The sequence below is a fragment of the Mesorhizobium sp. M0701 genome, assembly GCF_040320365.1.
Classification (GTDB): Bacteria; Pseudomonadota; Alphaproteobacteria; order Rhizobiales; family Rhizobiaceae; genus Mesorhizobium.
In genome coordinates this window covers 1-56422 of the sequence record NZ_JAMYPO010000013.1, presented here as the reverse complement: position 1 = coordinate 56422, position 56422 = coordinate 1, and the positions used below count along the sequence as shown (strand labels likewise).

Annotated in this window: 54 protein-coding genes, 1 tRNA gene and 1 pseudogene (1 of these 56 cut by a window edge); 24 read left to right on the top strand and 32 right to left on the bottom strand. The window is 61.9% G+C overall.

Translation table 11 applies throughout. From position 1 onward, the window contains the following. The 4 genes from NKI24_RS15140 to NKI24_RS15125 all read right to left on the bottom strand — a co-directional run. Positions 1 to 741: the 5' portion of a L,D-transpeptidase family protein gene (locus tag NKI24_RS15140; RefSeq protein ID WP_352746331.1), read on the bottom strand. The gene continues 513 nt to the left of window position 1, outside the view; only the first 741 of its 1254 coding nucleotides appear in the window; the start codon lies at positions 739 to 741; the stop codon falls past the left edge of the window. A gap of 337 nt (positions 742 to 1078) precedes the next feature. Beyond that, positions 1079 to 1594, bottom strand: coding sequence for a transcriptional regulator LdtR (gene ldtR / locus NKI24_RS15135; protein WP_023674486.1), 516 nt, complete (start codon positions 1592 to 1594; stop codon positions 1079 to 1081). A 202-nt stretch (positions 1595 to 1796) separates the two neighbouring features. After that, positions 1797 to 2219 (bottom strand): DUF6163 family protein, encoded by a 423-nt coding sequence (locus NKI24_RS15130; protein WP_352746329.1) that lies wholly within the window; start codon positions 2217 to 2219, stop codon positions 1797 to 1799. Further along, positions 2216 to 3259 carry an enoyl-CoA hydratase/isomerase family protein gene (locus NKI24_RS15125; protein ID WP_352746326.1) on the bottom strand — a complete coding sequence of 348 codons (1044 nt, stop codon included), beginning with the start codon at positions 3257 to 3259 and terminating at the stop codon, positions 2216 to 2218. The genes NKI24_RS15130 and NKI24_RS15125 overlap by 4 nt, the downstream gene beginning before the upstream one ends. A gap of 145 nt (positions 3260 to 3404) precedes the next feature. Here NKI24_RS15125 and NKI24_RS15120 point away from each other — a divergent pair, with 145 nt between their 5' ends. From NKI24_RS15120 to NKI24_RS15110, 3 genes are all read left to right on the top strand, one after another. Further along, complete coding sequence (locus NKI24_RS15120) at positions 3405 to 4229, top strand: DUF8605 domain-containing protein (RefSeq protein ID WP_352472018.1); 825 nt, start codon at positions 3405 to 3407, stop codon at positions 4227 to 4229. 86 nt (positions 4230 to 4315) lie between these two features. After that, the gene (gene hemB / locus NKI24_RS15115; protein ID WP_352542426.1) at positions 4316 to 5347 is read left to right on the top strand and encodes a porphobilinogen synthase; all 1032 of its coding nucleotides are present in this window, start codon (positions 4316 to 4318) and stop codon (positions 5345 to 5347) included. A 396-nt stretch (positions 5348 to 5743) separates the two neighbouring features. Further along, positions 5744 to 6391, top strand: a complete 648-nt coding sequence (locus tag NKI24_RS15110) for a dihydrofolate reductase family protein (RefSeq protein ID WP_352472020.1) — start codon at positions 5744 to 5746, stop codon at positions 6389 to 6391. A 48-nt stretch (positions 6392 to 6439) separates the two neighbouring features. Here the strand turns inward: NKI24_RS15110 and ppk2 are convergent, their stop codons facing one another. After that, positions 6440 to 7360: a polyphosphate kinase 2 gene (gene ppk2, locus NKI24_RS15105; RefSeq protein ID WP_352472021.1), complete on the bottom strand. Its 921-nt coding sequence runs from the start codon at positions 7358 to 7360 to the stop codon at positions 6440 to 6442. Positions 7361 to 7628: 268 nt separating this feature from the next. On the opposite strand from ppk2, the gene NKI24_RS15100 reads away from it, so the two are divergent. After that, positions 7629 to 8672 (top strand): aldo/keto reductase, encoded by a 1044-nt coding sequence (locus NKI24_RS15100; RefSeq protein WP_352472022.1) that lies wholly within the window; start codon positions 7629 to 7631, stop codon positions 8670 to 8672. Positions 8673 to 8785: 113 nt separating this feature from the next. Beyond that, positions 8786 to 8944, top strand: coding sequence for a hypothetical protein (locus NKI24_RS15095; RefSeq protein ID WP_254817539.1), 159 nt, complete (start codon positions 8786 to 8788; stop codon positions 8942 to 8944). 51 nt (positions 8945 to 8995) lie between these two features. Here NKI24_RS15095 and NKI24_RS15090 read toward each other — a convergent pair whose 3' ends face one another. Together NKI24_RS15090 and NKI24_RS15085 are read right to left on the bottom strand one after the other, a co-directional pair. Continuing rightward, entirely contained in the window at positions 8996 to 9253 is a 258-nt protein-coding gene (locus NKI24_RS15090; RefSeq protein WP_023674477.1) for a DUF982 domain-containing protein, read from the bottom strand. A gap of 96 nt (positions 9254 to 9349) precedes the next feature. Next, positions 9350 to 10012, bottom strand: a complete 663-nt coding sequence (locus NKI24_RS15085) for a GntR family transcriptional regulator (RefSeq protein WP_352746321.1) — start codon at positions 10010 to 10012, stop codon at positions 9350 to 9352. 195 nt (positions 10013 to 10207) lie between these two features. Here NKI24_RS15085 and NKI24_RS15080 point away from each other — a divergent pair, with 195 nt between their 5' ends. Both NKI24_RS15080 and NKI24_RS15075 read left to right on the top strand, forming a co-directional pair. Beyond that, entirely contained in the window at positions 10208 to 11458 is a 1251-nt protein-coding gene (locus NKI24_RS15080) for a multidrug efflux MFS transporter (protein ID WP_352746318.1), read from the top strand. 53 nt (positions 11459 to 11511) lie between these two features. After that, positions 11512 to 11880 (top strand): DUF423 domain-containing protein, encoded by a 369-nt coding sequence (locus NKI24_RS15075; RefSeq protein WP_352472028.1) that lies wholly within the window; start codon positions 11512 to 11514, stop codon positions 11878 to 11880. A gap of 26 nt (positions 11881 to 11906) precedes the next feature. Here the strand turns inward: NKI24_RS15075 and NKI24_RS15070 are convergent, their stop codons facing one another. Together NKI24_RS15070 and NKI24_RS15065 are read right to left on the bottom strand one after the other, a co-directional pair. Then, on the bottom strand, positions 11907 to 12050 hold the full coding sequence (locus tag NKI24_RS15070) for a hypothetical protein (protein ID WP_352746316.1): 144 nt from the start codon (positions 12048 to 12050) through the stop codon (positions 11907 to 11909). A gap of 57 nt (positions 12051 to 12107) precedes the next feature. Further along, the gene (locus NKI24_RS15065; RefSeq protein ID WP_352472030.1) at positions 12108 to 12251 is read right to left on the bottom strand and encodes a hypothetical protein; all 144 of its coding nucleotides are present in this window, start codon (positions 12249 to 12251) and stop codon (positions 12108 to 12110) included. A 163-nt stretch (positions 12252 to 12414) separates the two neighbouring features. Between NKI24_RS15065 and NKI24_RS15060 the strand changes: the two genes are divergently transcribed. Next, entirely contained in the window at positions 12415 to 13497 is a 1083-nt protein-coding gene (locus NKI24_RS15060) for a LacI family DNA-binding transcriptional regulator (protein WP_352682066.1), read from the top strand. Between the two features lie 23 nt (positions 13498 to 13520). Here NKI24_RS15060 and NKI24_RS15055 read toward each other — a convergent pair whose 3' ends face one another. Further along, entirely contained in the window at positions 13521 to 14696 is a 1176-nt protein-coding gene (locus NKI24_RS15055; protein WP_352746311.1) for an OpgC family protein, read from the bottom strand. A 215-nt stretch (positions 14697 to 14911) separates the two neighbouring features. Between NKI24_RS15055 and NKI24_RS15050 the strand changes: the two genes are divergently transcribed. After that, entirely contained in the window at positions 14912 to 15586 is a 675-nt protein-coding gene (locus NKI24_RS15050) for an alpha/beta hydrolase (protein WP_352746308.1), read from the top strand. 9 nt (positions 15587 to 15595) lie between these two features. Here the strand turns inward: NKI24_RS15050 and sthA are convergent. Beyond that, positions 15596 to 16968 (bottom strand): annotated as a pseudogene (sthA, locus tag NKI24_RS15045) (Si-specific NAD(P)(+) transhydrogenase). A 211-nt stretch (positions 16969 to 17179) separates the two neighbouring features. Between sthA and NKI24_RS15040 the strand changes: the two are divergent. The 3 genes from NKI24_RS15040 to NKI24_RS15030 all read left to right on the top strand — a co-directional run bounded on the left by NKI24_RS15040 (position 17180) and on the right by NKI24_RS15030 (position 19571). Next, complete coding sequence (locus NKI24_RS15040) at positions 17180 to 17650, top strand: RDD family protein (RefSeq protein ID WP_352746305.1); 471 nt, start codon at positions 17180 to 17182, stop codon at positions 17648 to 17650. A 138-nt stretch (positions 17651 to 17788) separates the two neighbouring features. Then, positions 17789 to 18553, top strand: coding sequence for an arginyltransferase (locus NKI24_RS15035; protein WP_352746302.1), 765 nt, complete (start codon positions 17789 to 17791; stop codon positions 18551 to 18553). Positions 18554 to 18674: 121 nt separating this feature from the next. Then, complete coding sequence (locus tag NKI24_RS15030; protein ID WP_023674463.1) at positions 18675 to 19571, top strand: DMT family transporter; 897 nt, start codon at positions 18675 to 18677, stop codon at positions 19569 to 19571. Here the strand turns inward: NKI24_RS15030 and NKI24_RS15025 are convergent. Together NKI24_RS15025 and parC are read right to left on the bottom strand one after the other, a co-directional pair. Then, the gene (locus NKI24_RS15025; protein WP_352621043.1) at positions 19559 to 20779 is read right to left on the bottom strand and encodes an AI-2E family transporter; all 1221 of its coding nucleotides are present in this window, start codon (positions 20777 to 20779) and stop codon (positions 19559 to 19561) included. The two genes, NKI24_RS15030 and NKI24_RS15025, sit on opposite strands and share 13 nt — an antisense overlap. Before the next feature lie 249 nt (positions 20780 to 21028). Beyond that, the gene (gene parC / locus NKI24_RS15020) at positions 21029 to 23281 is read right to left on the bottom strand and encodes a DNA topoisomerase IV subunit A (RefSeq protein WP_352746298.1); all 2253 of its coding nucleotides are present in this window, start codon (positions 23279 to 23281) and stop codon (positions 21029 to 21031) included. Between the two features lie 301 nt (positions 23282 to 23582). Here parC and NKI24_RS15015 point away from each other — a divergent pair, with 301 nt between their 5' ends. Next, a complete protein-coding gene (locus NKI24_RS15015) occupies positions 23583 to 24776 on the top strand; it encodes an aq_1923 C-terminal domain (protein WP_352472040.1) in 1194 nt (397 codons plus the stop codon). Between the two features lie 80 nt (positions 24777 to 24856). On the opposite strand, the gene aspS is transcribed toward NKI24_RS15015, so the two are convergent. From aspS to NKI24_RS14995, 4 genes are all read right to left on the bottom strand, one after another. Continuing rightward, a complete protein-coding gene (aspS, locus tag NKI24_RS15010) occupies positions 24857 to 26647 on the bottom strand; it encodes an aspartate--tRNA ligase (RefSeq protein ID WP_352472056.1) in 1791 nt (596 codons plus the stop codon). A 193-nt stretch (positions 26648 to 26840) separates the two neighbouring features. Next, positions 26841 to 27665 carry a carbohydrate ABC transporter permease gene (locus NKI24_RS15005; protein ID WP_352746459.1) on the bottom strand — a complete coding sequence of 275 codons (825 nt, stop codon included), beginning with the start codon at positions 27663 to 27665 and terminating at the stop codon, positions 26841 to 26843. Between the two features lie 19 nt (positions 27666 to 27684). Next, positions 27685 to 28557 carry a carbohydrate ABC transporter permease gene (locus NKI24_RS15000; RefSeq protein ID WP_352746457.1) on the bottom strand — a complete coding sequence of 291 codons (873 nt, stop codon included), beginning with the start codon at positions 28555 to 28557 and terminating at the stop codon, positions 27685 to 27687. 68 nt (positions 28558 to 28625) lie between these two features. Further along, positions 28626 to 29894, bottom strand: coding sequence for an ABC transporter substrate-binding protein (locus NKI24_RS14995; protein WP_352746295.1), 1269 nt, complete (start codon positions 29892 to 29894; stop codon positions 28626 to 28628). Between the two features lie 257 nt (positions 29895 to 30151). On the opposite strand from NKI24_RS14995, the gene NKI24_RS14990 reads away from it, so the two are divergent. Next, entirely contained in the window at positions 30152 to 31399 is a 1248-nt protein-coding gene (locus NKI24_RS14990) for an MFS transporter (protein ID WP_023674455.1), read from the top strand. Positions 31400 to 31472: 73 nt separating this feature from the next. Continuing rightward, positions 31473 to 32624, top strand: a complete 1152-nt coding sequence (rnd, locus tag NKI24_RS14985) for a ribonuclease D (protein ID WP_352746455.1) — start codon at positions 31473 to 31475, stop codon at positions 32622 to 32624. 12 nt (positions 32625 to 32636) lie between these two features. Here the strand turns inward: rnd and NKI24_RS14980 are convergent, their stop codons facing one another. Genes NKI24_RS14980 through guaB form a run of 3 tightly spaced genes read right to left on the bottom strand, consistent with a single transcriptional unit; the run spans position 32637 to position 35155 of the window. Then, positions 32637 to 33053: an MAPEG family protein gene (locus tag NKI24_RS14980; RefSeq protein WP_352746292.1), complete on the bottom strand. Its 417-nt coding sequence runs from the start codon at positions 33051 to 33053 to the stop codon at positions 32637 to 32639. Positions 33054 to 33081: 28 nt separating this feature from the next. Continuing rightward, on the bottom strand, positions 33082 to 33621 hold the full coding sequence (locus tag NKI24_RS14975) for a hypothetical protein (protein WP_352692526.1): 540 nt from the start codon (positions 33619 to 33621) through the stop codon (positions 33082 to 33084). Positions 33622 to 33652: 31 nt separating this feature from the next. Next, positions 33653 to 35155: an IMP dehydrogenase gene (guaB, locus tag NKI24_RS14970; RefSeq protein WP_352458563.1), complete on the bottom strand. Its 1503-nt coding sequence runs from the start codon at positions 35153 to 35155 to the stop codon at positions 33653 to 33655. 295 nt (positions 35156 to 35450) lie between these two features. Between guaB and NKI24_RS14965 the strand changes: the two genes are divergently transcribed. Further along, positions 35451 to 36872, top strand: coding sequence for an MFS transporter (locus NKI24_RS14965; RefSeq protein ID WP_352746288.1), 1422 nt, complete (start codon positions 35451 to 35453; stop codon positions 36870 to 36872). A 181-nt stretch (positions 36873 to 37053) separates the two neighbouring features. Here NKI24_RS14965 and NKI24_RS14960 read toward each other — a convergent pair whose 3' ends face one another. Further along, positions 37054 to 37749, bottom strand: coding sequence for an RlmE family RNA methyltransferase (locus NKI24_RS14960; protein ID WP_352746285.1), 696 nt, complete (start codon positions 37747 to 37749; stop codon positions 37054 to 37056). Then, positions 37746 to 39146, bottom strand: coding sequence for a Ppx/GppA phosphatase family protein (locus NKI24_RS14955; RefSeq protein WP_352746283.1), 1401 nt, complete (start codon positions 39144 to 39146; stop codon positions 37746 to 37748). The genes NKI24_RS14960 and NKI24_RS14955 overlap by 4 nt, the downstream gene beginning before the upstream one ends. Positions 39147 to 39468: 322 nt before the next feature. On the opposite strand from NKI24_RS14955, the gene NKI24_RS14950 reads away from it, so the two are divergent. Then, a complete protein-coding gene (locus NKI24_RS14950; protein WP_352449272.1) occupies positions 39469 to 40401 on the top strand; it encodes a lysylphosphatidylglycerol synthase domain-containing protein in 933 nt (310 codons plus the stop codon). Positions 40402 to 40520: 119 nt separating this feature from the next. After that, positions 40521 to 40594: transfer RNA gene (locus tag NKI24_RS14945), tRNA-Gln, on the top strand. A 388-nt stretch (positions 40595 to 40982) separates the two neighbouring features. Here the strand turns inward: NKI24_RS14945 and NKI24_RS14940 are convergent. Continuing rightward, the gene (locus tag NKI24_RS14940) at positions 40983 to 41957 is read right to left on the bottom strand and encodes a hypothetical protein (RefSeq protein ID WP_352449259.1); all 975 of its coding nucleotides are present in this window, start codon (positions 41955 to 41957) and stop codon (positions 40983 to 40985) included. A 489-nt stretch (positions 41958 to 42446) separates the two neighbouring features. On the opposite strand from NKI24_RS14940, the gene NKI24_RS14935 reads away from it, so the two are divergent. After that, on the top strand, positions 42447 to 42869 hold the full coding sequence (locus NKI24_RS14935; RefSeq protein WP_023674444.1) for a CBS domain-containing protein: 423 nt from the start codon (positions 42447 to 42449) through the stop codon (positions 42867 to 42869). 155 nt (positions 42870 to 43024) lie between these two features. Here NKI24_RS14935 and NKI24_RS14930 read toward each other — a convergent pair whose 3' ends face one another. The 7 genes from NKI24_RS14930 to NKI24_RS14900 all read right to left on the bottom strand — a co-directional run bounded on the left by NKI24_RS14930 (position 43025) and on the right by NKI24_RS14900 (position 50087). After that, entirely contained in the window at positions 43025 to 43450 is a 426-nt protein-coding gene (locus tag NKI24_RS14930; protein ID WP_352746280.1) for a hypothetical protein, read from the bottom strand. A gap of 728 nt (positions 43451 to 44178) precedes the next feature. Further along, positions 44179 to 44610, bottom strand: a complete 432-nt coding sequence (locus NKI24_RS14925) for a YybH family protein (protein ID WP_352745968.1) — start codon at positions 44608 to 44610, stop codon at positions 44179 to 44181. 543 nt (positions 44611 to 45153) lie between these two features. Then, the gene (locus tag NKI24_RS14920; protein WP_352746451.1) at positions 45154 to 45771 is read right to left on the bottom strand and encodes a glycoside hydrolase family 19 protein; all 618 of its coding nucleotides are present in this window, start codon (positions 45769 to 45771) and stop codon (positions 45154 to 45156) included. 30 nt (positions 45772 to 45801) lie between these two features. Beyond that, entirely contained in the window at positions 45802 to 48057 is a 2256-nt protein-coding gene (locus NKI24_RS14915) for a hypothetical protein (RefSeq protein WP_352746278.1), read from the bottom strand. Then, the gene (locus tag NKI24_RS14910) at positions 48054 to 48326 is read right to left on the bottom strand and encodes a hypothetical protein (protein WP_352746276.1); all 273 of its coding nucleotides are present in this window, start codon (positions 48324 to 48326) and stop codon (positions 48054 to 48056) included. Before NKI24_RS14910 ends, NKI24_RS14915 begins: the two co-directional genes overlap by 4 nt. A gap of 298 nt (positions 48327 to 48624) precedes the next feature. After that, complete coding sequence (locus NKI24_RS14905; RefSeq protein ID WP_352746274.1) at positions 48625 to 49281, bottom strand: acyl-homoserine-lactone synthase; 657 nt, start codon at positions 49279 to 49281, stop codon at positions 48625 to 48627. Positions 49282 to 49364: 83 nt separating this feature from the next. Continuing rightward, positions 49365 to 50087, bottom strand: a complete 723-nt coding sequence (locus NKI24_RS14900) for a LuxR family transcriptional regulator (protein ID WP_352746272.1) — start codon at positions 50085 to 50087, stop codon at positions 49365 to 49367. Between the two features lie 151 nt (positions 50088 to 50238). On the opposite strand from NKI24_RS14900, the gene NKI24_RS14895 reads away from it, so the two are divergent. Genes NKI24_RS14895 through NKI24_RS14885 form a run of 3 tightly spaced genes read left to right on the top strand, consistent with a single transcriptional unit; the run spans position 50239 to position 52978 of the window. Further along, positions 50239 to 50886 (top strand): cysteine hydrolase family protein, encoded by a 648-nt coding sequence (locus NKI24_RS14895; protein WP_352746270.1) that lies wholly within the window; start codon positions 50239 to 50241, stop codon positions 50884 to 50886. Beyond that, entirely contained in the window at positions 50883 to 52202 is a 1320-nt protein-coding gene (locus NKI24_RS14890) for a type I glutamate--ammonia ligase (RefSeq protein ID WP_352746267.1), read from the top strand. The genes NKI24_RS14895 and NKI24_RS14890 overlap by 4 nt, the downstream gene beginning before the upstream one ends. Continuing rightward, a complete protein-coding gene (locus NKI24_RS14885) occupies positions 52202 to 52978 on the top strand; it encodes an N-formylglutamate amidohydrolase (RefSeq protein WP_352746264.1) in 777 nt (258 codons plus the stop codon). Before NKI24_RS14890 ends, NKI24_RS14885 begins: the two co-directional genes overlap by 1 nt. 63 nt (positions 52979 to 53041) lie before the next feature. Here NKI24_RS14885 and NKI24_RS14880 read toward each other — a convergent pair whose 3' ends face one another. Both NKI24_RS14880 and NKI24_RS14875 read right to left on the bottom strand, forming a co-directional pair. Then, positions 53042 to 53737 carry a hypothetical protein gene (locus tag NKI24_RS14880; protein ID WP_352746261.1) on the bottom strand — a complete coding sequence of 232 codons (696 nt, stop codon included), beginning with the start codon at positions 53735 to 53737 and terminating at the stop codon, positions 53042 to 53044. 129 nt (positions 53738 to 53866) lie between these two features. Beyond that, the gene (locus tag NKI24_RS14875) at positions 53867 to 54523 is read right to left on the bottom strand and encodes a hypothetical protein (protein WP_352746258.1); all 657 of its coding nucleotides are present in this window, start codon (positions 54521 to 54523) and stop codon (positions 53867 to 53869) included. Positions 54524 to 54808: 285 nt separating this feature from the next. Between NKI24_RS14875 and NKI24_RS14870 the strand changes: the two genes are divergently transcribed. Together NKI24_RS14870 and NKI24_RS14865 are read left to right on the top strand one after the other, a co-directional pair. Continuing rightward, positions 54809 to 55435 (top strand): DUF4129 domain-containing protein, encoded by a 627-nt coding sequence (locus NKI24_RS14870; RefSeq protein WP_352458749.1) that lies wholly within the window; start codon positions 54809 to 54811, stop codon positions 55433 to 55435. Then, positions 55432 to 56352 (top strand): DUF4350 domain-containing protein, encoded by a 921-nt coding sequence (locus NKI24_RS14865; RefSeq protein WP_352746256.1) that lies wholly within the window; start codon positions 55432 to 55434, stop codon positions 56350 to 56352. The genes NKI24_RS14870 and NKI24_RS14865 overlap by 4 nt, the downstream gene beginning before the upstream one ends. Positions 56353 to 56422 lie beyond the last annotated feature (70 nt).

Below are 56422 nucleotides of genomic sequence, written 5' to 3'. Positions count from 1 at the left end.
GTCCTTGCGCACGATCGAGACCGGCGCGTTCCAGTACGGATTGACGATGATTTCGTTGATCTTGGAATTGACGATCGGCGTCTGGCGATCGATCTTGCCGACGATTGCGGTGTGGCGCAGCACAACGCGGTCGTTCTCGACAGCCTCGATCTGCGCCGCCGGGATGTCGACCAGAACATAGCGGTTGCCAAGCGTGCCGGCCCGCTCACGCAGCCGTTGCAGATTGGTCTGCAGCTGACCAAGCCGAACCGGCGCCGACACGTTCATTGCCGCGAAAGTATATTTGCCCGTGGTTCCGTCGGCCGGCAAGCCGTGACGCAACTGGAAGCGCTTGAGCGCCGAGTCGACGTAAGAATCGAATGCTTCCGAGAGCCCGGCGCTCTGCGCCAGGTCGCCCGATATCATCAAGCGCCTGCGCAGCGGCACCACATCGGGATCCTCGACGCCAAGCTGCAGCTTCTTGGTGTCTGGAACCTGCTCCCAGCCGCCTTGCGCGACGATATTCTGATACTGCATGATCACCTGCTCGGTGAAGGATACCGTCTGCAGGCTGAAGATCGGCAGCGTCGAGGCAACCTTGCCGCCTTCGCTGGCACGCGCATCGAATTGGTCGTCCCAATTGCCGCGCGCCGAGGATTTCAGGATATCCTCGATCACATCCTGCGCACTGGCGCGGCCGGCGACCATTGCGGCTGCGAGCGCGGAGGCTCCTGAAAGGAAGAAACGGCGGCTGGTTCTCATGGACGTTCCAGACATTCTTGCTACAATTCAACTCACCGGGCGGTCTCGCCCGCACTCTAGAGTTGGCTTCTTAACAATTAGCCAACCAGGCCCGCATCACTTCGGTGTAAAACCACAGGGGAAGTGACTTGAGCACAGGACAAATGCACGGCTTTGGCCCCAGCATCACCCGCATCTTCGGTTCCATTGGAATATGGCGGCAACGTGGCTGTTGCTCGAATTTGGATCGGCCGGCCTGACGAAACGGGAAGACCGGTGCTTTTCGGCACCGGCCTTTGGTCCACTCCGCGGCAGCACTTCCGTAGTCCAGCGTCAGATCTAGATGCGGCGGATGCGATTACATCCGGTAGGCGATGGTATCGTTCCAGAACCGATCCAGGCGCTGCAGGGCGCGGTTCATCTGCTTGAACTCTTCCGTGTTGATGCCGCCAACCTGCTCGATCGAACCGACATGGCGCTCGTAGAGGCCGGCGACGACTTCCGCCACCTCATTGCCCTTCGGCGTGAGCGAAACCCGCACCGAACGGCGGTCGATGCGCGAGCGCTGGTGGTTGATGAAGCCGAGATCGACCAGCTTCTTCAGATTGTAGGAGACATTCGAGCCGAGATAATAGCCGCGCGAGCGCAGTTCGCCGGCGGTCAGCTCCGAATTGCCGATGTTGAACAGGAGCAGCGCCTGGATGGCGTTGATGTCGGAGCGACCGTTACGGTCGAATTCGTCCTTGATCACATCAAGCAGACGGCGATGCAGCCGCTCGACCAGCTGCAGCGATTCCATGTACAGCGAACGGATCGCCTCGCGGCGGTCATCGGATACGTTGGCGGTCTTCGCCGCCGGACGCGAATTGATCATTGTCTTTGCCTCTCGTTTGTCGCCCGGTGATTTTTTGTTCTTCACCTTGATCGCGACACTATCGAATACTCATAAAATTCGACTTAAACGCCAAGGCTAACAAGAGCTTACCGGTAAGGGGTTTCGAAAGAGGCTTAACGGACGGTCACCCGAGCAAGGATAATTAACCTAAAGATTTAGCCAACGATCCTGGCCGGAATTGCTATCGCCGGGGTTGCCGCTTCTGGATCCAGATCACCACGCGGAACACCATGTAGAGCAGCGCCACCGCAAGGTGCGAGGCGACGATCAGCGGCCGGTGGCCGAACAACTCGGGGAAGCCAGCATACATGACGCACTCGGTCACCGCGCAGATGAACCAGATCACCGGCCCCCAGGACGCCAGCATCCACAGGCCGGCGGCAGCGAACGGAAAAAACACCGCCAGCACCACCGCCGCCACCTGCCAGTGTACCGGCATCAGGTCGAAGCGCCACAACGGGCCGGGGTAAAAGCCGATCAGCCGGATCCAGTACAAGATGCCGAACAGCAGACAGTAGCCGGCGATGACGCGCTGGAACCAGGCGAAGATGACCTCGATCGTCGAGGGCTGCAGCACCACGCGTCTCGAGGCGACCTCGCTCACAGCTTCAGTTCCCGTTCGCCGAGCGATGCGAAATAGGCGTCGACGTTGGCGGCGTTGACGTCATCGATACCTGCCGGCCGCCATTGCGGCGTCGAGCCTTTATCGATGATGGCGGCGCGGATACCTTCATAGAAGTCGTGCCCGGCAAGCATGCGGTTGAGGATACGGAACTCCATTTTCATGCACTCGTCCATCGACAACGTCTGCCCGGCGCTAATCTGGCGCCATGCAACATGCAGGCTGGTCGGTGAACGTGTGCGGATGGTGGCCAGCGTCTTTGCCGCGAACTCGTCGGCAGCGGCTGCCCGCTCCAGACTGGCGACGATATCGGCCAGCGACGGCTGCGCGAAATGCCGGGCGATGGCTTCCAGCGTCGGCCTGTCGGTCTCGCGCCTGGCCGGGACGAAGCAGCCGCGCAGCACCGATTCCGGGTCGCCGCTTTCCGCCAGACGGTCGAGGAAGCCGGCCTGGTCCTCCGCCTTGATCGTATGGGTGGCGAGGCCCGAGCACAAAGCATCGCCATAGCGGATGCGGTTGCCGGTCAGCGCCAGATACATGCCGAAGCTGCCGCCGAGATCCGGCAACAGATGGCTGGCGCCGACATCCGGGAAAAAGCCGATGCCGACCTCGGGCATGGCAAACTGGGCGTTTTCGGTCAGCACTCGCTGCGAACCATGGAAGGAGATACCTACGCCGCCGCCCATGACGATGCCGTCGATCACCGCGACATAGGGTTTCTTGAAGCGGGCGATGCGGGCGTTCAGCCGGTATTCATCGGCGAAGAAATCGACCGGAGGCCTTCCTGCGCGGCCGGCTTCGTAGATGTGGAGGATGTCGCCGCCCGCCGAAAATGCCCTGCCCTCGGCCTTGACGACGACAACGTCGACGCCGTCGTCGCGCTCCCAACTGCGCAGCGCCTTGTCCAGCGCCTTGACCATGCGGTGGGTTACGGCATTGAGCGCCTGCGGCCGCGTCAGCGTGACGACGCCAGCCCTGCCCAATCTTTCGAAGCGAATCTCGTCGCCTCCGCCAAAATCCATCGCCAGAGAATCCCTCCCCGCGCCCGCCGGGAGTGAAGTGCTAAAGCGTGGCGCATGGCCGCGTCAATGGCGGCGGCCAATCCGCTGCATGGTCGTCGGCGTCACCCAGTGCTAATGCTGGCGCTTTGAACCGGAAGGTTGAACCATGCCTTGGTTGCCGCGCCTTGCTGTTATGGTGGTCGGCCTGATCGCTGCGAACACTCCTCCCGTATCGGCCGAAACCGTCGACGAGCTCTATCAATCGCAGACCATCGTCACCGGTCAGGGCGAGGTCAACAGGCAGATCGGCTTCAAGGCCTGCCTCGATGCAGTGCTGGTTCGTGTGTCCGGCGATCAGCGGCTGCCGAAGAGAACTGAGATGGCGGCGCTGCGCGACAAGGCCGGCAGCTTCGTTGCCGAATTCCGCTATCGCGACCGTCTCGAAGGCATTCCAATCCATGACGAACAAGGCACCCATGACCGGCCGCATGATCTCACTTGTCTGTACAGGCCTGACGTTATCGATCCGGTGCTTGCCGCGCTTGGCAGCAAACCATGGCTTGGCGAGCGGCCACGCCTGGCAATTTTCCTGGCGGCGGAGCAAGGCACAAGGCAGTTCGTGCTGACCGCCGACGATGAGCGCGGGGCGGCGATGCGCGAATCCTTCGTCAATGCCACCGGTCCGCTGGTCATGCCGATTGTGTTTCCCGAAGCGTCACTGCTGTCGGCCTCGAAGCTTGACGACCAGGCCCTGCGCCATGCCGATATCACGACGCTGGACCAGCTTGCCAGGAAGGCCGGAGCCGACCAGGCGCTCGCCGGCAGTATCGTCTGGAGCGACAAGGAACTGGGCTGGATAGCCGACTGGCGGCTTGCCTTGAATGGCAAGAGCTACAATTGGCAAGTGCGCGGCGTCAGCTTCGACGAGGCATTCCGCGTCGCCATGCGGGGTGCTGCGCAGATCCTGTCGGGCAATGGCCAACCAGAATAGCACCCGACAGGACCCTGGCACAATCGTGTCGCATTGGTCAGCAGCGGAGGCTCGTGGTAAAAGCCGCCCGATCCGGAGTTTTTGCGATGAACAAATTCACCCCTGCAAAGCCTGCCGGCGCGCGCAGCGTCGACGAGATCACCGGCAGCCGGCGTCTGCGGCGCATGCGCAAGGCCGATTGGTCGCGCCGCCTTGTCCAGGAGAACCGGCTCTCGGTCGACGATCTGATTTGGCCGATCTTCGTCGTCGACGGCAGACAAGTGCGCGAACCGATCGCCGCCATGCCCGGCGTGTTCCGCCTGTCGCTCGACCTCGCCGTCAAGGAGGCCGAGCGCGCGGCCAAGCTTGGCATTCCGGCGATCGCCACTTTCCCCAATGTGGAGCTCGGCCTGCGCGATCAGACCGGTTCGCACATCCTCGATCCGGAAAACATCATCAACCGCGCCACCCGCGCTATCAAGCGGGCGGTGCCGGAGATCGGCATCATCACCGACGCGGCGCTTGACCCGTTCACCTCGCATGGCCATGACGGCATCTTGCGCGAGGGCATTATCGTCAATGATGAAACGGTGGAGCAAGTGACGGCGGCGGCCGTCATCCAGGCGGCGGCGGGGGCCGACATCATTGCCCCCTCGGACATGATGGACGGCCGGATCGGTGCCATCCGCGATGCGCTCGACGCCAATGGATTTCAGGATGTGGCGATCATGTCCTATGCGACCAAGTTCGCATCCGCTTTTTACGGCCCCTACCGTGAGGCGGTCGGCACCGCCGGCCTGCTCAAGGGCGACAAGAAGACCTATTATATCGATCACGCCAATTCCGACGAAGCGGTGCGCGAGGCCGAGCAGGATCTGGCCGAGGGCGCCGACATGCTGATGGTCAAGCCCGGCCTGCCCTATCTCGACATCATCCGCCGGCTGAAAGTCGAGTTGCAGATGCCGACCTTTGCCTATCAGGTCTCGGGCGAATATTCGATGATCAAGGCCGCCGCCGCCAATGGCTGGATCGACGGCGAAAAGGCGATGCTGGAATCGCTGCTCGCCTTCAAGCGCGCCGGCTGCGACGGCATCCTGACCTACTTCGCGCCGGAAGTGGCGGCGATGCTCAAGGGGTGATGCGCCTTTGTAGCGTCTACATCGAGTAGTGTTCGTTCGTCCAAAGCGCGACATGGAACGCCGTAGGACATCGCTTCAAGTTTACGCTGCCCCTCGTTGCCCTGCCGGGTATTTCTCCCCGTAAAGTGGCAGGGAGAAAGACGCGTTCGTAAAAGATTTTACCAATCTCCAGCGTTGCAAAAACATCGACGTTGCGGCCGGCCCCTTCTCCCCGTCACTATACAGGGAGAAGCTGCCGGCAGGCGGATGACGGGCGGCGCCGACATTGAGATTGGTTATTCCAACATGATTTGGAAGCGATTGCCCCGCCAGCAAAAATACCGCTTGCAAAATGCAATCAGTTAAGCTACCCCGATAACTGCTTGCATGTCACAATTGGTTATCGAGGAGGCTCCCATGTCCAAGCTTCGCGTCAGCGCTTTCACCCTGTCGATCGACGGCTTCGGCGCCGGTCCCGACCAAGACCTGAAGAACCCGCTGGGTGTTGGCGGAGAAGCCCTGCACGAATGGATGTTCGGCACCCGCACCTTCCGCAAGATGGTCCTCGGCAAGGATGGCGGGACCACGGACACCGACGAGGCGTTCGCGGCACGCAGCTTCGAAAATGTCGGCGCATGGATCCTCGGCCGCAACATGTTTGGGCCGATCCGCGGCGAATGGCCGGATGACAGCTGGAAAGGCTGGTGGGGTGACAACCCACCCTACCACGTGCCGGTCTTCGTGCTCACGCACCATGCGCGTGATCCTATTGTCATGGAGGGCGGCACGACCTTCTATTTCGTGACCGACGGCATCCACTCAGCGCTGGAGAAGGCGAAGGCAGTGGCTGACGGTAAGGATGTACGGCTGGGCGGCGGCGTTTCTACGATCCGGCAATATCTCAAGGAAAAGCTCATCGACGAAATGCATCTGGCGATCTCACCGGTCCTGCTAGGCGCCGGCGAGAGCCTTTTTGCCGGCATCGACATGCCCAAGCTCGGCTATCGCTGCAGCGAGCAGGTCGCGACGCCGAAGGCCACGCATGTCATCATCGAGCGCACCTAGCTTGTTGCAGGGTGCCGCCATGGAGCGGCGCCCTCCTCGCCGCTTTAGTCAGTACTTCTCCGGCACATACAGTTCGCGCGGCAGTACCTGGCGCTCGTATTCGGGATTGAAGACGCGCTCCGGCAGTGTGATCTCCTCGTGCGGCACCTCCTCATAGGGCATCTGCTTGAGGAGATGGTCGATGCAGTTCAGCCGTGCCCGTTTCTTGTCGTTGCCCTCGACGATGAACCACGGGGCTTCCGGGATATTGGTGCGGGCGAACGTTTCTTCCTTGGCCTTGGTGTACTGCTCCCAGCGCACGCGCGACTGGAGGTCCATCGGCGACAGTTTCCATTGCTTCATCGGGTCATGGATGCGCATCAAAAAGCGCATCTGCTGCTCCTCGTCGGTGATCGAAAACCAGTATTTGACAAGCGTAATGCCTGAGCGGACCAGCATGCGTTCGAAATCCGGAACGTCGCGGAAGAACTCCTCGACCTGATCCGGCTGGGCAAAGCCCATTACCCGCTCGACGCCGGAGCGGTTGTACCAGGAGCGGTCGAACAGCACGATCTCGCCGCCGGCCGGCAGATGCGGAACGTAGCGCTGGAAATACCATTGCGACTTCTCGCGCTCGGTCGGCGCCGGAAGTGCTGCGACGCGGCAGATGCGCGGATTAAGCCTCTGGGTGATGCGCTTGATAACACCACCCTTGCCCGCCGAGTCGCGGCCCTCGAAAACCACGACGAGCTTCTTCTTGTGATAGGCGACCCAGGACTGCAGCTTGATCAACTCGGATTGCAGCGTGATGAGATCGCGAAAATACTGCAGGCGGTCGATCGATGGCGGATGTGCATTCTTGTAGATCTTGGCGATCTCCATCGACAGCGCCGGCTCCGAGATTTCCAGCTCATAGTCTTCATCCAGCGTGTCGGCGAGTTCCGCTTCCAGCCAGTCCCTGGCCGGGGAATTCTGTTTTATCTCGGTCATTTACGCTGCTCCGCTTACAGGCCTTGCCGGCCGCTGTCAGGCGCTCTGCCGCCCGGCCCGGCGGCCGGAAATCGAAGCGCTGGACCGACCGGCAATGACGGTTTTATTGCAGTCACTACTGAGCTGGCTGTGCGTTTCAATCCGCAAGATGTGATCGAGCTTGCCCTGCGGAACGGGCGACAAGCGGAACGAATTATCCTACAAATAGCCGGTTCATTGAGGGCTGTCGTCTGCAACGCCCTTTCCCGATAAATTGTGAGGATACGACATGGAATACCGCACTCTCGGCCGTTCCGGGCTGAAGGTTTCAACGCTGACCATGGGCACCATGACGTTCGGCGGCGGCGGCGCGTTTTCGGCGGTCGGCAAGACCGACCTCGACGAGGCGCGCCGGATGATCGACCTTTGCATCGATGCCGGCGTCAATGTCATCGACACCGCCAACGTCTATTCGAACGGCGTGTCGGAAGAGATCATCGGCGAGGCGCTCGGCGGCAAGCGCAAGGGCGACGTGCTGATCGCCTCCAAGGCGCGCATGCGGATCGGCAAAGGCCCCAATGATGAAGGCCTGTCGCGCTACCATCTGATCCGCGAATGCGAGAGGAGCCTGAAGCGGCTCAGGACGGATGTCATCGACATCTATTTCCTGCACGAGTGGGATGGCCTGACACCGCTTGAGGAAACCATCGCCGCGCTCGACACGCTGGTCGCGCAGGGCAAGGTCCGTTATGTCGGCTGCTCCAATTATTCCGGCTGGCAAGTGATGAAGGGGCTGGGGATCAGCGACCGTCATCACCAGCCGCGCTTCGTCACCCAGCAGATCCATTACACGTTGGAAGCGCGCGAGGCCGAGTATGAATTGTTGCCGATCTCGGTCGACCAAGGGCTCGGCGTGCTGGTCTGGAGCCCGCTTGCCGGCGGGTTGCTGTCCGGCAAATACCACCGTGACCAGCCGACCGCCCGCCAGCTCAGCGGCTGGTCGGAACCGCCGATCCGCGACGAGGACCGGCTGTGGCGGATCGTCGACACGCTGATCGATATCGGCAATAATCACGGCGTGTCGGCGGCGCAGGTGGCGCTTGCCTGGCTGCTCGGCCGGCCCGCTGTCAGTTCGCTGGTGATCGGCGGACGAACCGAAGCCCATTTCAAAGACAATATCGCCGCTGCAAGCCTTGTGCTTGCCGATGAGGAGCGCACACGGCTCGATGTGGTCAGCAGGCCGCCCGTGCTCTATCCCTACTGGCACCAGCAATTCACGGCAAAGGACCGGTTCGGGCCGGCCGATCTCGTTCTCGACCGCGACGGCGCCTGAAAAGCCGGGCTCTCCGGACTGCGCCGAGATATGGAGCCCGATCGTGCCTTGCGGTGTTGTGTTTGCGGTCCAATGCTCCTAGGCAAAGGCCAAGCACAACGAAAGGAAACGATATGGCACGAGCACCGAACTACGGTCAGGAACGCAAGGAACGCGACCGGCAGAAGGCTGCCAAGAAGGCGGAAAAGCAGGCTGCCAAGGTCGCAGCCAAGGAGCGATCGAAGCCCGAGGGCGAGAGCGAGTCCCAAACCAAAACCGAAACGGCAGAGTGATGATATCCGGGCTGCCAGGCGGGCCGGGCCTCGGTCAAATCCCGCTATGCCTCAGGCAGGCGCCTTGTCGCTGACGAAGACGTTCACTTCACGAGCGGCGGCAATGAAGGCCCGTCTTGCGTTCATGGCCGGCTTGTCGCCGGCCAGCGCATCATGACAGGCTTGCAACGCTTCGCGGTGCTTGGGGCTGCGCTTGCCGGGCCAATTGTTGAGGAGGTAGTCGGAAGCCTCGCGGGCCGTACGCAAGAGCTGATTGCTTCCCGCCGCGCCCTTGACGGTCACGGGTGTGTCAAATCGGTTGTTTTCCATCGCCGCTCTTACGCCATCGGCATTTGCGAAGCGAGACCGAAAGTAGCATTCTTCGCTCATCTGCTCTTTTCGTGATCAATGGCAGCCGATCCTCACTCAAGCGACGACGGCAAATCCACGGGCGCGCAGGCCGCGCCGGTCGTTGCGCACCGAGGTCACCAGCCGGTCGCGGCTGCCGATGATATGGGCCGAAAGCAGGCGGGCGGCGGTATCGGCATCGCCGGCCCGCACCGCCGACAGAATGGCATGGTGTTCGGCCCAGGCACGGCCAAGCGCTGCCTCGTCGCGAACCTCGAGCCAGCGGGCGCGCGACAGGCGCGTCATCGCATCGCGAACCGCTCTGAACAGGAACTCGTTGCCTGACAGGCGTGCCAGCTCGATATGAAAATCCATGCCGACACGATGCCATTCCTCGCGCGGGGTTTGGTCGTCGCAGGAATCGAGCATAGCCTCGATAATTTCGACGGCACTTCTGTCCTGCAAGGTGCAAGTCAGCCTGACTGCCGCGACCTCGACCGCCTCGCGATAGACGGCGATCTGCTCCAGCTCGGCAAGATTGATTGGCGAGACCGTCCAGCCGCGGCCGTCGCGGCAGATCAGGCCTTCGGTCTCGAGCCGCAGCAACGCAGCCCTGACCGGCGTGCGCGAGGCGCCGAAGCGGCTTTCGACCCAGCGCTCCGTCAGCCGCTCGCCGGGACCAATCTCGAGCCCGAGGATCATCTCGCGAAGCTGCTTTTCGACGTTCTGCATCTGCGACATTGGCGTTCCGTTCAGGTCATTCGTTCCGGCAATCGGGTCACTGGCCGGCGTTGGCCGATCACGCCGGCCTTTGTCGATCATGTTTGAGAGGCCCGCATTGACAGCGACGGGGCTTGCGTTCATGACAGATACCAGCTGGTATCCCAAATTGGTATCCACAGCAAGTTTCATGCAAGCTGGCCGGACAGGACAGACATGCCGCAAGACGCCAACCGCGCCACGCACAACGTCCACTGGCGCCGCAATCTCGCCGTGTGTTTTGCCGGCTCGTTCAGCACGCTTGTAGCGATGACGCTGCTGTTGCCCTTCCTGCCGCTTTACGTCGAGCAGCTGGGCGCAGAGGGCCATGCGGCGATCGTGCAGTGGTCGGGCGTCGCCTACGGCGCCACCTTCCTTGCCGCCGCGCTGGTCGCGCCCCTGTGGGGGCGGCTAGGCGACCGCTACGGCCGCAAACTGATGCTGGTGCGCGCCAGTTTCGGCATGGCGCTGTGCATGTCGCTGACCGGCATGGTGCAGACTGTCTGGCAATTGGTGCTCTTGCGCCTGCTGATCGGCTTTGCCGGCGGCTATTCTTCGGGCTCGACCATCCTGGTTGCCATGCAGACGCCGAAGGATCGCTCCGGCTGGGCGCTGGGCGTGCTGTCGGCCGGTATCACCGCCGGTGCCCTGGTCGGTCCGCTGCTCGGCGGCGCGCTGCCGCCGCTGATTGGCATCCGCGCCACATTCCTGCTCGCCGGCGGCGTCATTTTCCTGGCGTTTCTGGCAACCACCTTGCTGATCAAGGAGGCGCCTCGCCCGGTTGCCGCCAAGGCCGCGTCAGAAGAAAAAGTGAAGGACAGCTGGTCGCAGATTCCCGACAAGCGCCCCGTCGTCACCATGCTGGCGACCGGCATGCTGTTGAGTTTCGCCACCATGTCGATCGAGCCGATCATCACCGTCTATGTCCAGCAGCTCATCGAAGATCAGAGCCAGGTCACGCTGGTCTCCGGCATCGTCATGTCCGCGGCAGCGCTCGGCGCCATCCTGTCGGCGTCGCGGCTCGGCAAGCTCGCCGACCGTATCGGCCACTGGAACGTCATCGTTGCCGCACTCGCCGTCTCGGCGCTGCTGCTGATCCCGCAGGCCTTCGTTACCCAGGGCTGGCAACTCGTCGTCCTGCGTTTCCTGATGGGCCTGGCGCTTGGCGGTCTTTTGCCCTGCATCACCAGCGTCATCCGCCACAATGTGCCCGACGGGGTCGGCGGCAATGTGCTGGGCTTGTCGATCTCGGCGCAATATGTCGGGCAGGTCGCCGGACCGTTGCTCGGCGGCTTTGCCGGCGGCCATTTCGGTATGCGCTCGGTGTTTCTCGGCACATCCATTCTGATGGCGGGCGGAGCGGCCTATAACTGGCTGGTCCAGTCGCGCCGCGAGCGCGACATGCTGGCGGAAGCCGGCAAATCCTGACACGGTTCGCAGCACTATCTCAGGCGGTCGCCAGGAATCACGGAGGCGTGGACATGAGCACGGATGAACACGCGGCAGGCGGCCGCATTCTGGTTTTTGCCGGCGGCCTATGCGGCGCGGCTGGCGTGGCGCTTTCGGCGGCGGCGGCGCATCTCGGCGGCGCTTTCGTCGGTACGGCCGCATCCTTCCTGCTTTTGCATGCGCCGGTCTTCCTTGCCGTCGGGCTGCTCGGTGGCAATAGCATCCTGCGAACCGGAAGCCTCATCCTTCTCGTCGGGCTTCTGCTGTTCTCGGGAGATCTTTTGGCCCGCGACTTCCTTGGCTCGCGGCTGTTCCCGATGTCGGCGCCGATCGGCGGCACGTTGCTCATCGGCGGCTGGCTGATGATGGCCGCCTCGGCGCTGGTGCGGCCGCGCCCTTGACGCGGCAGCCAGATTCGCCGGTTCTGTCAGTCTTGGCGACGTTCGGGCCGGACTTGGCCGTCGCGTCTGGCCGTTTTGACCACACGCCGCCGCTCCGGCCGTTCGGTGGCCGGCGATATGCCCCAATAATTGCGATAGATGTCTTCGAACAGATGCTTGATCGGGTGCATGGCTTAATTTCCTTTTTGAATCGATCCAATCAGCGGGCACAAAAAATAGGCCGCCGATCAGCTCCGCTTGCGTCCTACGAGGAAACGCAGGTCGCGAATCCACGGACCGGTCCTGTCGCGCCCCTTGCGGGCCTCCGCGCTCGAGCGGATGCTCCAGTCGTTCCGGTAAATGTCCTCGAACAGATAATTGACGGGGTGCATGGCACTCTCCTCTTGTATCGATCCAATCTGCGGGCAAAACCGCTCTTGGATCGATTCAAGAATATGCGTCACAGCATAAATGTCAAGCAAAAATTTGAATCGATCCAAGGAAGATGTTAGGTAATCGGCACTACTGTCGGACAGGAGTCCTGGAGACGAACAAATGACATCACCCACCGAGGGCAGCAGGAGGCCCATCCGGCTGGCGGACATTGCCAAAGCCGCGGGCGTATCGCACGGCACTGCCTCCAATGCCTTCAGCCGTCCCGAAATCGTGCGCGAGGAAGTCCGCGAGCGGGTCAAGGCGGCGGCCGAGGCGCTGGGCTACGCCGGCCCGGATCCCAAGGGCCGGCTGCTGCGCGCCGGCAAGGTCAATGCAATCGGCGTCGCCACAACCGAGCCGCTGTCCTATTTCTTCGACGACCCGTTTGCCCGCGTGATGATGGCCGGCATCTCGGAAGCCTGCGACGCCACCGGCGCGGGGATAGCCCTCGTGTCGGCTGGCAACGAGGAAAAACTTGCCTGGAATATCCAGAGCGCCCTCGTGGACGGCTTCATCCTTTTCTGCATCGAGGGCGGTCCGCGTCTCGTTGAGCTGACGCGCGAACGAAAGCTCCCCTTCGTCGCGCTCGAGCTCGGCTCGCAGGACGAGACGGTCTCGGCGATCAGTATCGACAATGTTGCCGGCGGCCGGCTCGCGGCGCGCCATCTGGCGGAACTTGGACATCGCCGCTTCGCTGTGCTGTCGCTGGCCTTCGCCGACGACAGCACCGGTCTTGTCTCGCCCGAGCAGGTCCGGACCGCGGTCTATACCGGAACCCGTGACCGCCTCCTCGGCTATTTCGAAGAGCTTTCCCGGTTTGGTGTCGACACCGCCAAGGTGCCGGTCTACGAGACGGAAAACGATAAGGCGAGCACAAGGGCCGGTCTCGAAACCATCTTCGCCTCGGCGGAACCGCCGACCGCCATCCTGGCGATGTCGGACCGGATCGCGATGGTGGCATTGGAATGGCTCAACGCACGGGGCATCGCGGTTCCCCGCGATATTTCCGTCGTCGGCTTCGACGGCGTGCCTGAAGCCGCAACTTGCGAGCCTCCGCTCACCACCATCGCCCAGCCGATCGCCGAGATCGGCCGCCGGGCAGCGCGAAGAATCCTCGACTTCGACGGCACCGTGCGGCGAGAAACGCTCGACGTCGAACTTGTCGTCAGGGCATCGTCCGGACCGCCGCCAAGTACAGGCTGACTGGGGCAGATCGGCTCCAAATCTTACCTATTGGCCGCCATGGGACCGATGCCAAAGGATGGACGGACAGGCGGCGCCTCGTTGCGGACCGGCTTGCCCTTGCCGGACCAGCCGATGGCGGACAGCCACTCCAGATAGAAGGCGAGCGCGAACTGCATGGCGATGCCGGCGGCGAGCAGCAGACTGTCATAGGCAATGCCGCCCGGGTTGATCAGCTTCATCACCTGCGCCGCCATGGCAATCACCGTGCCGGCAATGAAAACCGGCAGCGAGCGTTTGCCCAATATGGCGAGCGGATTGTCGCGGCCGGTGCGGAACAGGTTCGAGACGAAAGGCAAGGCGACGACCAGATAGCTCATCGCCAGGATGTGCAGCAGCCGCGGCAACGACAGGAACGTCTTGTCGAAACCGGTCAGCACCACCGGCAGGTCAAGCCATGACACATGCCCCCACAGCGGGCTGTGCACCCAGACGAGCGCCGTCAGCACATAAGCGGCCGCCGCGCCGACCAGCCAACGATTGACCGGGATGGTGCCGCCGCGCCGCACATGCAACACGCTGGCCATGCCGATATTGAACAGCAATTGCCATGACAGCGGATTGAGGAACCAGAAACCGGGCTCCGGGTAGTTCGGCGGCGCGATCTGGTAGATACCGGCAATCAGCCAAAGGGCCGCGGATACGGCAAGCGCCGCCGGCGGCCTGTAGCTGATGAACAGCAGGAAGGCCGGCGCCATCAACAGCAGGGCCGCATAGACCGGCAGTATGTTGTTGTAACCGAGCTGATGGCCGAGCGTGACGATGCCGACGAGGACTTGCGGCGGGTTCCTGACGAGCGGCTCGATGTTGATCAGGGTCAGAAGGTCCGGCCGTTTCGCAAACACCGCCGCTGCGCAGAAGATAGCCATGACCACCATCGTCGTGACGATGTGGGTGACATAGAGCACGCCGGCGCGGCGCCACATCTTCAGCGTTGCGACCAGCCGGTTTCCCGGCTGGAATTTGGTGCCGTAGGCAAGAGCGACGGACATGCCGGAGATCAGCACGAAGGCCTCGGCCGCATCCGAAAACCCGAAATTCTTGTAGGTCAGGGTTTCGAAAACGGTGCCCGGCACGTGGTCGATGAATATGGTCAGGAGGGCGAGAGCCCGGAACACGTCAATACGCGTATCGCGTTCCGGCGAAACTGGCATGGTCATCGATAAAAGGCCTTAAAGCTGGTTGTTTATGCCCGGCATGCGATCACTCGGGCGACCACCCGGCGCACACTGCTTCGATCCCCCCGCGGGGATTATATCGGCAAAGAAACGGACTGAAATGCGCCCGGTTCAATCAACTTTCGCGGAGCTTGAAAATATTTCGTTTTGAAGCCGGCAAATTAACGAAAGTAACGCGAAATCAAAAGGATGTGACTATGGCCGAGGAGAGCCTCGAAGACGGTATTCTGCAGGAAAATTCAGGCTTTCTCTACCGGCTCCTTCGACCCGCCAACTTACTCGGTGACTGGCTGTTCCTGTTGCATGGATCGGGTGTCGCCGAGACGACCTTGCTGCCGCTTGGTCGGCAAATCGCGCCGCATGCGGTGCTGGTTGCGGTCCGTGGCCGCATTCCTCAGGAGGACGGGTTCCGTTGGTTCACGCGAATCACCCCGACGCGATTCGAGCAGGCAAGCATCCGCGCGGAGGCGGAGGCATTCGCGGCCTTCGTCGCCGGCGTCGCGAAGCGACACCGCTTCGATCTCCGTCGCGCGACCTTTCTCGGTTATTCGAACGGCGCCAACCTGGTCTCAAGCGTCATGCTGCTGCATCCGGGCCTCATCGAGCGCGCCGCATTGCTGCGTCCGATGCCGGTGCTCGACGAGGTGCCGCCGGCCGACCTGTCGAAGGCGAGGGCTCTGATCGTCGCCGGCGCCGCCGACCTGACCTACGCGCCATTCGCGCCGGTGCTGGTCGCTCTACTGAACTCGCATGGCGCCAAGGTCGAGGCCCACACCGTCGCCTCCGGCCATGAAATTGGCGATCCGGACGCCGACATCGTCAGGCAATGGCTGGCGGATCCTGCGGTCGCCGTTGCAGCGTCGGATCGATGAGCCCCGAAGCTACCCTCGCCCCATGCGGTTCCAGGCGTCCAGCCCGGCGATCTTGTAGGCTTCGGCCAGCGTCGGATAGTTGAAGGTGTTGTTGACGAAGAAGTCGACGGTGCCGCCGAGATTGATGACCGCCTGGCCGATGTGGATGAGTTCGGTCGCGCCCTCGCCGACAATATGGGCGCCGAGCAGACGGCGTGTTTCGATCGAGAACAGAAGCTTGAGGAAACCGGTGTTGACGCCCATTATGTGGCCGCGCGATGTCTCGCGGAACCGCGCCACGCCGACCTCGTAGGCGGCACCACTCTCACGCACCTGCTCCTCGGATTGCCCGACCGTGGAGATTTCCGGCACGGCGTAGATGCCGTAGGGAAAGGTTTCGGGCGGCGACAGCAAGGGCACGCCGAAGGCATGGCAGGCGGCCACCCTGCCCTGCTCCATCGAGGTCGATGCCAGGCTCGGAAAGCCGATGACATCGCCGGCGGCATAGATGTTGGGCGCGCTGGTCTGGAAGGTCTGCGGATCGACCTTGATGCGGCCTCGCGAATCAGCCTCGATGCCGACGGCGTCGAGCCCTAAATTGCCGACATTGCCGGTGCGTCCCGCGGCATAAAGCACGATCTCGGAACGTATGGTGCGGCCGTCGGCCAGCGTCACCCCAGCATAGTCGGGTTTCGAGGCGATCTCCTTGACGGCACTGCCCAATCGGATGGTCATGCCGCCATGAAGTCGTCGACGATCTCGCGGTCGACGAAATCCAACATCGTGTTGCGCGGCTCGACCAGTGTCACCGGAACGTCGAGTGCCGAAAAGATTGTCGCATATTCGACGCCGATGACGCCGGCGCCGATCACCGTCAGCGTGCGCGGTAGCCGGTCGAGCTCCAGCATCTCGTCGCTGTCGAAGATCCGTGTCTTGTCGAACGGCACGTCGCGCGGCCGGTGCGGCCGGGTGCCGACCGCGATCAGCGCATGGGCGAAGCCAACCTCGCTGTAGTCGCCGGTGTCGGTGGTCAGGCTGACCTTGTTGGGGCCGAGGAATTTTACCGCGGCGCGCGCACTCTTGACCGTGTTGCGCATGAACTGGTGCTGCAGCACCTCGACCTCATGGTCGAGCGTCTTGTGCAGGCGCTCGACCAGATCGCCGACCGAAATGTCCTGCTTGACGCGGTAGCCGCGTCCATAAAAGCCGCGCTCGCGCCAGCCGGAGAGGTTGAGCACCGTCTCGCGCAACGTCTTCGACGGTATAGTGCCGGTATGCACCGAAACGCCGCCGAGACGCCGGCCCCTGTCGACCACCAGCACCGACTTGCCGAGCTTGGCCGACTGCACCGCGGCGCGGCGCCCGGATGGGCCGCTGCCGATGACCAGCATGTCGTAGTCCATGTCGCCCCGTCCCCTCGGCTCGGCGCGCTTTGTTGCGCCGCAGCAAACTAACGCTATCCGCGCCATGAATTCAACAAGTCAGACGGCCCCAGGCACTCCGTCACCATCTACACGGCGGCGAAAGGCTCGATCTTGATTCCGCCGCGAACCTTCACCATTTCACCAAGAAGCGGCCCGTGCATTAATCCGGGTTCGATTACGAGGAAATGACATGAACGCACGCGTTCTCGACGGCGAAATCATCACCAGCAGGCTCGAAGATGTCCGCGCCTATGAGGGCGTGCGCACGCGGCGCATTCTCGCCTTTGTCATCGATTATTTCATCGTCGCGCTGCTCACCATTCCATTCGCGATCCTGGTGTTCCTGTTCGGGCTGTTGACGCTCGGCCTCGGCTGGATGCTGTTTTCCATTCTCGTGCCGGCCGTCGCCATCCTCTACATCTGGAACACGCTCGGCAGTAAAGACCAGGCCACCACCGGCATGAAGATGATGGGCATCCGGCTCGACCGGCTCGACGGCAGCCCCATCGACGGGCTGACCGCCGTCGTGCATTCGGTGCTGTTTTGGGCCGGCAATGTCATCCTTTCGCCGCTCGTCCTGCTGGTGAGCCTGTTTTCCGACCGCAAGCGCACGCTGCACGACCTGCTGCTCGGCACCGTCGTCAGCCGCAGCGGCCGCTGAGCAGACTTTTGAAGCGCGGCCGCAGCCTTTGCGCACAAATGTGAAGACGTCCAATCAACCAGGCTTTCACAATCCTGTTGAATTTTTCGGCGTCCGCGCCAAAGGTAGAGCGATTCGCAGGAGTGTTTCCAAGGCTCGATGACGCAGCACCCGACCCAGTCGCCGCAGTTCTTTCTGACCGCGCCCTCGCCATGTCCCTATCTCGAGGGCCAGTTCGAGCGCAAGGTGTTCACACACCTGGTCGGCGACAAGGCCCCGGAGATGAACGATCTGTTGACGCAGGGCGGTTTCAGGCGGTCGCAGAACATCGCCTACAGGCCGGCCTGCGAGACCTGCCGCGCCTGTGTGTCGGTGCGCATCCTGGCGCAGGAATTCACCGCCGGCCGCAACATGAAACGCGTCATACAGCATAATTCGGATCTGGTCGGCGCCATGCACGACGCCGAGCCCTCCACCGAGCAGTATTCGCTGTTCCGCAGCTATCTCGACGCCCGCCACCGCCGTGGCGGCATGTCCGACATGACCGTGCTCGACTACGCCATGATGGTCGAGGATACCCATGTCGACACCAAGGTCATCGAATACCGTCGCCGCGGACCTGACAGCTTCATCACCGGCAAGGGCCAGGGCGAGCTGATCGCCGTGGCGCTTACCGACAAGATGGCCGATGGCCTGTCGATGGTCTATTCCTACTTCAACCCGGACTTCGAGGACCGTTCGCTCGGCACCTTCATGATCCTCGATCACATCGCCCGCGCCAGGGCGATGGGCCTGCCCCATGTCTACCTGGGTTACTGGGTCAACGGCTCGCGCAAGATGAATTATAAGATGCGCTTCCAGCCGCAGGAGCATCTCGGCCCGAAAGGCTGGGAACGCTACAATCACGAAGCGGTTTCGCGCTGATCTTCGCTTTCGGTATTCACTCTTAAATTGTTTCGAGGAGGATGCCGCTGGGCTTCCAGCCGATCGGCTGGAAAACCGGCCGGTCAATTTTGCGCCTCCAAGCCTACGCGAGAATTGCCGCATGTCTTCCCACAACGACCACCAGAGAGGCCTTCTGATCACCGCCATCGGCGGGCTGACGCTGACCGTCGACATTCCGCTGATCCGGCTCGCCGACGGCGAGGCGTGGACGATCCTGCTGTTGCGCACCGGCACGACCTTCGTCGCCACGCTTATCATCTGGGCCGCCTGGCGCTCGCTGAGCGCAAAGGCACCGCAGCTTGTGCCGGGCTGGTCAGGGCTCATCGTTGCCGGCCTCTACGGGCTCGGCTCGATCGCCTTCATCACCGGTGTCTACAATACCTCGACAGCCAACCTCGTTTTCATCCTGGCGTTCACAACCATGTTCGCGGCCCTTTTGTCATGGCTGTTCCTGAAGGAGAGGCCACGGCCCCTGACGCTTGCAGCGCTGGCACTGATGATCGTCGGCGTGACGATCATTGTCGGCGATTCCGTTGGAACCGGACATCTCTTCGGCGACCTGATGGCGCTATGCTCGGCTTTCATGATCGCCGCGGCCATCACCATCTCGCGCGCCAGCGGCAAGGATATGGGTTTCACGGCGCTGATCGGAGTGGTCCTGCCGCTGGCCGTCGCCACCCTGATGGTTTCCAAGGTGGGTTTTCACGTCAACGCGCCATGGTGGATCGTCTTCAACGGTGCCGTCATCATGCCGATCTCGTTCTTCTGCCTCGCCAACGGCCCGAAATACATCTCCGGGCCGGAGGTGGCGATGTTCTACCTGCTTGAAACCGTGCTGGCGCCGGTCTGGGTGTGGATGATCTTCGCCGAAACACCGTCGCGCAACAGCCTGATCGGCGGCGCGATCCTCATCATGACCTTGATCGGCCATTCGCTCTGGCAGTTGCACGAGGGGCGCAAGCGCCGCGCCACGTTCGCCGTCAGTCACCCGGCCTGATTCTTTTTCGCGGCGGCGCGTCCGGCGACAATTTCGATCTGCGGCGGCGCGTCATCGTGCTCCGCCGGTTCGGCGGCAGCGAGTTCATCGGTCAGTTCCACTTCGCGCAGCCATTCGCGCCAGATTGCGACCAGCAGCGCCATCAGCACCGGGCCGATGAACAGGCCGAGAAAGCCCATTGTCTTGACGCCGCCAATCAGGCCGAAAAAGGTTGGCAGGAAGGGCAGCTTTATCGGCCCGCCGACCAGCTTCGGGCGCAATGTCTTGTCGACGATGAAGAGTTCGACCGCGCCCCAGATGAACAGCGCCAGCCCCGCCATCGGCGAGCCGCTGGCGGCGAGATAGATCGACACCAGCGTGAAGGACAGCGGTGCGCCGCCGGGGATCAGCGCCATGATGCCGGTCAGCGCGCCGAGCGTCACCGGCGACGGCACGCCGGCCAACCAGTAAGCGATACCCAGCACCAGCCCTTCGCCGATGGCGATAACGGTCATGCCGGTCACCGTAGAGGAGATTGTCGCAGGCACCACGCGTGAGATCCGTTCCCATCTGGCCGGCAGGATGCGTTCGCCGAGGCGATCGACCTGTCCGGCGAAATGCTCGCCGTCGCGATAGGCGAAGAACAGCGCGATCATCATGAATAGCAGCGTCAGCAAAAGGCCGAAGGCGCTGCCGCCGGCGGCAAGCACGCCGCGATAGATGCTGCCGATATTGGCGCCACTGATCAGCTGGATCAGTTCGCCGATTCCGCCGGGGTGGCCAACGTTGACCGTCCATTGTTCATTGAGCCATTCGCCCACCACGGGCATGGTGGCGATCCAGTGCGGCGTCGGCGCACCGTAGCGGTTGGTCTCTATCGCCCAGTTGACCCACTCGCGCACCTCATTGATGGCGTAGGTGCCGGCAAGCGCGATCGGCACCACCAGGAAGGTCAGGATGAACAAGATCGCAAGCGTCGCAGCGATGGTGCGGTTGCCGCCGACGCCGGCGAGCAGCCGCCGATAGAGCGGCCAGCTGGCGAAGGCGATAACCAGGGCGGCAAGAACCGGGAACAGGAAGCCGTGGAAGAAATAAACGCCGGCGGCAACGATCAGCACCAGGAGCCAGCGCGCCGCCGACAGCGGCGGAATGACAGCGGCCCTGAGCGGCGTCGACAGGCCAAACAGACGCTGCTGCCGCTCCGGCTTCTGGATCCTGACTTCCTTCAAGCGGCTACCTCTCCCTGGCCCATCGTATCGCTTATGCCCTGATATAGTGCAGCAATCGTGACGACATTCCAAATGTTTGGGTGGAGCTGCTAATCTCCCCCCTTGAGGGGGAGATGGCCGGCAGGCCAGAGGGGTCGCCGCGCGTGAGACGCCAGTCTCCTCTGTCTGCGATAAGGGTCGCGTCTGGACGTTCCGACCCCCTCTGTCGCCTTCGGCGACATCTCCCCCTCAAGGGGGGAGATTACCGCTTCACCCGAACTTGCCAGTCCTCGGGAAACCCTTCGGCACCATGCGGCCGGCCGAGGCGCGGGCGCCGATCCATTCGGCAAGCTCGTCACGCGATTTGGTGAAGGTGCGGTCTGCCGAATCCTGCCAGGACAGGCCGCTTGCGAGCGTGAAGGTCTTGAGGTCGAGGACGCCGCCATCCTTGTATTTCTGCAGGCGCACGCCCTTGCCGCGCCCCATCTCCGGGATCTCGGCCAGCGGGAATACCAGCATCTTGCGGTTCTCGCCGACAATGGCGAGATGGTCGCCGGCGACGCTCACGCAGCGCTGGGCTTCGTCGGGCGCCTTGACGTTCATCACCTGCTTGCCCTTGCGGGTGTTGGCGACGACTTCTTCTTCCGGCACGATGAAACCGTTGCCGTCATGCGACACCAGCAGCAGCTTGCGCTTGGGATCATGGACGAAGGCGGTGACGATATCCTGGTCGTTGTCCATGTCGACGATGATGCGGATCGGCTCGCCATGGCCACGCCCACCCGGCAGCCGGTCGGCGCCGATCGTGTAGAACTTGCCGCCGGTGGTGAAGACCAGCACCTTGTCGGTCGTCTGGGCGTGGAAGGCGAGCTTGAGGCTGTCGCCTTCCTTGAAGGTCAGGGCCGATTGGTCGGTCAGATGACCTTTCATGGCCCTCAGCCAGCCCTTTTCCGAAACGACCACGGTGACCGGCTCGCGCTCGATCATGGCGTGGGCGATATCGGTCAGGTCATGCTCGGGTGCGTCGGCGAACTCGGTGCGGCGCTTGCCGATCTCGGTGTCGGGCCCGTATTTCTGGCGAACGTTGGCGACTTCCCACTTGATCGTCGCCCACTGCTTGGCGTCGGACGCAAGCAGTGCCTCGATCTGCTTCTTCTCGCCGGTCAGGCCATTGAATTCCTCGCGGATTTCGAATTCCTCGAGCTTGCGCAGCGCCCTCAGCCGCATGTTGAGGATGGCTTCAGCCTGGGTGTCGGTCAGCGACCAGCGCGCCATCATCACCTGCTTGGGCTCGTCCTCCTCGCGGATGATCCTGATCACCTCGTCGATGTTGAGATAGGCGATCAGATAGCCGGCGAGGATCTCCAGCCGCCTTTCGATCTCGCCGAGGCGGTGCTTGGAGCGGCGGATCAGGACGTCGCGGCGGTGCTCCAGCCATTCCTTGAGCACACCTTTCAGCGACAGCACGTTCGGCACCTTGCCGCGCGACAACACGTTCATGTTGAGCGGAAAGCGGCTTTCGAGCTCGGTCAGCTTGAACAGCGATTCCATCATGATGCCGGGATCGACCGAGCGGCTCTTCGGCACCAGCACGACGCGGATGTCCTCGGCGCTCTCGTCGCGGATATCCTCGAGCAGCGGCAGCTTGCGCGCCATCAAGAGCTCGGCGATCTTTTCGATCAGCCTGGCCTTCTGGACGCCATAGGGGATTTCGGTGACGACTATGTTCCAGGTGCCCCTGCCCTGGTCCTCCTGGCTCCATTTCCCCCTGACGCGAAAGCCGCCGCGACCCGTTTCGTAGGCTTCGAGGATCGAGGCTCGGCTGTCGACGATGATGCCGCCGGTCGGGAAATCCGGACCTTGCACGAAATCCATCAGCTTGGTGACGGGCGCATCCGGATGATCGATCAGGTGAAGCGCGGCGTCGCAAAGCTCGGCCGCATTGTGCGGCGGGATCGAGGTCGCCATGCCGACGGCGATACCGGACGAGCCGTTGGCGAGCAGGTTCGGGAAGGCGCCGGGCAGCACGGCCGGCTCCTCGTCTTCCTCGTTGTAGGTCGGGCGGAAATCGACGGCGTCCTCGGTGATGCCTTCCAGCAGCAGCGTCGACACTTCGGTCATGCGCGCTTCGGTGTAGCGCATGGCGGCGGCGTTATCGCCGTCGATATTGCCGAAATTGCCCTGCCCGTCGACCAGCGGGTAGCGCATCGAAAAATCCTGCGCCAACCGCACCAACGCGTCGTAGATCGACTGGTCGCCATGCGGATGGAATTTGCCCATCACCTCGCCGACAATGCGGGCGCATTTGGCAAAGCCCTGGTCGGGGTTAAGCCGCAACAGGCGCATGGCATGCATGATGCGACGATGCACCGGCTTCAGCCCGTCGCGCACATCTGGCAGTGCCCGGTGCATGATGGTCGACAGCGCGTAGGCGAGATAGCGCTCTTCCAGCGCCTTCTTCAGATCGACCGGCTCAATATTGTCGCCGCCGCCACTCTCGGGCGGCAAAAGCCTTTTTCCCATGGGCTGGCACTAGCCGAGCGGGTGATTCGCGGCAAGAGGCACCGGTATGCCGTTATCGCAAAACCGGCTGCACACTTTGCGCGACATCCATTATGCAACAGGAATTGGAAGCGTCACGACGCCGGCCAACATCAACCCGTTACATCCTGCTTCTATCGCAAGCCTGATGGATCGGGTTTGCCTTTGGCCGCGATTTTCGACCATTGTGCCGAGGCCCGCCTTTTTCCGGTCCAGTTCGTCACCGAATGGTGGCGACGCGACGATTTGAAAGAATTTCAGGACACTCTCAGGGGAGCTCTCGATGACGATCAGACACTCGACACTTATTAAGAGACTGGCTTTTTCGACCTTTTTGCTGACGCTGCCGCTGAATGCGGCGTTCGCGCAGGATACCGCGGTCGCCGACCGGCTGAAGGCTGCCCTCGCCGCGCAGGGTGTCGACCTCTCCTGGACCGGAGTAACCGGCGACACCTCCAGCATGGTTCTGCAAGGCGTGGCGGTCAAACCGGCGGCCGAAAAGGAGGCGCTCAAGATCGGCGACGTCAAGCTCGAAGGTGTGACCGAAGCCAATGGCGGCTATCAAATCGCGACCGTATCGACGTCGCCGTTCGAACACAGCGAAGATGGCGTCACGCTCAATCTCAGCCCCTTCGTCATCCACGACATGACGGTTCCGGCCGAAGGCGCAACCGGTCCGCTGGGCTCGCTGATGATGTACAAATCGGCCGAGCTCGACAACATGACAGTCAAAGTGGCTGACAAAACTGCTTTCTCGATGGACGGGCTTGCCATCGCAATCACGCCGCCGGCCGACGGCAAGGCCATGGCGTTTTCCGGCACTACGGAAAAATTCGCTGCCGACCTGACCCTGGTCGAAGATCCGAAGTCCAAGGAAGTCATCAACGCGCTCGGCTACCAGAACATAACAGGCAATCTTGAGATGGAAGGCACCTGGCAGCCTACCGACGGCAGGATGGACTTGTCGAAATACGAAATATCGGTCGACAATGCCGGCACGCTCGGCATGACCTTCGATCTCGGCGGCTACACGCTGGACGTCATCAAATCACTGCAGGAGATGCAGAAGAAGATGGCAGCGCAGCCCGAAGGCGCGGACAATTCGGCGCAAGGCATGGCCATGCTCGGGCTGCTGCAGCAGCTTTCGTTCAACAGCGCCTCGATCCGCTTCGACGACGATTCGCTGACCAAAAAGGTGCTCGATTATGCCGGCAAGCAGCAAGGCATGTCCGGCAAGGACATCGCCAACCAGGCCAAGGCGATCGTGCCCTTCGGCATGGCGCAGCTCAACAATCCGGAACTGACGGCGCAGGTTTCGGCCGCGGTCAACAAGTTCCTCGACGATCCGCAAAGCATCGAGGTCTCGGCCGAGCCGCCGGCCGCGGTGCCGTTCGCGCTAATCATGGCGGGCGCCATGTCCAACCCGCTCGACCTGCCGAAAACGCTCGGCGTGACGGTTACGGCAAACGAAGACTGACCGAGACAGGCTTCAAGCAAAAAGCCCGGCAGCGATGCCGGGCTTTTTTATGAATCAACAGCACCGGTTCGGAGCGTTTTCTAAACCTCTTTCTTCGTTGCCACGACGCGCAGCGACAATTCGCGAAGCTGCTGCGGGCTGGCTTCCGACGGCGCGTTCATCAACAGGTCGTAGGCCTGCTGGTTCATCGGAAACATGGTCACTTCGCGCAGGTTCCTGGCGCCGACCAGAAGCATGACGACGCGGTCGATGCCGGCCGCCATGCCGCCATGCGGCGGCGCGCCATACTGGAAGGCACGGTAAAGGCCGCCGAAGCGTTCCTCGACCGTTGCGCGGTCCAGCCCGACGGTTTCGAACGCCTTGACCATGGTTTCGGGCAGATGGTTGCGGATGCCGCCTGAGGCGATCTCGAAGCCATTGCAGACCATGTCGTACTGGAACGCCTTGATGCCGAGCAGATCCTCGCCGTTAAGCGCATCGATGCCGCCTTGCGGCATCGAGAAAGGATTGTGCGCGAAATCGATCTTCTTCTCCTCCTCGTTCCATTCGAAGAACGGGAAGTCGACGATCCAGCACAATTCGAAGCGGTCGCGGTCGACAAGATTGAGCTCCTCGCCGGCGCGGGTGCGCGCCGCTCCCGCGAAGGAGACGAACTTCTTCGGATCGCCGGCGACGAAGAAGGCGGCATCGCCATCGACAAGGCCGAGTTGTTGTCGGATCGCCTCGGTGCGCTCCTCGCCGATGTTCTTGGCCAGCGGCCCGGCGCCTTCGAGCTTCTCGCCCTCCTTGCGCCAGAAGATGTAGCCGAGGCCGGGCTGGCCCTCGCCTTGCGCCCATGAGTTCATGCGGTCGCAGAAGGCGCGAGACCCGCCGGTCTTGGCCGGAATGGCCCAGACCTCGGCTTTCGGATCGTTGGCAAGGATGTTGGCAAATACCTTGAAGCCAGAGTCGCGAAAATGATCCGAGACGGCCTGCATCTCGATCGGGTTGCGCAGGTCCGGCTTGTCGGTGCCGTATTTGCGCATGGCGACATCATAGGCGATGCGCGGAAACTTCTCCGTCACCGGCTTGCCGGCGGCAAAGGTCTCGAACACCCCCCGCATCACCGGCTCCATGGTGCTGAACACATCCTCCTGCTCGACGAAGCTCATCTCCACGTCGAGCTGGTAGAATTCACCCGGCAGACGGTCGGCGCGCGGGTCCTCGTCGCGGAAGCAGGGCGCAATCTGGAAGTAGCGGTCGAAGCCGGACACCATGATCAGCTGCTTATATATCTGCGGTGCCTGCGGCAGCGCATAGAAAGTGCCGGGGTGGATGCGCGACGGCACCAGAAAGTCGCGCGCCCCTTCCGGCGACGAGGCGGTCAGGATCGGCGTCGAGAATTCGGTGAAGCCGACCTCGCCCATCAGCTTGCGCATCTCGGCGATGATTTTCGTCCGCGCGACGATATTCTTGTGCAGCGTGTCGCGGCGCAGGTCGAGGAAGCGGTATTTGAGGCGGATGTCCTCTGGATAATCCGGCTCGCCGAAGACCGGCAGCGGCAATTCCTTGGCCGCCGACAGCACCTCGATCTCGCGCGCGAAAATCTCGATCTCGCCGGTCGGCAAATTAGGGTTCACGGTGTCGGCGAGGCGCGCCTTGACCTCGCCGTCGACGCGGACGACCCATTCGCCGCGCAAGGTCTCGGCAATCTTGAAGGCCGGCGAATCCGGATCGGCGACGATCTGCGTCAGGCCGTAATGGTCGCGCAAATCGATGAACAGCAGGCCGCCATGGTCGCGCACGCGATGCACCCAGCCCGACAGGCGTACGGTCGAGCCGACGTCGGCCTTCCTCAATTGGGCACAGGTATGGCTGCGGTAACGATGCATTGTCATTCTTAAAGTCCGGATGTTGGGTTGCGGCCAAGGCATGATGGCCCAGCCTGAAAATTTGCGCGAAAAGCACATGAGAGGGTGCATTTGTCAAGGCAAGCGGCAGCCGGGTCGAGTCCCACCGGCATCAATTTATGCTCGAGGCGTCAATCTGGGTTCGCTGCTCTGTGCCGGCAGTTCAACTATGCACTCATCCCTTGACCCCGCCCGCGGTGAGGCCGGAGATGATCTTGCGTTGGAAGATCAGGACAAGGATGACGAGCGGCACGGTGACGATCACCGATGCGGCCATGATGTTGCCCCACGGGATCTCGAACTGCGAGCTGCCGGAGAGCAGCGCGATCGCCACCGGCACGGTTCGCTGCTCGTTGCTGGAAGTAAACGTCAGGGCGAACAGGAACTCGTTCCAAGCACCGATGAAGGCGAGAAGCCCGGTGGTCGCCAGCGCCGGCCACATCAGCGGCAGGAAGACGCGGCTGATGATGATCCAGGGCGTGGCGCCATCGAGGATCGCCGCTTCCTCCAGCTCGATCGGCAGGTCGCGAACGAAGGCGGTGAGCACCCAGACGGTGAACGGCAAGGTGAAGATCATGTAGGACAAGATCAGCGCGAACGGCGAATTGTAGAGGCCGAAGGTGCGGATCAGCTCGAAAAGACCGGCAAGCACCGCCAATTGCGGGAACATCGAAACGGACAGGATAGTGAGGAGCAGAGCCGAGCGGCCGCGAAAGCGGATGCGCGCCAGCGCATAGGCAGCGGTGACGCCCAGGAACAGCGAAATGACGACAACGGCGCTCGAAATGAACAGCGAGTTCACGAGATTGCGCAGGAAGGTCCCCTCGGTGAACACGGTCCTGTAGTTGCTGAAGGTAATCGTCGTCGGCCAATAGTCGATCTGGAAGAGCGCCGTCCCGGATTTCAGGCTGGTGATGATGGCGTAGTAGAACGGGAACACCGCGACGACGACGATAACGGCGACGAGGAGGTAGAAAGCCGTGCGCTTGACGATCCACATGGTCAGCAGCCCCACATGATCAATAGTCCTTGTCCAGTCTTATCCGGCCGAGCCACAGAACGAGCATGGTCAGCAGAGCGAGGATAAGGAAGAGAAGCGTCGAGGCGGCGGAACCGGAAGCGAACTTGTCGAACTCAAACAGGCTCTCGCGGGCAAACACCGACATCGACTTGGTATGTATGTTGTTTGGCGTAAGCACGTAGATCAGATCGAAGATGCGCAGGGCATCGAGACCGCGAAAGATCATGGCCACCATCAACGCCGGTCGGATGAGCGGCAAGGTGATCTTCCAAAAAATTCTCCACGCGCCGACGCCGTCGAGCTTGGCGACCTCGTAGATTTCTTGCGGAAGCATCTGGAGGCCGGCGAGAATGAGAAGCGCCATGAAGGGGGTCGCCTTCCAGATGTCGACAACAAGGACGGCGACCATCGCCGTGTCGGCGCTGGCCGTCCAGGCGATCTTGGTGCTGATCAGGCCGAGCTTGAGCAGGACGTCGTTGATGATGCCGAACTGGTCGTTGAGCATCCACTGCCACATTTTCGCCGAGACGATCGTCGGGATCGCCCAAGGGATGAGGATCGCGGCGCGCACGATGCCGCGGCCGCGAAACTTGGCGTTGAGCACCAGCGCGACGATCATGCCGAGCACCGTCTCGCAGGTCACCGAAATCACCGCGAAGCGCACCGTGTTCCAGACGGCGCGCCACCAGACCGGATCGGCGAGCAGCCCGTCATAGACGACGCGGCCGCTCGGCATTTGGACGACGGAGAGATAGTTGGCGAAGCCAACCCAGCGGCGGGCTTCGAGGTCGGCGAGCGAGGCATCGGTGAAGCCGAAATAGATCGTGCGCATCAACGGCCAGCCGGCGACGGCGGCGAGCACGATGAGCATCGGAGCAAGCAGCAGCCATGCCGAGCGCACACGCTGACGCGCCAGCAGCGAGCCTGAGCGCGGCGAGGTCACCAGGCGGTGCCCTTGAGCCTGGTCAAGGAGAACTCCAGATCGGCAAGGTTGTCGGCGGCCGTGCCCTCGCCGGACATAGTGTTGTGGACGGCGGTCCAGAACTCGCTCGATGCCTCATTGTACCTGGTCTTGGCCTGGGCAGAGGGACGCGGCACCGCGTTGAGGACGACTTCCTTCCAGCGCGGAATGACCGGCTGGGCGCCGGCGATGTGGGCATCGTCATAGAGTGCCTGGATGGTCGGCAGATATGCCCCCTTCAAGGCGCGGTACTTCTGCATCTGAGGCGAGGCGATCCATTTGACCAGCTCGATCGCTGCATCCGGGTTCTTCGAATATTTGGAAACCGCGAGATTCCAGCCGCCAAGCGTTGCTGCCGGGCGCGCGCCCTCACCCGACCCCGGCGGCAGCGTGGTCACCTTGAACTTGCCTTTGATGGGGGAGCTTTCGCTGTTGCCAAGCGCGTAGGCGTAGGGCCAGTTGCGCATGAAGACGGCGTTGCCGGTCTGCCAGACTCCGCGCGACTCTTCTTCCTGGTAGGCCAGAACGCCGGGCGGCGAGATGGTTCCCACCCAGCTCCTCGCCATTTCCAGCGCCGCGGCTGCTTGCGGATTGTTGATGGAGATCGTGCCGTCCGGCTCGATAATCTGGCCGCCGCCGTTCGACTTCACCCATTCGAGTGCATCGCAGGTCAGCCCCTCATAGGCGTTGCCCTGGAAAACGAAACCCCACATGTCCTTGTTGCCGGCCGCGCGCTCCTTGTCCATGATAAGCTTGGCGGTGTCGGCAAGCTCGGCCCAGCTGGCCGGGACCCTGGCGCCGTATTTGTCGAGGAGATCCTTGCGGTAGTAGAGCGCCGGAGCGTCGGTGAATATCGGCAAGGCGACGAGCTTGCCGTCCACGGTCTGCGATTTGATGATCGATGGGAAATGGGCGCCAACGACATCCTTGGTCGCTTCGGTCAGGTCGATGAACTGCCTTGCAAGCTGGGGGGCCCAGATGATGTCCGTTTGATAGACGTCGACGTCGCTGCTTCCGGCGGCAAGCCAGAGCCGGTATTGGCCAAACTGGTCCGTCGCCGAGGGTGGCAGCGGAACGACGCTAACCTTGTTGCCGGTCCTCTTCTCGTATTGATCGAGGATCTCGCGAAGGATTCTCTGGCCGTTGCCGGTATCTCCGGACACCATGGCGAGGTCGACAGCCCGCGCCGGCCCGGCCGCCAGAACTGCGGCCACGGCAAATGCCGCAAATGCGGAATGAAATTTCATGATGGCGGACCTCCCTTTGGAGCTTCAGGCCGGGCAGCAGAAACGACGTCGATGCCTGACACCGTCTCCGCACACCGGCAGCTCACAAGACGCGTATTCGCCCACCAGCACTGAACTACAAAGATACACCTTGGTTCCCAACACGGAAGGTCCGGCGCCACGCGGCAGCCCCCGGCTGGCCCCAACGCCGCCGGGAATTGCCGCTGGCATTGGCGAAGGCGATGGTTCAAGAAGGGATCAACGACAGGCTTTCCTTCATGTCTTCCATCCGCCCGCTGATCCCCCTCCTGATCGCCGCCGGCATCCTGCTCGGCGGCAACGGCCTGCAGAGCACGTTGATTGCGCTGCGTGGTGCGCAGGAAGGTTTTCCCGCTTCCTCGATCGGCCTGATGGGCACGTTCTATTTCGCCGGCTTCCTGCTCGGCTGCCTTGCCGTGACTCGCATCATGAAGTCCGTCGGCCATGTGCGCGCCTTTTCGGCACTCGCGGCGATCGCCTCGGCGGGAACGCTGCTTCTGGTGCTGGTCATCGATCCGGTGATGTGGTGCGCCGTGCGCTTTGCCGGCGGGTTCTGCTTTGCCGGCCTGTTCACCATCATGGAAGCCTGGCTGAATTCCGGCGTCACCAACACCGACCGGGCGCGGGTGCTTGCCATCTACCGGATGGTCGACATCGGCTCGGTGACGGGCGCCCAGTTCCTGATCCCGATCTTTGGCGCCGGCGGCTTTGCCATCTTCGCCATCATGTCGATGATGATCACCGTGTCGCTGGTGCCGGTTTCGCTCGGCGACCGCTCCAATCCGACGCCGCCGGAAGACGTCAAGCTCGATTTGGCACGCGTCTGGCGGATCTCGCCGCTCGGCTGCTTCGGCTGTATCGCCGTCGGCGTCACAAACAGCGCCTTCCGCACCCTGTCGCCGGTCTATGCCGAGCAGATCGGCATGTCGGTCGCCGACGTCGTCACCTTCGTCAGCGTCGGCATTTTCGGCGGCGCCATCATCCAATACCCGCTTGGCTATCTCTCCGACCGCTGGGACCGGCGCTCGGTGCTGCTGATGACGACGTGCTGTGCGATGGTGGCGGCACTGGCGCTGGCATTCGTGGCAGGCGGCAGCCCGTTTCTCAACTTCCTGCTCGTCTTCATCTTCGGCTGCTTCGCCATGCCGCTCTATTCGTTGTCAGCGGCGCATTCCAACGACCGCGCCGACAAGGGCGAGTTCGTGCTGATCAACGCTGCCTTGATGCTGTTTTATTCCTTCGGCGCCATTGGCGGGCCGTTCGCAGCCTCGACGGTGATGCAATTTTTCGGGCCGAGCGCGCTGTTCGTGTTCAGCGCCACCGTCTATGCGATCTTCGTGGCCGTCATCCTTTACCGGATGCAGGCGCGCTCCGCCGTGCCGGCCACCCATCGCAGCCGTTTTACGGCGCTGTTGCGCACTTCGACGGTTTTTGCCCGGTTGGCAAAGCGGAATGCCGATCCCGATGAACCCGCAAAGCCTGGATAGAGGTGCTTGCGCTTGACGAAAGCGCGCGCGGCTGAAATTGAAAGAGACCCTAGCCCTTGCCAAAAGCGATTTGATGCACGTCATCACCACCCAGAAAGAACTCGAGACCGCTATTGCCGCTTTCGAAAAGGCGGAATTCGTCACCGTCGATACCGAATTCATTCGCGAAACGACCTTCTGGCCGATCCTGTGCCTGATCCAGATGGCAGCGCCCGGGGTGACCGCGCTGATCGATCCGCTGTCGCCCGACATCGACCTGAAACCGTTCTTCAGGCTGATGGCCAATGAGGCGATCGTCAAAGTCTTCCATGCGGCGCGCCAGGACATCGAAATCATCGTGCATCTCGGCGATCTGGTGCCGCATCCGGTGTTCGACACCCAGGTCGCGGCAATGGTCTGCGGCTTCGGCGACAGCGTCTCCTACGACCAGCTGGTGCAGCGCATCACCGGAGCGCGGCTCGACAAGTCCTCGCGCTTCACCGACTGGCGCCACCGTCCGCTGTCCGAAAAGCAGCTCGACTACGCGCTCGCCGACGTCACCCACCTGATCGAGGTCTACAAGCATCTCAGCGCCGAGCTGGTGCGGGAAAACCGCGCCCACTGGCTGAACGAGGAGATGGACGTGCTGACCTCGCGCGAGACCTACGATCCGCATCCCGAGGATGCCTGGAAGCGGCTCAAGATGCGGCTGCGCAAGCCGCAGGAACTGGCGATCGTGCAGGCGGTGGCCGCCTGGCGCGAACGCGAAGCGCGCGAGCGCGACGTGCCGCGCGGCCGGGTGCTCAAGGACGATGCGATCTACGAAGTGGCGCAGCAGGCGCCGTGCGACGCTGCGGCGCTGAGCAAGCTGCGTACTACGCCAAAGGGCTGGGAGCGCTCGTCGACGGCGACGGCACTGCTTGGCGCGGTAAACGCTGCCCTTGCCCTGCCCAGGGAAGAGATGCCGAAGCTGCCGAAGAGCTTCCAGCCGCCGGAGGGGTCGAGCGCCGCGGCGGAGTTGCTGAAGGTGCTGCTGCGGATCGTTGCCGAAAAGGAAGGCGTCGCATCCAAGGTACTCGCCTCCAGTGACGACATCGACCGCATCGCTGCCGAGGGCGAGGAAGCCGACGTGCCGGCATTGCAAGGCTGGCGGCGCGCCGTCTTCGGCGAGGCCGCGCTCAAGCTGGTGCGCGGTGAACTCGCCATCAGGTTCGACAAGCGCAAGATCGCTGTGTTCGATTTGTAGCCTTGAGTTTGCTCAGACCAAGCTGAGCAGATGCAGCGCTAGCCATATCCAGCCAAGTGCAAGAACTACCGCGCCCAGGTAGAATGCCCTGCTGCGCAGGATTAGCCGATTGCTGGTCAAGTGGACCGACGCGTGAAGATAGCGGGAGACGACAAAGATCCACATCAGAGCCAAGGTCAGATAATTGACGCCATTGGTCACGTGCAGCGTCAAGCATAAGACGTAGAAAAGCACCTGCAGTTCGAACTGGTTGCTCAGATTGTCGGCGACGGTGATACTGGACCCAGGCTCCGTCGAGCGAGTCTTGAACTGGCCGGTCTTGGCTTCGCCCGACCTGACCGCACCATAGCGGCGCCGGCCCACTACGATATAGACGATATAGACCAGCACCTGCGCCAGCATCGGCCAGAAGATCGCGGTCTGGTTCAAGACGCCCCCTGTCGTTGTCACCCAGCCTTCAAGGCCGTTTCTGAGCCATCAGAGTGAAAGCGGCAATGACAGTCACTGGTATCGCCAGTAGGGCGAATTTGGTGACGATCAGCGCCGAGGCGAAGGATAGTGAATCCGGATTGGCCGACAGAAAATCGGACAAAAGACGAGCCACGGCGATATTCTGGGCATAGTCGGTAAGCAGGTAAGGCAGCACCAGCACAACCGCGAATATCGACTGGGTTTGCGCAGGCAGTGCACGGAAATTCTTCAGCCGCCGGCCCGTTGCCAGGATCAGGCTGACCATCGTCAGCGATAGCAGCGCCGGAAAAAGCAGGTCGAAGGTCAGGTAATGCCAGACGAGAATAATTTCGCTGCCGCGCCGGCCGAGGGCTGTTAGCCAGGCCATGCCCTCATCCGGGGTGAAACCGGTATAGCGCATGTCGAGCGACGGCAGACCGCCGCTCAATTGGCGAAAATAGAGGAACTCCATCGCCGTCATGATGATGAAAACCGCCACGGTGGCGACACAGAGTGCGGCCGCGTGGCGCGACAGCCGCAGGATCATTGCCGCCAGATTGCGCCAAAGCGCATGACGGTCAGGCTCCGCCAGGATAATTCGGGCTTTCGCGGGTAATCGTGACGTCATGGGCGTGGCTTTCACGAAGTCCGGCATTGGATATCCGCACAAAAGTGGCGCGCTCGCGGAAATCGGCAAGGTCGCGGCCACCGACATAACCCATAGCGGCTTTCAGGCCGCCCGCAAGCTGGTGCAGCACGCCGGACACAGGTCCTTTGTACGGCACCTGCCCTTCGATGCCTTCCGGGACCAGTTTCAGCGTGTCGCGCACCTCTGCCTGAAAATAACGATCGGCGGAGCCGCGCGCCATCGCGCCGACCGAGCCCATGCCGCGATAGGCTTTGAAGGAGCGGCCCTGGTGCAGATAGACCTCGCCGGGGCTCTCGTCCGTGCCGGCCAGCAGCGAGCCGATCATCGCAGCACTTGCGCCGGCGGCCAGTGCCTTGGCGAGATCGCCCGAATATTTGATGCCGCCATCGGCGATGACCGAAACGCCGGATTTCTGCGCCGTCTCGACCGCGGACATGATCGCCGAGAGCTGCGGCACGCCGACGCCGGCGACGATGCGGGTGGTGCAGATGGAGCCTGGTCCGATGCCGACCTTGACCGCGTCGGCGCCGGCATCGATCAGCGCCAAGGTGCCTTCCGCGGTGGCGACGTTGCCGGCCAGGATACGAACCGAGTTGGACAGCTTCTTGGCCCGCGTCACCGCATCCAGAACGCGCTGCGAATGACCGTGCGCGGTGTCGATCACGAGAAGGTCGACGCCGGCGTCGATGAGGCGCTCGGCCCGTTCGAAACCGTCATCGCCGACGCTGGTGGCGGCGGCGGCGCGCAAGCGCCCCTGCGCATCCTTGGTGGCGTGCGGGTTGAGCTGCGACTTCTCGATGTCCTTGACCGTGATCAGCCCGACGCAATTGCCGTCCCGATCGACCACAACAAGCTTCTCGATGCGGTGCTGATGGAGCAGCCGCTTGGCCTCGTCCTGATCGACGTTCTCCTTGACCGTGATCAGGTTCTCGCGGGTCATCAGCTCATAGACCTTTTGCGCCGGATCGGACGCGAAGCGGACGTCGCGGTTGGTCAGGATGCCGACGAGCCGGCCGACCGTGTGGCCGCCGGTGCCGCCGTTCTCGACCACCGGAATGCCCGAAATGCTGTAGGTGCGCATCAGACCCAGCGCATCGGCAAGCGTCGCCTCGGGACCGATGGTGACAGGGTTGACCACCATGCCGGACTCGAATTTCTTCACCTGCCGCACCTGCTCGGCCTGTTCGGCCGGCGAGAAATTGCGGTGGATGACACCGATGCCGCCGGCCTGGGCCATGGCGATGGCGAGTCGCGCCTCGGTGACCGTGTCCATGGCGGCCGACAGGATCGGCACGTTGAGGTCGATGTCACCGGCGATGCGGGTGCGGATGTCGGTCTCGCCGGGCATGACCTCGGAATGACCCGGCTGCAGCAGCACGTCGTCAAAGGTCAGCGCCAATGCGCCGGTGGACGTCTCGATGATTTTTGCCATGGCCAGCCCTCGGAATGCAGGAAAGGCGCTCGCCCTGGATGGACAGCGCCGACTCGTCTTCTTCCCTTTCAGGATTGGCGCTGGCTCGTAACACGTCCCGTGGCCGTTGAAAAGCCGATGGTTGTGTAGTGGCGAAGCTGCATTTTGCCCCAGGGGCTGCGAGACTTGCGGTCGCACAAACGTGACAGCAAATTAATGCGACATCCGGGCCAAGCCATGATAACCGCCCTACCTGTCGGTTTGGCCCCCAAGGCCGGCAAGCAATCGCGACGCACATTTCAAGGCCGGATCCATCGTGAACCGCACCATTCCGCTTATCCTGGCGGTCGCTCTATTCATGGAAAACATGGATTCGACCGTCATTGCGACATCGTTGCCGGCGATCGCCATCGACATCCACACCAGCCCGATCGCGCTCAAGCTGGCGCTGACCGCCTATCTGGTATCGCTGGCGATCTTCATTCCGATAAGCGGCTGGATGGCCGACCGCTTCGGCGCCAAGAATGTCTTCCGTGCCGCGATCGCCGTGTTCATCGTCGGTTCGGTCGCGTGCGCCATTTCCAATTCGCTGCCGGCTTTCGTGGTGTCACGTTTCCTGCAAGGCATTGGCGGCGCCATGATGACGCCGGTCGGACGCCTGGTGCTGGTACGCGCGACGCCGAAAAGCGAGCTCGTCGCCGCCATGTCGTGGCTGACTGTCCCGGCTCTGGTCGGCCCCCTGGTCGGCCCGCCGGTCGGCGGCTTCATCACGACCTATTTCTCCTGGCACTGGATTTTTCTGATCAATGTGCCGATCGGGCTGATCGGCATCTGGCTGGCCACGCGTTTCCTGCCGAAGACCGACGCCGCGCAGACGCCGCCGCTCGATCTCATCGGTTTCGTGCTAAGCGGGCTGGCGGCATCGGGCATTGTGTTCGGCCTGTCGGTGGTCAGCCTGCCGGCTCTGCCGCCAGTTGCCGGCTTTATCACCGTTGCCGTCGGGCTGGCATCGGCGGTGCTTTACCTGCTGCACGCGCGCCGCGCCAAGAATCCGCCGCTGGCGCTCGAGCTGTTTCGCAATCGGGTGTTCCGCTCGTCGGTGCTCGGCGGCGGACTGTTCCGCATCGGCATTGGTGCCGTACCTTTCCTGTTGCCGCTGATGTTCCAGATCGGTTTCGGGCTGACTCCATTTCAGTCCGGCATGATCACCTTCGTCTCGGCAATCGGCGCCATAGGCATGAAATTCGTTACCGCCCTGATCTTCAGGGTCGCCGGCTTCCGCCGGGTGCTGATTTCAGGCTCGCTTATCGCTGCCGCGTCCATCGCGATCAACGGCCTGTTCACACCCGACACGCCCTACGGGCTGATCCTCGCCATGCTGCTCGCCGGGGGCTTCATCCGTTCGATGTTCTTCACCGGCATCAATGCGCTAGCCTACGCCGAGATTTCGGCGGCCGACACCAGCAAGGCGACGCCGATCACGGCGGTGTTCCAGCAGTTGGCGATCGCACTCGGTGTGGCGCTGGCCGGCGGCATCCTGGAAGTGTCGACCAATATCCATGGCGGCCCGCTGACGCTGAGCGACTTCCACACCGCCTTCTTCATCGTAGCGGCGGTATCGGCGGCAGCCTCGCTGTCGTTCATGCGGCTGGCGCCGGACGCCGGCAATGCCGTGTCGGGGCATGGCAGGTTGACGCCGCCGAAGACGCTGGAGCCGGTGAGCCCGCCGGGGAATTGAGGACCCCTTCCCTTCTCCCCTTGTGGGAGAAGGTGGATCGGCGCGCAGCGCCGAGACGGTTGAGGGGTGTTGGAAGAAATGAGGCGATGATAACTGCAAGCGTGTTGCCAAGCTGGAACACCCCTCATCCGACCTCGCTTCGCGAGGCCACCTTCTCCCACAAGGGGAGAAGGAAAGGGCGCTACCCCTTAAAATCCTTTGCCAGCAAATACAGCTCCACCGATTCGTCGCGCGAGGCTGGCGGCTTGACGTGATGGACCGAGCGGAAATTCCGTTTCAGCCTGGCCAGCAATTCGTTTTCGGCGCCGCCCTGAAACGTCTTGGCGAGGAAATGTCCGCCAGGCTTCAATACCGACAGCGCGAAATCGGCCGCCACCTCGCAAAGATGCATGGTGCGGATGTGGTCGGTCCGTTTGTGGCCGGTGGTCGGTGCGGCCATGTCGGAGAGCACGATGTCGGGCTGGCCGCCCAGCGTCTCGGCCAGCTTTTCGGGTGCCTGCGGATCGAGGAAATCCATCAGCAGCACCGGCGCGCCCGGCACGGCGTCCATCTCGAGATAGTCGATGCCGACGACGTTAGGGTGTTCCGCGGTCGACTTGGTACGCGCGGCGGCGACCTGGCACCAGCCGCCGGGCGCCGCACCAAGGTCGATCACCTTCATGCCTGGCTTGAGCAGATGGTGCTTGTCGTCGATCTCGATCAGCTTGTAGGCGGCGCGCGAACGATAGCCGTCGGCCTTCGAGCGCTGGACATAGGGATCGTTGATGTGGCGCTGCAACCAGCGGCGCGACGATTCCTTCAAGCCGCTTTTCTTCTTGATCTTCGTCTTCAGCACGCGAAGGCCGGCGGAGCTCGGTCTTTCCGGTTTCTTGGTCATTGCCCTCGCCGCCAGACGCCGTCATCGGCCATCAATTCGCTCAATATGCCCTCGCGCAGGCCGCGGTCGGCGACACGCAGCCGCTCCGACGGCCAGACGGCGCGGATCGCCTCCAATATGGCGCAGCCGGCCAGAACCAGGTCGGCGCGGTCGGCGCCGATGCAAGGGTTGGCGACGCGTTGCTGGAAATCCCAGCCGACCAGTTTTTCGACCATGCGGTCGACGCTGTCGCGATCCATCCACAGCCCGTCGACGCGGCGGCGGTCATAGCGTTCGAGATCGAGATGGACGCCGGCCAGCGTCGTCACCGTGCCCGAGGTGCCGAGCAAATGGAATTTCGGGCTGGACAGGAGGTGGCTCAGCCGGTCGCGCCCGTCGAAGGCGCGCAGCCGCACTGCGACATCGTCGACCATGGCGCCAAAGATCTCGCGCGTCACCGTGCGGCCGCCAAAACGCTCGGCCAGCGAAACGACGCCGACCGGCAGCGAGGTCCACGAGACGATGTGGTTGGCGAGCCTTGGCGAGCGGTGGCCGGTGAGGTCGATCAGCGCGATTTCGGACGAGCCGCCGCCGATGTCGAACAGCACGACGCCTTGCGTGTCGCGCTCGACCAGCGAGCCGCAGCCCGACACCGCCAGCCGCGCCTCGGTCTGGCGGTCGATGATCTCGAGCCGCAGGCCGGCCTCGCGCTCGACGCGCTCGAGGAACTCGACGCCGTTGGCGGCGGTCCGGCAGGCCTCGGTGGCGATCAGCCTTGCCTTCCTGACCTTGCGGTTGCGCAATTTGTCACCGCAGATCTTCAGAGCCTCGACCGCGCGGTCCATTGCGGCGTCGCCGAGCCGGCCATTGGCGGTAAGGCCCTCGCCCAGCCTGACGATGCGCGAGAAGGCATCGATAACGCGGAACTGGCCATGGCGCGTCGGCACCGCGACCAGCAGGCGGCAATTGTTGGTGCCGAGATCGAGCGCGGCAAACACCGGCAATTCCTGCAGCGGCGGCGATGTGCGGGCACCTTGCTCCGGCCTTGGCGAGGCTGGAGGCAATTGCGCGAGCGAAGACGGGGAAGCGATCGAAGCCGCTGGCTGGGGTAGGCGCGCGGCCGGGGCCTCGTTGGCGACGGGCACCGAAGTGCCTGATATCACCGGACGAGCCTCGTCGCGTGCGAAAACCTTGCGCCCGCGCCGGCGCTTGCGCCGTTTCTTGGGTTTGCCGTTCTGATGCGGGCCGTTCTGACCCTTGTAATCGTGGGACGTGTCGCCAGCCTGTCCATTGCCGGACCAGGGTTGCACCTGACGGCCGTAGCGTCCGGTGGATGGGCTTGCCTGGCCGGACGGCGTCGGCGAACCCCTGGACACGCCCACTTCCGGCGCGCCAGCGCCGGCGTCGTGGTCTTCCACTGTCGTTCCTTCCGGCGCCGCGCGAACCGAGATCGGACGCAGCAGGCGCTTTTACATGTTCAAGTTGTCGCCAGACTATCAGCGCCGGGCCGGATCACCAAGAGCGCTCGCGGCGAATTTTGCCGGCGGCGTGAAGGCGGCGACGTCGGTGACCCCTTGTCCCCTTGAGAGAAGGGAAGGCGCGAGCGCCACAACGCGCCTTCCCGGTTGAATAGCCGGCTTCAATGAGGCATTTCTGAAATGGAGGGTAAATCATTCGGCAACGCGGGCGGTTTGCCTGCTGCGAAAACGGGTACGGGCTGCAACGCATGATCGTCATGCCATGAACTGGAGGCGCTATTTCTGGCCCGTCATCGGCATCGCCGCGGTGGTGTTCTCGCTGTGGCTGCTGCTGCACGAATTGCGCGGCATCTCGCTTGACGATGTCTGGGCCGGCATAATCGCCATCCCGGCGCGCGGCTGGGTGCTGGCGGCGCTGAGCTCGGTCGTCGCCTATGCCTCGCTCGCCGGCTACGACCACATCGCGCTGCTGCACATCGGCAAGAAAGTATCGTGGCTGTTCGTCACCTTCTGCTCGTTCACCACCTACGCGCTGTCGCACAACATCGGCGGCTCGGTGTTTTCCGGTGCGGTGATCCGCTACCGCGCCTACGGCACCAAGGGCCTGACCGGGCAGGATGTCGGCATTCTGGTGGCGATCTGCTGGATCACCTTCGTGCTGTCGACGCTGTTCGTCTCAAGCATCGTCCTGCTGCTCGAGCCCGAGGTGATCGATCGTTTTTCCGGCATACCGCATCACCGGCTGTCGCAAGCAGCAGGGCTCGCCATGCTGCTCGTGGTGGCGACCTACATATTCGGCAGTTGGCTGCATCTGAGACCACTCAGGATCGGCAGCTTTCAGCTGCATTATCCGGCGTTGCCGATCGTGGCGCGGCAATTGCTGGTCGGCCCGATCGAGCTGCTGGCGGCGGCGGCGATCATCTTCTTCGCCCTGCCCGCCGCGGGCAATCCCGGCTATTTCGTCGTGCTCGGCGTGTTCCTGGTGTCGTTCTCGATCGCGCAGATTTCACATGCGCCGGGCGGGCTCGGCGTCTTCGAGGTGGTGTTCCTTGCGGGCTTGTCGCATATGGACCAGGTCGGCGTGCTGGCGGCGCTGCTGGTGTTCCGGCTGTTCTACCTGATCATCCCGCTGCTGATCGCGCTCGGCGTGGTGCTGTTCTTCGAGCACTCGCAATATAGCCGCAGCGAGAGTTGAAGCGCCGGAAGCCGACGATTGAACCCAGACACAGGGTTGACTATTTTCCGGCGGCGGCTACAAGGCACGCGCGGCGACATCGCCGCCCTGCCCGCGCGGTTTTCAACAACCGCGCCTGCTGGGGAATAGGTTAACGGTAGACCCACGGACTCTGACTCCGTTAGTCCTGGTTCGAATCCAGGTTCCCCAGCCAACAAGGCAAATCAGAGACTTATGGCGATCGGGATTTTTCGTTTCCTGCAATTTCGTGCCGCGACACGCCACACTGTTACCCGCTATCCAATTTGAACGACGGCAGGCGGCTGGTCCGCATCCGCTGCGGCTACTGCAAGAGCTCTACAATTATTTCCCCGATGATCTGATCCAGATTTTTGGCGATGTGGACATCGACTCGCTGGCTTACCGAATGAAAATGCGAAGACGGCAAGGATCACGGCAGGCTGGAAGTGGAGCCATTTTCCGCGACCAAGCGCGAGGCTGTCGGCCTTCGTATCCGCCGGCTGGGAATCAATCGTATTCCGGTATGGAGTGACGGATCGTAGGCAGGCTCTTGTGGCAAGACGGGGCCGCCCCGCTCGTATTCAAGCTCCTTCTGGCATCTTGTAAGGCTTGATGTATCCTCGACGTTCTAAATCGGCCCGGTCCTCGATTTTGGCCCCGTAAAGCTGTTGTCGAAGGTCCGATGCCTGATCCGGCCATAGTTGTTCTGCAATTTGCATCTTGTGGAGCACCGAATAATCTCGGTATGGAGAAGGAAACCTGGTTAGCAATAGAAACATTGCGCCAAAAATACCGCAAATAAAGACATAGACAACGATTATCTTACTGTAAACTCCAAGAGATGACGCAATCCATATTTCCTTCATCAGAAGCATACTTATTGCGTACACGCATGCTATTATTACAATCAACAACATCAAATAAAAATATACGAAATATTTGGAAGCAGCCGAATGAAAACCTGTAAAAACCAGATGTGGTATATTCGATGGAAAGTATTTCCCGATGGCAGTCTCTGGAATCAAAGCTGACTGCATAACATTGAGTATACCCCGAGGAAAAATCCGCTTGAGAAGGTGGGCTATAGCCCCGTCGACGATTGCTATGTTGGCCTGGAGGGTGGCCGCGTATATTCCGAGCGTGCTTGATATAGCGAGAAGAGATTCCGCAACACCTGGAGAGCTTTTAATAGAAATTCCATAGACGCTAACATCGGTTCCTAGGTGAAAGTAGTTCGCAACCAAAAAGGTAAAAAGTGATATATTTAAAATGGTGAATTTCCCACTTGATGACTTAAGATGATCCCTTCTGGCAACAAGCAAATCCAGCAACGATCGATCCAGCTTGCCGACATCATCATCGTCTACAAGTTCGAGGTCGTGGTCAATGATCTGGGCAGGACTCAGCCAGCGTCGCGGGAACATCGCATTGTAGCGCTTGCGTTCCCGAAGCCAAAAACCGAGGCGAGCAAAAGGAAAGCTGCACCAGAACCGAATTCGGTTCCAGGTTCGCGTCAGGACGGCTCGCCCTTTCGCTGCGCTGCTCGATAGGTTCACGGTGTCCCCCCGGGCCTTCTGGTCAGGATGCAGCGCCGGCGTCACCCCCGCAAGGGCGGCCTCGCGATTCCCACGGTTTATATCAATTCCTGCTTCGGCAGTGAATTACGGTGACAGTGCACTTTTTGCCATGCCGCCGCCTCAGCAGCATGGTGCACCTTGCCCGCGTTCCCGGTCTGCCGCAGCACCGTACAGGCGAGCCAAAGTGTTTTCACGTCCGAAGACTATGCGTTCCACAAGGACCGCTCATCGAATATTGCCGCATCGCCGATGTTGCGGTTATCGATGCTGGGGGATGCGGCAGACCGGGAACGCGGGCTAGGTGCACCATGCGGCGGGAGCGACATGGGTAAAAAGTGCACTGTCACCGTAATTCCGCATGACAACCACCGCAAAATGCGGGTCTGGATGATGACCTCTGGCAGCCAAACCCCGTCCGCGTTAGAATGGGACAGGGGACATTCACCAACCCAGCAAGGGAGGTCCGCCATGAAAGTCAAAGACGCAATGCATAAGGGTGTCGACTGGGTCAGCCCCGAAACCGCTGTCACCGAACTGGCGAAAATGATGCGAGCCCAGGATATCGGGTCGATTCCCATTGGAGAGAACGACCGACTGATCGGAATGGTGACCGACCGCGATATTGTCTGCAACGGACTGGCAGAAGATGGTTTCGACGGCCGCATCGCAACGGCGCGCGATGTTATGACGGCCGGCATTCACTGCTGCCGCGAAGACGACGATCTGGCCAAGGCCGTACGGCACATGGAAGAACTGAAAATCCGCAGGTTGCCGGTGATCAACAAGAATATGCGGATGGTCGGCATCCTTAGCGTCGGCGACGTCAGTCAGTCGGCACCGAGGGAACTGGTGTCCGAATACGTCAAGAGCGTTTCCGCCCACCACCACTGAAGGGCGGCTCGCCCGTGCGCTAAGGCCTCAGTCTGCCGCCGCGCTGGCCACAGCGCGCCGGCAGAAATGTCCGGTCATCGAGGCCGTGGCGCACCGGAAAAGCCCGCCGGCCGAAGCCGGCTGGAGCGTCTGCAGTCGCCAGAGTGTGGGTAACTTTATGCAGCCTTCAGGTTAATCACCCGCATCACTGCGACCGCTGTTCCGTTGTTCGTAGCAGCCTCCTTCGTGCTACCCTTGCCGCAGCTCCATACGTCACCCTCCTTGGCCGTGAACTGCATGTCTCCGGCCGTGACCTGCAGCTCGCCTTCAGTGACCGTGCAGACCATATCGTCGGCCATGACATCCCCGAGCGGGCTAGTTGCCTTTGGCTGGTAGACGACGTCTTCCATGGCAATTTTCTTGTACCCCTTGATATGGGAGTCTCGTGTTCCCAGTTCGACGAGCCGAACGCCGGGAAAAATCTCTTTGCCATCAGTCGGACCGTAGGTCTTGGCCGCTACCGGAATGGGCTTTGCGACCAATAGCTGGGCCGCCAACGAGGTGGCACCAAGGGCGAGAGCATTACGTCGATTCATCTTCATACCATCCTCCCTGAGTTAGTTTGCCCGACCGGGCGAACCTGATATTTTACGCGCCCGTTCAGCCAAATAGTCAAAACACAATTGGGCAAGCCAACGCCTGGCCTGCGCGCGTTCTGGCGTGCCGCTGTCCTACACCGCCGAAGTGCTTCGCGCGTCTTGGCGGCTCGCTGCGGCTGGCTGCGCATGGCCTGCCTGCCACACCTCTTGACTGTCCGAGCGGGTTAGATACTTTTTGCTGCGTGCCTTGAGAAAAGCGGTGCCGGGCACCTTGGTCAGCCGCGTGATAACCGACGAATGGGTGAGCCCTCACGTCGAAGAGAAAGAAGAAACAGCACCAGCTCTTGCTGGCCGCGCTGCCTAAAGCGAAACCGAAAATGACCTAGATTGTTGATGCGACGCGGGAAATTGGCCGCTAAGGATGAATTACGGTGACAGTGCACTTTTACCATGTCGCCTCCGCCGCATGGTGCACCTAGCCCGCGTTCCCGGTCTGCCGCATCCCCAGCACCGTACGGGCGAGCCAAAGTGTTTTCACGTCCGAAGACTATATGTTCCTGCTGATCGAGTATTGCCGCGTCGCCGATGTCGCGGTTTTTCAATGCGCCCGTGGGCCGAGAGTATCGGCGAGCAAATCGGCAAAGCCGTGAGAACCCGGAAAACGAGGCGGGCGGCGAAAAGAAAAATGGTGCACTGTCACCGTAATTCCTAAAACCTCTCCGGCAACCCTTCTATTCCCCGACAATGGACGTCGACGGGCGTGCCGAGGTTATCGGATCGGCATGACGAAGGACGATCCTCCACGCGCCTTCCTCGCGCCGGAATATGGTGGTGACTCGAAGCGCAATCGGCACCAGTTTGTTGCCACCACCGACCTTGGACTGGAACCGCTCGACCTCGATGATGTATCCCAAGTCGGCTGTCGCATACTCCGAGATGCGCTCAAAGCCGATGGCCTTGCCGTGCCGGTAATTGGTGGCGGCCCGTTCCATCGTCTCAGCGGCCTTTCTCCATCCCTTCGCCGGCGGGCCAAAGGGATTGGCAATAATGACGTCGTCCTGTCGCGAGTAGAGGTTTTTCAGGGGCTCAGGATCGCCCTTTACGAAGGCATCCAGAGCCAGATGATCCTGCTCGATAAATTTCGTCAGGTCGGAGGCTAACATCTTAACATCGCCCCATGACTAAAAAGAGAACTCTATCAAGCGCTTCATCCGCCCTTCGCCTTGCCGTAGGCGTTCGGGCTGGTGTCCGGAGTATAGATCAGAATTACGGTGAGTGCACTTTTGACAATGTAGCCCCCGCCGCACGGTGCACCTTGCCGGCGTTCCCGGTCTGCCGCATCGCGGGGCACCGTGCGGGTGAGCCAAAGTGTTTTCACGCCCGAAGACTATGGTTCCACAACAACTGCTTATCGAGTATTGCCGCGTCGCCGATGTCGCGGTTTTCGATGCACCCGGAGGCCGAGAGCATCGCCGGACAAATCGGCAAAGCCGTGAAACCCGGAAAACGAGGCAGGCAGTGGAATAGTGCACTGTCACCGTAATTCGGCGCTGCTCGGGCGTGTCGCCGGCATTGAGATTGTCGACCGCGTCATTTGCGATCTTCGATCGTTTCAGGACGCGGTCAGCTTGTATTCGCGGGCGAGACTGAGAGGTGGACACCGACACAAAAGACGGAACGCAGTGATCTAGGACAAGAGTCTCGCATCACACAGTGTAACTTAGCGCAGCATAGTACTTCTTCGCGTAACTGGCCACCAGGTCGGCCCGTTCGGTGCCGTTGATGATGCGTCGTGCGTTGCGCCAGTCGGCCTTCTGTCCATCGAAGAACTGCGACAGTCGGTATCTCGTGAAGATGCCATCGATCATGCCCCTGACCATGATGTTCGCCGCAACCAAGGGCTGCATGGCCAAATCCGGATTGGTGACCAGGTCTACCTTAAGCAGCCGCCCTATCCGTTCGTAATTGGCCTTGTGCGTAAGCTGCACGAGACCGCGTCCGAGCCAACTCTTGCCCTGCGAGTCCGGCCGCCAGTACGGATTCGTGACCCAAGGCAGACGTTTGGCGGCCCACGCCCGCTCGAGGATCGCGATCGCCCCCTGATCGGTGGCGGCGAAGGTTTCGCGGACCGGCTGCATGGTCCGTCCGGTCTCGTGATGCGCGGTGGCCAGCATATAAGCCAGCCAACGGTCGTCGAGGGTCGACAAGGCTGGTTCCCAGGTGTTCAGGATCGCAGTGATCCCGTTCACCTGCGACTGCGTCATCCGGCCATCGAACAGGTTGAGCCGAGCATGGTCGAACAAGAAGTTGCGATTTATTGGCATGGTCCTCAATCTCCGTTCCGTTCGCGTTGCTTACAACTCTGGGCCGGGTAGCGGCGCCTCAGGCGCCAACTCTGTTGTCTCTGGTACCGGGGTGACCGGTTTGGGCGCCGCCGGCGCGGGCCTGTCGCCGCATTCGGTTAGGTCGTCGGGCAGGCTGATCGTGACCCTGTCCGGCTGGATATCCACGCCTTCGCTGGTCCATACCCTCAGCGTTGCAGACCCCGGATTCACTGGGCGGCCAAGCTTGGTGAACTCCGCGATAATGCCCCTCATATTGGGAAGTACGGTGATCCGGTCGGCGCGTTCCGACCCGACGGTCACCATAGCACTGCGCCATAGCCGCAACCCGGGGATCAGGATCGAGGCCTTTCGGCAGGCAACGAGATTGATTTCCTTGTCCATCAACTCGTCATTTATCTGCGGGCGGCGAACCGCCTCCTCGCCGCCGATGAACGCGTCGAACGCTTCATAGTCGGGCGGAATCGGGACCGCGTAGCTGTAAGGCTCGCCGCTGTTTTCCGCAGAGGATGAACCCAGCCAACCGGTCCGCACGGTGACGGTGAGCCGGCTTGTCCACGCAGGGACAGAGATCAGCGCGAACTGCGACTTCTGGAACGGCGCACCGCCCGCACCGATGTCGATGACCCAGCCGAGATCAATCGACTTCGTTGACTGCGAATCGGTGAAGCCGACTGCCATCGGTTCCAGTGACGCTCGGCTTTGCCTGTCCATTGCATCGAAGCCAAACCGTGATACGCCATCTTCGCTCGCCGGATAATCGATGCTCACTGTGTTCGAGCGACCACTCAGCGCCGAGGTCGCCTCCATCCGCGGGAACAGCGAATAGGCATACATATCAGGCTGGATGACCTTCTCAATGAAGTTGAAGTATCCGGCCGGAATAGTGACGTAAGTAGGACACGCCTCCGGCGCCTGTTCTACTTCGCCGGATTTCGGACAATAATCATCAACCTTTCCGATAGTTTTAGCATAATTTAAGATGGATCGAAAATTTCGATAATGCAACGAGTTGTCAACTCCGTTTGGTTGCTTATATGAATAGGCTGACTCCTGCGAATCTACTTCGTCTACCTTTGTATATCTTCCTATCTCGTACTTTTTGCTTGCAATGATGTAGACTGTGTCGTCCACTGGATCGACGATAAACTCGGGGCGATTGGCGCATCCACCTTCGCTTGGGATCCTGACACTGATGGCCAGGAACTTGTTCCAGGGGTCGGGCAGTGCGACTTGCTCCAACGTGATCCCTGACCCTCCTCCGCCCAGCTTGGCGTTGTCGAGGGCTAGAACTGTGTTGACCGTCGAGGCGATCTCCGGCCGCCAGCTCGTCGCCGACCCAGCGCATTGCGGCTGCTTGCAAACGCACTTGGTCTCCATGATCTGCAGGAAATGCGAGTTTAGGCGCCAGCGGACATTGGCCAGCCACTGCGTATAGAGGTTGAAGGAATTATAGTTTGGATTATTGGGATTGTTCTTGATATCCGCAAAGGTGCTCTCAAAGTATTTCCGCAGATGGTATGGAAGCTCGGGGAACTTGTTTTCCGCATCATTCTCTTCGAAGATAAGATCGGACTGGCCGGTGATCGACAATCGGACGAAGGCGCGGCCGGCCGTGAACTTTCCCGGATAGACGGTCGTGTCGAACTTTAGGCCGTAAACGGAATTGCCGGTGAGGTCGTGGCGGTCGTCAAGCAGGTTCTCGAGCACGCTCTGGCGGATCATGTCGCGGGCAGCGGCACGGATCACATAGGCGTCGACGAATGAAAGTACGGGGCGTGGCACTTCGTCCGACTTCGCGGCCGCCTCGGTGGCCGAAGCGCCCGGCACCGATGAGATTCCCGGGATCAGTGGCGCAGCGGGATCGTAGACCGGAGCCGTAGTCGGTGCCGCCTCAGGTTCGGCTCTAGGTTTGTCAGCTCCGCCGTATCGAATGGCGCTATCGTGCTGGTTCACCACGGCGTAATGAACTTCGTCTTTGTTCCGGTCGAGAGCCTTGAGCTGCTCGCGCAGCCAAAAATCCTGGTCGTTGCGGTCGTTGACGAGCCGTTCGCGCGTGTAGACGCCCGGGCTGCTGACGTAGATTCGGCCAGTCGGCCCGATCATCCAGCCGTAGAGCCGAAGCGGCTGGAACTCAGTCACCAGTAGCAGAAGCGCTGCTGCGAGCCCTCCCAAGAACAGTTTGGAGGGCGATAGGAAAGAAAGGACGGCCCACGCGCCGTTCACGATCCGGTCCCGCGTCGAAACCAAATTTTGGCTGTCGGTCACGGTTTGCACCCGCGATCCACGGTTTGCACCAACACGCCGTCTTCGTAGACTTCCACTACTTTGCGCTGACCGCTCGTACATGCGAGGTCCGTGACCGTTTTTGGGACGCTCGTCCTCACGGGGCGCTCCGGCGCGTTCTGTCCACCGGTCTGGCAGAAGCCGAGATCAACGCCGAGTAAACCTGAAAGCGCCATCGCCAGCACAATCGCATAAAGGCTTTGCGCCGCGGGACAAGACTGCCGAGGCGAGATTAAAGCCGGATCGAACATCACGTCCTCCATTCTCGCGTGTGGTCGGGTTAAGGGATAATTGTTCCTTGGAACTGGCCGCAGAAACAGGGGCTGCCGATTGGCTGCGGGGGCACGAAGCAAATGCCGACGGGAGTTGCGCAGCGCGCGCTGAATGCTTGAGCGAGAACTTCCGCCTTAGCTGGGCCCATACGCTGTTCCCTAAACGAATCATGATAGGTAGTTAAAGCTACCAAACCTGAAGTAATAGTAGCGATTAAACCCAATACGTTTCTTTTCGACATGGGGTATTTGTGCCCTTTTTAGACTATACGCTCGCCTAACTAGCCAGCGGCTTTTCCTGAAGAGGCGCAGAGAAGGGCAGTTGCGCCCCCCGCCGAACCAGCAAACTCTGCTCAATCCCCAGTATCTTCCGCACGCTCGCCAGCGCCGCCTCATTCACTTCGATGTACGCGACGATGTACCACTCGCCGTTTTCTTCCCTCGCCATCCCCATTGGCTCGGCGTTCCATTTGAGGGCGCCGTGGTGAGGCATGAAGTACGTTTCCTGGATGCCGCCGACGGCGCTGAGGCCCTCGTCGAGGGCGTATTCCATCACCGCGCAGCACAGCTGCGTCAGCGTGCCCCGCAACCCGCTTGAGCGTTTGTCGGGAACGACGAATGTGCGGGTCCATTCGGCCCAATCGGGACGCCTCGGGACGCCCGATTTTTCGCACATGTGAGAAAAAACCTCCGAGACCATGTGCGGCTCGCTCGTTGGGATCAATCGAGCCGAAGTCACCACGCGACCATCTTCGATACCGAGCAGGTAAGTCGCCGCGTCTGTATCGAATTGATCTAGCTCGCGACCGTCCGGGCTTGGAGGGCGCCAATGTTTCTGGTGCACGAAGAAGTCGTGCCGCCGGCGCAGAAACTCGTCGAATTCGTTTTCATAGAGATGCTTGTTATGCGCATTGACTACGTGGGCCGTTATCATGGCGCGATCCCCCGACCGTTCTCGCAGGGATACTCGCAGTCGCGCTAATATACGTCACCTGTCCGATGGGACAGTTGACGCGATTAGGGATGGATCAGACGCCGGCGCACCGCCTCGACGACCGCCTGCGTGGTCGTGCCGACACCAAAAGCCTCGCGAGCCCGTGTCGAGTGCCATTTGACCGTGCGCTCGGTCAGGCCGAGAATCTGCGAGGTTTCGGATGAGGTCTTGCCGGCCGCCGCCCACAAGAGCACTTCTTTTTCGCGGTCGGTCAGCACGCCCTCGTGGTCGTCATCGTCATTGGCCAAGGCCTGGATCGACATGCCGGCATAGACCGCCATGGTCACCAGTTGCACCTGATGGCGGGGCGACAGGGTGCAGAACTTCGCGGAAGACGCAAACGACAGCACGGATTGCCAATGATGAACGCTGAGCATCGGTACGGCGAAGCCGCTACAGATGCCGAACTCCGTCGCCTCGCCGGCAACGCGTCGTGAGCCCTCTGTATCCGACCACTTTGCCGGGACTTCGGACCAGAGGAACGGCTTCAAGGTCTTTGCCGAGTAAACGCAAACGCCGTCGACGGCGGCATGCTCGGCCTCGACATAGCGCTCAAACCAGCCGCCCGGCCAGCCATTCAGTTCGACCATCGGTGCAAGCTTCTGCCCGCCAAGCGGCACCCCGCTCAGGATAAGGTGCTCGAAACCGAGATTTCGCACGGTTTCAAGAAGGTCGCTCAGCAGTGGCCCGGTAGCTGTGTGCTTCCTGCAGCGTTCGACAAAGTCGAACACGTCTGAATCGATCATGACAGAGACCCCCCGTCTCCACGCCGGAAAGCAGGTATACCTCAAATTAGCGACTTCGAATATCCCAATAAGTGCGTCCGCCACACAGGACGCCTGGACCAAAATCAGCTAAATCAGCCAGACTTTGATCAGCGAAGCAGGACCACCAAACATGACGCCATCATTGCCGAAACGAAACGAGCCCTTCCGGGCTGGCGAAACCGCGCTGCTGCTGGTCGACATGCAGCGCGTCTGGCTGGAGCCGGGTGCTGATCCAGCACATCCGGAGCGTGGGCCCGATCACTATTTCTACCGGCAGACGGCGTCGCAAACGATCCCCAACCAGGAGCGCCTGCTGGCGGCGGCGCGGGCCAACGGCGTCGAGGTGATCCACACGATCATCCAGAGCCTGACCGAGGACGGCCGCGACCGCTCGCTCGACCACAAGCTGACGCCGATCCATATCGCGCCGAGCCGGCCGGAGGGGCTGCCGGTGCCGTCGCTGGCGCCGGTCGGCGACGAGATCATGCTGCCGAAGACATCGTCGGGCGTCTTCAACTCGACCAACATCGACTATGTCTTGAAAAACCTCGGCGTGCGCTACCTGATCGTCGCCGGCATCATGACCGACCAGTGCGTCGACATGGCGGTGCGCGATGCCGCCGATCGCGGCTATCTCGTCACCTGCGTATCCGATGCCTGCGCCGCCGCCTCGCAGGAGCGTCATGACGGTGCGCTAAAAGCCTTCGGTGGCTATTGCTGGGTCGCTGATACCGCCACCGTTACGGGCCGTTTCGAAGCCTTGGGAAAAGCTGCATGACATCGACCGTCGAACCGCTGGTTGCCGTCGTCACCACCGATCTGTCGGCGATCACGCGCGGCCGCTCGGTCGTCGAAAGCAAGCTGCAGAAGATCGCCGCGACCGGCGTCGGCTGGCTGCAGGCCAATCTGTCGCTGACGCCGTTCAACTCGATCGTCGATCCCAATCCCTGGGGCTCGTCAGGCGATGTGCGGCTCGTTCCCGATCTCAACGCGCGGTTCCGCACGGCGCTGACCGGATCGGCGACGCCTTTCGACATGGTCGCCGGCAACATCGTCGAACTCGACGGCAGCCCGTGGGTCGGCTGTACGCGGACCATGCTCAAGGATGCGCTGGCGGAGTTGAAGGCGGCGGCCGGGCTTTCCGTCATCGCCGCCTTCGAGCATGAATTCCATATCGAGGGCGACTTCGGCCCGGCCCATTCGATGTCGTTGGCCGCACTGCGCCGCGCCGACCCGTTTGCCGCCAATCTGATGGCGGCGCTGGCGGAAGCCGGCGTCGCGCCCGAAGTGGTGATCGCCGAATTCGGCACCGACCAGTTCGAGGTGACGTGCGAGCCAACCGATGCGCTTGCCGCGGCCGATCGCGCCGTCGCCATCCGCGAGATCACGCGCGAAATCGCGCGATGCGCCGGCTGGCGGGCGAGCTTCGCGCCGAAGATCGCGCCGGATGCCGTCGGCAACGGCGTCCATATCCATTTCAGTTTCGTCGACGAGGCCGGCAAGCCGGCGACCTGCGACCCGGCCCAGCCTGGCGGCCTTTCCAGCCGTGCCGCTTCGTTCTGTGCCGGCGTGCTGCGCCACCTGCCCGCGATCACCGCCATGACGGCGGCGAGTGTGTCGTCCTACTACCGGCTGAAGCCGCATAGCTGGAGCTCGTCCTACACCTGGCTTGCCGATCGCGACCGCGAGGCGAGCCTGCGCATCTGCCCGACGGTGACGATCTGCGGGCGCGATCCGGCGCGGCAGTACAACATCGAATACCGGGCAGCCGACGCCACCGGCAATCCCTATTTGTCGCTGGCGGCGATCGTGCGCGCCGGGCTGGAGGGGCTGAAGGCCAAGCTGCCGACGCCGCCGCTTGTCTCGGGCGACCCGACGCTGATGAGCGTTGCCGAGCGCAAGAAGCTTGGCCTCGTGCGGCTGCCGGAAACGCTGCCTGCGGCACTCGACGCGCTCGTTGCCGACAAGACCGTCACCGGATGGTTCGCGCCGGTGTTCGTCGAGACCTTTGTCGGCCTCAAGCGGCATGAGACCGAGCGCCTCGCCGGTCTCGACCCAGTGGCTGTCTGCGATCTCTACCGGACGCTGTATTGATGGCTGAGCCGCTTGCCAACGCCATCCTACCGGAAGGTTGGCTTCCAGCGGTCGAAGCGATCAACGAAACGGGGCGTTCCGATATCGTTCTGATATGCGAGCACGCTTCCAATCATATTCCGGCAGAGTATGCGCGGCTCGGTCTCGACAGCAGCCATTTGCAGCGCCATATCGCCTGGGACATCGGCGCCGCCGAAGTGACCCGCACTCTGTCGAAGCTGCTCGATGCTCCGGCTTTCCTCAGCTGCTATTCGCGGCTTTTGATCGATCTCAACCGGCCGCTTGGTTCCAGCGGCAGCATTCCGGTGCAATCCGAGGACACCGGCATCCCCGGCAATGTCGGCCTCGATCCGGAGGAACGAAGCCGGCGTGCCGAAGTCATGTTCGCGCCGTTTCATGACCGCGTGGCCGCCCATCTCGACGACCGGGCGAAGCAGGGCAGACCGACGCGGATCGCGACGATCCACTCCTTCACGCCGGTCTTCCTCGGCATTGCGCGGGCCTGGCACGCCGGCGTGCTTTACGATCGGGCAGTCGATTTCGGCCAGGCAGTGCTTGCCGGCCTGCGCGCCGACAGCGGGCTCAACGCCGCGGCAAACGAGCCCTACGTGATCAGCCGCGACGGCGACTATGCCATACCCGTCCACAGCGACGATCGCGGCATTCCCGCGGTCCTCATCGAGATCAGGCAGGACCTGCTCGCGAGCCGCTCCGGCATCGAGGAATGGGCGAAGCGGCTGGCGGCGGCATTGCCGGTGCAGACACAGGCTTTGTGAACAAGCTCGGCTCAGTAGCGCAACGCGAGAGCCGAGCCGTCGGTGAAAAGCCTCCACCCGTCCTCAGGAGAAGATTTCCGCCAAGTCTTCGACGCTGGTGCCTTCCTTGACTTGCCGCAATTCGACATAGCTGACCGCTGCGGCGATCGACAATACGACTTGCTCGGCTGCGCCCCGCAAGGCGTCCAGGAAGAACCCGAGCGTAATGCCTAAGGAAGATAGGACGCGGTCCGACGCAAAATTGATTGCGACCGAAGCCACGAATAGGGGAAACCAGAGACCGAGCAGACGCCAGCGGCTCCCCTTGGAAAGGTCGCGGCTGCGACCCAAACTCGCGAATACTCCCAAACGTTCCTGTATCAGAACCGGTATCGCTACAACCCAGAGAACCAACCACAACAATCCCGGAACGATGAGCAGCACGAGGCCGACTGTGAAGCCGATGTTGACAATCAGCGAAATGCCGATTGCCGGCAGCAGGAGCGCCAAGGCTGTCCCCATACAATCTCGCATCGACGGCCGCTTGCCGCTCAAATCCTCGATCGCAGCGCGCGTCAGCACCGCCTCCAGGAAAGCCATAAGGACCACATAGCCGATCGCGCCAACGACCGTGAGCACGAGCCGTTGAACCGAGAATTCCGCAACGCCATGCTCGATATTCGTAACGGATTTCCAGAACCAGAGCGCAAACACGAATCTGGGCAAGGTGTAGAAAATCAGGGCAAGCCCGAGGCAGAGCGCGAGATTGCGGCCGATCACCGCAAAGCTGGCGCCGAAAACCCTGCCGATACGAAATGTGTTGGGCTGGTCCAGCGCTATTGACGCCACGATATTACCTATCCAGTCCAGACCGATCCTGACGCGATGAAGGCAGCAAATCCCTTGCCGCTACGAGAAGATTTCCGCCAAGTCTTCGACGCTGGTGCCTTCCTTGACCTGGCGCAGCTCGACATAGCTGACTGCCGGGGCGACCGACGTCACAATGGATACGATCGCTGTCACCAGGGCGCCAAGAAATATGCCGGTGGTTATGCCAAAGACCATGATCGCACGGGTGAGCACGGCCTGGATCAGCACCACAGCTATGAACAGGACAATCCAGAATCCGAACAGAGCCCAGCGGCTTCCTTTGGTAAGTTCCCGGCTGCGCTTCATGCTGCCGAAGACCCCCAGTCTTTCCTGAACCAAAACAGGCACAGCGACAGACCAACGAAGCCATAATATGATGCCGGGAACGAGCAGAAGCATCGCGCCGGCGGCGGCGCCGAGGCTCACCAGCACCGCGATGCCTATCACCGGCAGCAGGAGGGAGATTGCCGTCCTGAGGCAATCGCCAATCAATGGTCGCTTGCCGTTCAGATCCTCGATCGCAGCACGCACCAGCGCCGCCTGCAGGATTGCCGACAGTGTCATGGAAACCAACACGCCAACGATCGTGGCAATGATTCGTTGGGCTGAGAACTCCGGAACGCCAGCCTCGACGTTGGTCGCCCATTTCCAAATCCAAAGCTGGTAAAGAAGCGTAGGCAAGCCTGAGAACAGCATGGCCAATCCGAGGCAAAGCACCGGATTGCGGCTGATGACAGCGAAGCTGTCGTTGAAAACCCTGCCGATGCGAAATTTGTTCGGCCGTTCCAGTGTCACTGATGTCACGATACGTCCCCCTGCCTCGCCGCCGCATGTGGCTGGCGGCCCCGCTGGTAAATCTGCCAAGATTGGCGGTCGCCGTCCAGCCCACTTGCAATTGTTCCGCTGCATTGTCAGTGTCGGCTGTTCCGCTGCATTGTCAGTGTCGGCTGGGAACCACAGGTTGCAGGGGAGCGGGTGGCGGTGGCACAGCCAGGCACAGCGGAAGCCGAACGGCTGACCAATCTGCACAAGCAGCTGATCGCCGATGAGTCGATCCAGTTCGACCTGCCGGCCTATGTGCCGCCGAAGCCGCCCGAGTGGCTGAAACCGCTGCAGGATTTTTTGTCGTGGCTCGGTCCCTACATGATCTATCTGTTCTGGGGGGCGGTGATATCGGGCGTCGCAATCATCCTGCTTCTGGTCTTCCTTGAGGTGAAAGGCATCGCCTGGCGGCTGCCGTGGCAGCGCGCCCGACCCGAAGTCGAAGACGAAGAAGCCTGGCGCCCCGACGCCGGCGCCGCGCAGATCCTGTTGTCGCAAGCGGATGCGCTGGCCGCACGCGGCGACTACGACGAGGCGGTTCACCTTTTGCTTCGGCGCAGCGTCGCCGATATTGCCGGCCGGCTGCCGGACTTCCTGCGCCCGTCGCTCACCGCGCGCGACATCGCCAATGCCCCTTCCCTGCCGGGAAGGGCGCGCCATGCGTTTACCGAGATCGCCCGCATTGTCGAGGCGGCGCTGTTCGCGCGTCGGCCGGTCGGCGCGGAAGGCTGGCGGCAGGCGCGCGGCGCCTATGAACGTTTCGCCTTCCGGGATGCCTGGACGTGAGTGCACCGGCGGTCGAGGCACAGGAGCCGTTCAATCGAAAGACACTGTTTTGGGGGATTTTCGCCAGCCTCCTTGCGGCAGCCGGTTTCTTCCTGCTGTCCACCTATGCTCCCGATTTCCGGCAACCCGGCAATGGCGGCGCCACGCCGCTGTCGAAAAGCGGCGTCGGCTACGCCGGCCTGGCGGAGTGGCTGCGGCTCACCGGCGAAGCGCCCTTGATGGCGCGGACCGAAGACGATCTTGCCCGAGTTATACTGCTGATCGTCACCATCTCGCCCGACAGCGATCCGGAGGCGCTCGACCACATCCTGAAACTTCGCCAGGACCAGAACACGCTTTTCGTGCTGCCCAAATGGCAGATCCTGCCGCTGCAGGGGCATGAAGGCTGGAACATGAAATTCGGGCGATTGCCCGGTTCGGTGGTGAACGAATGGCTTGGCCGCATCGCCGATGCGAAGATCGGTGCCGGCCAGAGCACGGCAAAGCAACTCGACATCGAAGGCAACATGGTTGCCGCACCCGAAGAATTGCAGTGGGTGGCCGACAAGTACCCTCTCATCGCAGCCGGCAATGACAAGGCTGTGCTTACCGAACTAGACGACAAGCCGTTCTATATCCTGACTGACCCCGACCTGATCAACAACGCCGCCCTCAAGGATCCCGAAAAGGCAGCAGCCGCGCTCGGGCTGATTGCCTTGCTCCAGCCTGACGACGGCCCGGTGATGTTCGATCTGACGCTGCACGGCGCGGGGCGGAAGTATGATCTGGCCAAGCTTCTGGTCGAGCCGCCGTTCCTGGCGCTGACACTGACCATCCTGATCGCTGCGGCGCTGGCGTTCCTGCATGGCCTTGGCCGGTTCGGCCCGCCGCGTATAGACCCCCGCGCCGGTAGCGGGGGGACACGGGGGGGTGTGTGAGAGACCGGGAGGGTGATGGGGGGGGGGGGGCCGGGGGGGGGGGCGGGGGGGCCGGGGGGGGGCGGGATTG

Excerpts from the sequence above, each read along its gene's own strand:
- ldtR (WP_023674486.1), bottom strand. The coding sequence starts at position 1,594 with ATGATCAATTCGCGTCCGGCGGCGAAGACCGCCAACGTATCCGATGAC.
- NKI24_RS15125 (WP_352746326.1), bottom strand. The coding sequence starts at position 3,259 with ATGGATTTTGGCGGAGGCGACGAGATTCGCTTCGAAAGATTGGGCAGG.
- NKI24_RS15120 (WP_352472018.1), top strand. The coding sequence starts at position 3,405 with ATGCCTTGGTTGCCGCGCCTTGCTGTTATGGTGGTCGGCCTGATCGCT.
- hemB (WP_352542426.1), top strand. The coding sequence starts at position 4,316 with ATGAACAAATTCACCCCTGCAAAGCCTGCCGGCGCGCGCAGCGTCGAC.
- NKI24_RS15110 (WP_352472020.1), top strand. The coding sequence starts at position 5,744 with ATGTCCAAGCTTCGCGTCAGCGCTTTCACCCTGTCGATCGACGGCTTC.
- ppk2 (WP_352472021.1), bottom strand. The coding sequence starts at position 7,360 with ATGACCGAGATAAAACAGAATTCCCCGGCCAGGGACTGGCTGGAAGCG.
- NKI24_RS15100 (WP_352472022.1), top strand. The coding sequence starts at position 7,629 with ATGGAATACCGCACTCTCGGCCGTTCCGGGCTGAAGGTTTCAACGCTG.
- NKI24_RS15095 (WP_254817539.1), top strand. The coding sequence starts at position 8,786 with ATGGCACGAGCACCGAACTACGGTCAGGAACGCAAGGAACGCGACCGG.
- NKI24_RS15090 (WP_023674477.1), bottom strand. The coding sequence starts at position 9,253 with ATGGAAAACAACCGATTTGACACACCCGTGACCGTCAAGGGCGCGGCG.
- NKI24_RS15085 (WP_352746321.1), bottom strand. The coding sequence starts at position 10,012 with ATGTCGCAGATGCAGAACGTCGAAAAGCAGCTTCGCGAGATGATCCTC.
- NKI24_RS15080 (WP_352746318.1), top strand. The coding sequence starts at position 10,208 with ATGCCGCAAGACGCCAACCGCGCCACGCACAACGTCCACTGGCGCCGC.
- NKI24_RS15075 (WP_352472028.1), top strand. The coding sequence starts at position 11,512 with ATGAGCACGGATGAACACGCGGCAGGCGGCCGCATTCTGGTTTTTGCC.
- NKI24_RS15070 (WP_352746316.1), bottom strand. The coding sequence starts at position 12,050 with ATGCACCCGATCAAGCATCTGTTCGAAGACATCTATCGCAATTATTGG.
- NKI24_RS15065 (WP_352472030.1), bottom strand. The coding sequence starts at position 12,251 with ATGCACCCCGTCAATTATCTGTTCGAGGACATTTACCGGAACGACTGG.
- NKI24_RS15060 (WP_352682066.1), top strand. The coding sequence starts at position 12,415 with ATGACATCACCCACCGAGGGCAGCAGGAGGCCCATCCGGCTGGCGGAC.
- NKI24_RS15055 (WP_352746311.1), bottom strand. The coding sequence starts at position 14,696 with ATGACCATGCCAGTTTCGCCGGAACGCGATACGCGTATTGACGTGTTC.
- NKI24_RS15050 (WP_352746308.1), top strand. The coding sequence starts at position 14,912 with ATGGCCGAGGAGAGCCTCGAAGACGGTATTCTGCAGGAAAATTCAGGC.
- NKI24_RS15040 (WP_352746305.1), top strand. The coding sequence starts at position 17,180 with ATGAACGCACGCGTTCTCGACGGCGAAATCATCACCAGCAGGCTCGAA.
- NKI24_RS15035 (WP_352746302.1), top strand. The coding sequence starts at position 17,789 with ATGACGCAGCACCCGACCCAGTCGCCGCAGTTCTTTCTGACCGCGCCC.
- NKI24_RS15030 (WP_023674463.1), top strand. The coding sequence starts at position 18,675 with ATGTCTTCCCACAACGACCACCAGAGAGGCCTTCTGATCACCGCCATC.
- parC (WP_352746298.1), bottom strand. The coding sequence starts at position 23,281 with ATGGGAAAAAGGCTTTTGCCGCCCGAGAGTGGCGGCGGCGACAATATT.
- NKI24_RS15015 (WP_352472040.1), top strand. The coding sequence starts at position 23,583 with ATGACGATCAGACACTCGACACTTATTAAGAGACTGGCTTTTTCGACC.
- aspS (WP_352472056.1), bottom strand. The coding sequence starts at position 26,647 with ATGCATCGTTACCGCAGCCATACCTGTGCCCAATTGAGGAAGGCCGAC.
- NKI24_RS15005 (WP_352746459.1), bottom strand. The coding sequence starts at position 27,665 with ATGTGGATCGTCAAGCGCACGGCTTTCTACCTCCTCGTCGCCGTTATC.
- NKI24_RS15000 (WP_352746457.1), bottom strand. The coding sequence starts at position 28,557 with ATGCTCATCGTGCTCGCCGCCGTCGCCGGCTGGCCGTTGATGCGCACG.
- NKI24_RS14995 (WP_352746295.1), bottom strand. The coding sequence starts at position 29,894 with ATGAAATTTCATTCCGCATTTGCGGCATTTGCCGTGGCCGCAGTTCTG.
- NKI24_RS14990 (WP_023674455.1), top strand. The coding sequence starts at position 30,152 with ATGTCTTCCATCCGCCCGCTGATCCCCCTCCTGATCGCCGCCGGCATC.
- rnd (WP_352746455.1), top strand. The coding sequence starts at position 31,473 with ATGCACGTCATCACCACCCAGAAAGAACTCGAGACCGCTATTGCCGCT.
- NKI24_RS14975 (WP_352692526.1), bottom strand. The coding sequence starts at position 33,621 with ATGATCCTGCGGCTGTCGCGCCACGCGGCCGCACTCTGTGTCGCCACC.
- guaB (WP_352458563.1), bottom strand. The coding sequence starts at position 35,155 with ATGGCAAAAATCATCGAGACGTCCACCGGCGCATTGGCGCTGACCTTT.
- NKI24_RS14960 (WP_352746285.1), bottom strand. The coding sequence starts at position 37,749 with ATGACCAAGAAACCGGAAAGACCGAGCTCCGCCGGCCTTCGCGTGCTG.
- NKI24_RS14950 (WP_352449272.1), top strand. The coding sequence starts at position 39,469 with ATGAACTGGAGGCGCTATTTCTGGCCCGTCATCGGCATCGCCGCGGTG.
- NKI24_RS14935 (WP_023674444.1), top strand. The coding sequence starts at position 42,447 with ATGAAAGTCAAAGACGCAATGCATAAGGGTGTCGACTGGGTCAGCCCC.
- NKI24_RS14930 (WP_352746280.1), bottom strand. The coding sequence starts at position 43,450 with ATGAAGATGAATCGACGTAATGCTCTCGCCCTTGGTGCCACCTCGTTG.
- NKI24_RS14925 (WP_352745968.1), bottom strand. The coding sequence starts at position 44,610 with ATGTTAGCCTCCGACCTGACGAAATTTATCGAGCAGGATCATCTGGCT.
- NKI24_RS14920 (WP_352746451.1), bottom strand. The coding sequence starts at position 45,771 with ATGCCAATAAATCGCAACTTCTTGTTCGACCATGCTCGGCTCAACCTG.
- NKI24_RS14910 (WP_352746276.1), bottom strand. The coding sequence starts at position 48,326 with ATGTTCGATCCGGCTTTAATCTCGCCTCGGCAGTCTTGTCCCGCGGCG.
- NKI24_RS14905 (WP_352746274.1), bottom strand. The coding sequence starts at position 49,281 with ATGATAACGGCCCACGTAGTCAATGCGCATAACAAGCATCTCTATGAA.
- NKI24_RS14900 (WP_352746272.1), bottom strand. The coding sequence starts at position 50,087 with ATGATCGATTCAGACGTGTTCGACTTTGTCGAACGCTGCAGGAAGCAC.
- NKI24_RS14895 (WP_352746270.1), top strand. The coding sequence starts at position 50,239 with ATGACGCCATCATTGCCGAAACGAAACGAGCCCTTCCGGGCTGGCGAA.
- NKI24_RS14890 (WP_352746267.1), top strand. The coding sequence starts at position 50,883 with ATGACATCGACCGTCGAACCGCTGGTTGCCGTCGTCACCACCGATCTG.
- NKI24_RS14885 (WP_352746264.1), top strand. The coding sequence starts at position 52,202 with ATGGCTGAGCCGCTTGCCAACGCCATCCTACCGGAAGGTTGGCTTCCA.
- NKI24_RS14875 (WP_352746258.1), bottom strand. The coding sequence starts at position 54,523 with ATGCTGTTCTCAGGCTTGCCTACGCTTCTTTACCAGCTTTGGATTTGG.